Below are 57,671 nucleotides of genomic sequence, written 5' to 3'. Positions count from 1 at the left end.
TGATGGGCCTCTAGCTTCTTGTTGTTCATATAACGCAAAAGCACATAAGTTTAATTTATTGAAAATCAAAGAAACGTATAATTTTTTACTTTTCCAAGGCGTTCCGAATGCGATTATAACTCATGAGCTCGGCCATGCGTTTGGACTTCCACATCAAAGTAGTGATGTTTATAGTATTATGAATTATGCAAATGATGGTTATTTCCCTCATAAACTGGCAGCTCCTAAGGTTTCAGGTTCAAATAATACTGTATTTTCAGAAGCTGATGTTAAAGTCTTGGCTAATCGCGCTGCTGAAATAGCAGCACAATAATAAGACATACTATAACTCAAATAAAAGGCACTTATAGTCGGTGCCTTTATTTTAGTTTGTTCTGAGGTATAAAGTGTAGACGGTACTATTGATTGTAACCCTCATTAGTAGCCTTTGTTCGAGACTATCGCCATGGTGGTACAGGAACTGCGTACCTCGAATTAATCAACGGGTATGTTGTGACTTTCTTAGTAGCGTTGTTTTTGATGACTCACCTACAAAAAAACAATGTCTGCCAAATATGCGAGGAAATGGTGGTGGTGCGCACTGTGTTTGCTTTATGGTAAATAGAAACAAAGTTGACAGATTTGCAATATCAATAATTGCAATGGATACCATAAGCCTTTGTAATTGTTGATAAGGTTAACAAAAGTCATGGTGTCTTCGAAACTCACAGGGAACTACATTTTTCGCAGATTTGAGTGCGGTTTAAGCAAGAATGAAACCAGCGAATTATGCTTCAAAAGTGTGAGAACCATCACGCTATGGGATGGAGGTCAAGAGATACCACCAGAGTGTAAACGGCTAATGAGAATGTACACAGGAAGAGAGGTAGGAATAAGCGAAAGCTGGATAGGGTGAAGAATAGCCAAAGAAAATCTAATTTCACCAAATGGTTTAAGTATCTCTTCAAACAAAATATTAACAAGCACAGCGATATTAGAGATAGGTGCAGAGCAGGATAGTCGTAATGTATCTTTAATCATGAAAACAGCAAGGACGTTAAGAAAAGCACTAAAGAACTAACAACTATTGGTGAGTACACTAACAACCATTGAATAAAGGTTGTTAGTGTATGCCTGAAAACTTGATAACGAACTCTTCCTTAAATTATCATCACCTACCTGCTCGGCTGCCTAACGTCTAATATAAGTTGCTCTACGGCATCACCTTGATTGCTTTGTGTGCTTACTTTTCCAAAATGAACGTGAAAAACTCAACGATAAATTTTTCATTATCTTGGTTGAAGTAAATAAAATCATCTTCAATTGAAAAAATATCTTTGTTCAGCACTCTCACGTTACTGTGCCTGATGAATAGTAAATTCATTGGACTTCTTTTAACTTTAGGCTTTTCTATATAGTCGCTTAAATCTAGTGCGTAATTTTCATCAATAAGATCAGAAACTAGTCGTTCATCTCTAGAAGAACAAGATAAATAAAATTCAGTCACAACATTTTGTTTTTCACTTAATTTACCAAACTTAGTCACGAAACTTTTTACTTTCTTTTTCTTACTATAACTCTCCAGAAATACCAAGATGGTAATTAATCCGAACAAGGTAAAGAGAACTAGAAAATATCCAATAAATACATAAACTGCAGGGTTCCAAGGGTTGTTATCGTCAGCTTGGCTAAATTTCGTTATGGTTAAGTCTGATATATTCGCTAACTTACCTAAAGGCGATATTTCAAGGCTTTTATCGGAATCTTGTAATAAAGTAAATTTAAGTGTAACAGTGTCACCAGAGTCGAATATTACCTTTGAGAAAATTACATCGTCGATGCCTTTTTCACTAACACTAACATTCCCTGACAGTAACTTCGACTCTAAATCCGTTGAATTACTATAAGTGACCTCTGAATCAAGAATTTTGGCATTATAGAACCGTAACCCGAAAGGCTCTAGCTGATCATAGTAGCTTTGAAGTATAGTATCGCCTTTATTTTCAATACTTACCCGTATCACCTTTATTTCTTTTTTGCTCTCTAAAATATCATCATTTTTATAGAGCACTTTCAAATTTTGAATTTTCCCTTTAACTTCGATCAAATTCACTTCATCGATTAGTGAGATATTCAATTGAAAAGGATTTCTATATTCTTGCCAATAAAAAAACGCTGCGGCCATTAGTACACCTATGAATGACCAAGCAGAAGCACTAATAATTTTTTGAACCATTGATGATGAATTACCACTCATTTATTAACCTTATTTTTATTTTTACCTAGCTTACAACTCGTAGAAGCACATAACACCTCAATCAGAGGTGAAAAATAACTGGCTAAAATTAGCGACGAAGGAGCAAATCCAGCTGTTTTTTGTCCTTTGAATTGACTTATTAGGGAGCTACTCGTACCAATTCGAGGTATCGACATTTAAATTATCGACTTCCATTACACTGCCTAGCGGTGCCTTAAACTTAACATCTATTGTTCCACCAAATGGAAATGACGTTGAAATAACAGCTCCATCGCCTTTTCGGAGGTCTGAACCCGAACCATATTGAAGCTCACAATCAAGGTGCCCAGTTACTCTAAGTATTAGAGATTTGGGACCAATATTTTCTACATGAGCTCCGTCATGATAAATGTCTTCGATAAACTGGTGCGTCGAAAGCTCCATGATTTCGGTAACAGATTCAGAAATTATACGATCTAGAAGACTGCTATCTATTTCATCTATCAGCATACCAAGTACTTGGTTTCGTGTTTCGGAGATCTTTTCGACAAAACCCAAAGTAGCTTCTAAGCATTCTGTAGATAGCCTTTCTACTTCTGATTCAGTAATATCAAATGTATGTGGTTCAATATGTGTATATCCACTGAGTAATTTTATAATAGAAAGAAGTTCTTTAATGACCTCATCAATTTCTTCCATTTCAAGTTTTTTAGTCACGTAGAAGTCAGACAATCCGCCTTGAATTGCATATTTTAACCGCTGCTGACGTGTATATTCTGTTGAAGATGTTGGATCAGGTTTAAACCAATCACATTGAGATACTTCGTCATCAGGAGACAGTCGATGTAAAACATGGCGCAACAACTCTCTCAAAGAGTATGCGAAATTATTAAACCGTAGTGGGTTGGAAATATTTAAATTACTGAATGCGGAATTAAGCAATGCTAGCTCGAATCCATCAGCAAAAAGGCCAGAAATACGATCTTTATAAGCTGCTTCCAAATGTTTCAATTTTTTCTCCCTAAAATTGTATTCAACGATCTTAGATCGTATATCTCACTGTAATAGCGTAACCATATAGTCAGGCGTAGTTGGGTGTTGGTTTCTAGTGTATGTCAAACCTTCCCCCGCATTACTAGACGGGGGATTCTTTACCACCTTCAACATCTGTTTTATTAGCAACGTTGGTAGGGTTTTTTAAACCATGGGATTGTAATTTATTGTTCTTTTCTACCATGCTTATAGCTCTATCCATCATAGACTCGATAGCAGAATTATCCGTATCTATAACACCTTCTAATGCAGTAGCAAGCTGAGCTAACTCTGCAAAATCATCTCTTTCACGAAGGTACAGCCGCCCTGTATCCCAGTCTTGACGACTTTCAAATTTGTCTAAAGTGTTAATTTGATTTTGCCATGCCATTTGTTTTTGCAGTGCAGCGTTATTAACTCCAGCAAGAAGGTACTGTAACTCTCTTTTCGTTTTATTAGATTCATTAATGACGGCCCATTGGTAAACAGCGATTACCGTACTTAATACAGCTAGAGCCAAAGAAATAAAAGTAATCCAATCCATTATTGCCTCAAACAAAATTTTTGGTTCGCAAAATACCTATTACGTTAAATAGCCGATTTAGTAGGGTAAAACACCGCACTAAGCTCCTTAACGCTTACTGCCTGCTATTTTAGCTCGTCATGTATAGAAAATAATACAAAATGTGTCTGAAAGTTTATTGCAAATATCAATGCTTATGATGTTGACCATGTTATCAATTCAGCTTCGGCATGATTTGATGGTTAACAAATCAAAATCATAGTTTTTGTCATTTAATTAAGAGTAAGAGCAACTTGGTAGTCCGAAGGGCGGTTATGTGGCTTTTTGAGTCAGTAGCGGTTTCGACCAGCGAGTTTTGCAGAAAAAATGAGATAGAGGAGTAGTTTTCTGTTGCCTGGACTTGAAAAATATTTGCTATCTGTTTAAGTCGCAAATCCAGTCGACTTTCTTCATCAGCTGCTGACTATCCGATAAACTAATAAGTTTAGCCTTGTTAAGCTTGTATGAATATTGGTCATAATATTTATACTTCTTCTTATTTGACTCAATATTCTTCATATTGATATGGTGTAGAGCATTAGTCTTCTTAGCTGCCGAATACAACGAAATGGAAGAGAAAACCAAAGGTTTTGTGTATATTTTAGAAGTAAAAGATATTGTTCTCCCTGTCTGTAAAGTTGGGATGACTACCCGAAGCCCATACCAAAGATGCGATGAGATAAACAACAGCTCAACTGGAGATTTTATTTGGTCAGTGGCACATTACATTGCGGTGGATAACTGTAAAAAATTTGAGTCCTTAGTTCATTCAAAGTTAGCTCCTTTACGACAGAAGAGGCGAGAGTTTTTTAATCTTAATTCAGATGATGCTCACGTCGCATTGATATCCATACTCGACAACCAATCTGAAATAAAGAAAATTAATGAAGATAAAATCGTAGTACCACAAGAGATGCCCACAACAGTCAAGCATCGCAAGACTAAGAGAAAAAATAACTTTAAGCGAATCGACTCTGAGTACGCAGATTTACTTCAATCATTCTCTTCTGTACTAAACGTCAAAGGTCGTTCTTTTGGGCAACTTAACAAACCTACTTTTGGTATGAGTGATGGATATGATGGAGTTCAATGGAATTTGTCTGTTTCTACTGATACTGGTGCTATCAAACTTGGTATTAATCTAGAAGGTATGAAGTATGTTGATTGGCCTATTTCTAAATTTATTCAATCTGAAATAAGCAATCCTCAAATTTTCGCCATTAGAGAGCGATTAAGTATGCCAGAAAACGTATTTATTAGGTTTACTAGGGATGCTTGGCAAGTCACTGCTAGGCCAAATATTGTTGAAAAATATTTGGGCGGAAAGGAATACTGTTTTGCCGACATTAATGCGACTCAGTGGTCGTTAATACTAAACGAAGCATTAGAATGTCTAAACAAAAAGGCTGATTACCGTGGTCGTGCTGTTCAAGATGTTACTCTCGAAAATCAGAGTGGTGAAAATCAAGTTCGTACTATGACTGTTTCGCCCCATCTAACTATTTGGTCACCGTTGAGTACCGAGGGAAATGTACAAGAAAATATTCTGGGCAAACTTAAGGAACTAAAGTCAGTATACGATTGGGTTAAAAGAATTAGCCATAATTAAGTTAATTCTTGATTTATTTAAAAAAGCTAACTTATTTCCTCCATATACAGTTTAGTGTAGTTGAGTCGCTTTAAACCAAATATGCCCTAAAACGTGTTTAAAGCGCACGCCACAATCATTAAATATGACGAAAACAATCAGTGCTGGTGGCTCTAATTGTTTTGTTAAGCATAATCAAACAACGTTTAATATTATGGAGAGGCTGCATCATGCCGGAACATAACATGAGAAATGTTGATGAGATGCTTAGTTCATCAGTAGCAATGCTAGAAGTGTTGGAGGTCTTGGTACTTGAGGGATTGCTTATAGATTACGTCGATGTTGAAAAGATTGGAACGTACATTAACCACATAAAAAATAACCAACTTATCGTTGCCCAGATTATTGAGCAATGCATTAAATAGTCAAATCAATTCGCTAATTATAGGTGAGCTTTCTCCTTTGATTAATGCCCACATAATTTTCAAAAATGATTAAAAGCTTCCCACAAAACCACAACCACCTTCTTGTAGTGATTTATCTTTACTGTGTATAGATACAGGGGTAGATCATGACTATTCATGCAGGAGTAACCGTTTTAGCCGGGGCCATCAGCGCTGGTGTAGCACTTCTTGGTAGCGTGTCATATTCATCATTTCACGATGGAGAAAACAGCCGTCAGATTAAAGTTAACGCTGAGCACATCCACCAGCTTGAGTTAAACACTAAAGACATCGCAACAACACTGCATAAGATTGAAATTGATACCGCTGTATCCAGAGAGAAGGCCGAATGGCTCTATGACAATGCCACACAACCATAACGGTGCGTCATGGATTAATCTCATAAACTTTGGAGCATGTAATGAAGACTATTGCTTTAATTATTGGCCACTCTGCGAAAAGTGGCGGAGCCGCAAATAGAACTCACGGTATCAATGAATTTCAATTTAATGGGCCGCTTACGCATTCAGTTGCTGAAAAGCTGATGCTGTATGGATTCGATCCGATTATTGTTTATCGTGATTGTTCTTACTCAAAATTGCCCAAGAAGGTGAATCAAACGGGTGCAGACATTGCGATATCCTTCCACTGTAATGCCTTTAATGATAAAGCGAATGGCTCAGAGGCGCTTTACTATAAACATAGTGCGAAAGGTATTCTTCTTGCCTCAGCAATACAGAAAGAAGTGGTTCAATGCCTCGGTTTAAAAAATCGTGCTCTCAAACCTTGTGTGGCATCTTATAAAGGTAAAGCGGGCGACCGTGGTGGCTTACTTCTTCAGAAAACCTCAATGCCATGTGTAATTGTAGAGCCGTTTTTCATTGATAGTGATAGTTCGCTTGAACTGGCACAAGAAAGATTTGATGGCCTGGCTAAAGCGTACGCCTTAGGAATCAAACACTTTTTGGGAGATGAGATATGAGCCTATTAACAAAAATTACGGATGTTGTTGGCGGTTCATTATTTGGCTCGGTTAAGGAGTTGATAACAGATTACTTTCCACCGGATATGTCCCCTGCAAAGAAAGCAGAGCTGCAGCGAAAAATCGATGAAATGGAATTTAAGAAGCAGATAGCCATTCTTGAAGCTGCTGCGGATGCTGAGAAAACGCTAAACCAGCGTATCGCTGAGCAAGAGGGGACGGCAAGTGATTTAAAGCAATTGCCAATCGTAGGGCGGGTAGTCCTTTTTCTACGTGGTCTGCAGCGTCCTATGTGGGGGTTCTTTGTTATGTACCTTGATTTTGAATGGTTCACGAAGGCGCCAGCATATACCGAACAACAGCAATCAGCTTTAATCGTAATTAATTTGTTGGTTCTTGGCTTTCTGTTTGGTGAAAGAACGATAACCAATTTAAAGCCGCTGATTGTGGAAGTATTCGGTAGGGGGCGGTGATAGTTTGTTATTTTCTACTTTATTGGTGGGGTAAGGAATCGTTTCAGCCATTAGAGGAGATTCGATGAATAAATGATTAATATTGGTTCATGTTCGAATTATAATATTCGGATTAGAGTGTTTCGCTTTGTTGATGAGAAGTCAGTCCATAATTAGTTTATGTGTTTTAGCTCAGGTTAGGACAATAGCGAATGAGATAGGATAGCCTGTCCTTTTAAACGTGCTCTCCTGGTAATTAACATGCTTTCTTTAAAAAAATTTACAGCTCTTGATCTCAATCTTTTAGTTTGTCTTTATGTATTGCTTGAAGAGTGCAGTGTTACTCATGCCGCTAGGCGACTTCACTTGAGCCAATCCGCAGTTAGTAAAAATTTAACGAGATTACGAGAACTGCTGAATGACCCACTTTTTATTCGTGCCTCTCACGGAATGAAACCTACGCCACGTGCACTTGAACTATTACCTACACTAGAAAAGCTCTTATGCGACGTTGAGGATTTTATTGCTCCTGTCGTTTTCGATCCGCATGCCAGCAATCGTCGTTTTAAAATAGCTCTAGAAGAGACAGTATATACATTACTTTTACCGAAATTTATCAATGATATCTTTACTGAAGCGCCAAATATCACTTTAGATGCTCAATCTTGGTGGAAACCAAATACTTTTGAAAAATTAAAAAATGGAGAGCTTGACTTTGGTATCTTCGGTCAAGATGTGAAAGATAAAGATGCTATTCCGGCCTTTAAACAATCTAAAGGTATTTCTTCTCATGAATTATGTAGTGATAGTCAGTTGTGTATAGTTCGAAAAAATCATCCAATTTTATGTAAAAGTAATAGAGAATGGGATCAATCATATTACTTAGAACAACGACACATACAAGTACGCAGTGGACTAGATGATCATTTGTTTCTGGATAATATATTAGCTGATAAAGGTTTAAGTCGTGATATAGCAATTTATGTATCGGATATTAATAGTGCAGTAAACTTGTGTGCTCACACTGACTTTGTTCTTACAGCACCAAGTTATTTTGTTAATAATCTCGTTACCAAACTTGATTTAGTTGTATTACCGCTACCGATTGAACTTCCTTCTATCACATACACGTTATTTTGGGGACAGCATCAAGAAAAAGATCCTAGTCATCGTTGGTTTCGTCAAATGATTATTAGTCACTGTCGAGATATTACTACTATGTGAAATATAAAATAAAATTAACAGAATAGAAGATTTTATTTCTATTAACTCAAAGAGTTTTCGGCGGATGCTTTGATTGAATCTATGTTTTAAAAGCTTAGATGATGAACAAAAAGCACGTGTATCCCGTCTTCCTCTAACTAGTGACGAGGTGGCTATATTGATGGTGACAAAGCTAGATTGAGGAAGTTTGCGACGTTACTTGAATTCCAAAATAACGGTATTGGAACTAAAGTTATCAAACACATTATTTCTGAGTTGAAAGACTCAAGTGTGGACTATTTCTGGTGTGACGCGCGTACGAGTGCTTTAGGTTTCTATGAGAAACTGGGCCTTCAAAAACAAGGCATAGAATTTAAAAAGTCAGGTGTCTTATATTACAAAATGGCGGTTCAGTGGAACTTAGAAAAACAAACATAACAATCTGTTTATAACGAATGGTATCCGTACCTCTGATTTACAAGGTCTAAATAGCTATATTTTTGACCTTGTTGACTTCCGCTATTTGTTTGCCATCCCAAATCATTTCAAGAAGATAAGTTTGTACTACGTCATAAACAGGCTTAGGCGTGAATAGTGCCCAGCATACATCGTTAGGTGAACGTACTGATGGATACTGTACGGCTTGATAACCATCTTTCTTTAAATGACGGGCGAGCTGCTGAGATGCCGTATAGCAATTAAGATCTAGGATGGCTGTATTGTCTGGTTCTACTATATGGATTGGAGTGGGGTTATGAGCAATGATAAGTCCACGAAACAAGAAGCGGTCATATTCCAATCCCTCAATGTTTGACCAATATTTTTGCTGGTGGTATTTAACCTCTAATGCGGCTGCCTGATCATTTGAGGCAATATATAATGCGCCAAACAAGCCGTCATTGAACCGACCCCCATCTGGATTAATATGTGTAAACGGGGCAATCGCATAACTCCTACCGCGTTCACAGTGGAAAGGGATTTCTGACTGGCTAATTAAAGTAATATCCCCGACTTCATCACGTAATCGGGGATTGGTTATCGCTTGGATTGCATAGAGAATCTCAAATTCTTCAGGACTGGCTACGTCATCAAATAAAGTAATGGCAGGATACTTGGTATTGATCAGACGATGCCCTTTGATTACATCTAGCCCCATAATCCACCTCTTAATGCGTCAACACGTCGAGCGACCTCATACAAATCGCCAAATTTACCTGACTCGATAATCTCAAGTGGTGTATGGCCTGCAAAATAGTCATTGTTGTTCTTCATACTCATAAAGCCACTGATGTTAGCTGGATTGCTGAACACAATACGCAGTGCTTGGTGCATGTTGAGTATGTAGCTTACTCTCTCAAGCTGATCATCACTTAACTTCGTCATTTCAGGATCCGCCTTGAACTTATGATATGACGATTTAGAGAGTTTGAGTATTTTCTGACTCTGCTGTGCGGTACATCCCCATGATGAAAGAATGTTATCAGCGGCTTTAAATCCGGCCATAGCCAGCGCTTTAGAGTTAAAACCGGTGTTTTTTGCTAGGCTCATAATATCAATCTCAATGTGGAGTGTTTTATTATTATAGTCCATGCTGGGACTGTAGTAAAACACTCCACGAAGTAACGGGTGACGAATAATGAAATCGTTCGCCACTTTGTTTTACGTCATAGACATGCTGACTCCGTCTGAATTCTTTCTTCAATGTATATTGTTTCACATTAGTTAAAACGTATGACTTCAATAATTTCGTTAAACATTAAATACGCTTCATCATTATCTCGATCTCGCTTGTTATTATTGGTACTTATAGAGAGCAACAGTTGTTGAATGATTTTTTAGATTGTTAAATAGCCCAATAAAAAACATAATTTTCTATTAAAAGTGGTATGTTGAATAAAGTTAGCCATCCCTTTTATTTATCTCACGGCTCTCACGTTCTGTTTCTCTGTCGGCTAGATATGCTACGTTTTCAGTCATTTCTATTAGCGAATATGAGATCCCAAAAGCTAGAACTTTTATTACATATGCTGAAAACGAAATTAGCAGAGCGATAGCGACATCAATTTTAGTGGTGGTGTGACTATTCGCTGGATTTAAAATGATAATTGCAATAGCTCCAATAGTGATTAACGTTAAAATAATCGTGAAAACAGCATCTAAAAAGACAGCTGTCTTCTTAAAGGAGGTAACCCTCGAATTCATATCTAAAATCATAATGTGACCCTATTAATTTTATCCTGAATGCTGACCGTTAAGTCTCCCATGCATTTCTCAAATAGTTTCTTATCGCTATTATTTCTTCTTCGTTATTTTTTTAATGGAAAGTCGGAAGCTTGGTGTGGTGGGTATTGCGGTATTCATCATTTCATTGAACGTGGCATAAGCATCAGTGACAAAAACCTCAGAGTCGACAAAGACGATAAAAGTCTGGTCTCTATAGTTCATTGGGCATCTAGTGTAGATGGTTCGGTAACCATGCTTAAGGCGTGAGAGCTCCCTTAATGCTGAATCACCAGCAAGTACACGAAAGCTAAGATCCTTGTCTATAAAGAAGTGCTTCATCATTCAATCCCTGTTAAAACGTTTGTTTGACACTGATTCCTTGAGCTTCTCCCTCTTGATGTACATCAACGTCTAATCCGCCACCTGATTCGTAGTGACCATGATAGGGTTCATCATCATTGGTCGGTTGTTTGGCTGGAGAGGAATCGCCATGCCCCCCTGTACAACCTGACAACGCAAAGATGAATCCAATCAGAATTAATTTACCCATTTCATTACTCCTTATGTTTAATCAGCACGGGTTGAAACGTATGCTAATACCTTTCTATACGTTTGGTGGATGGTATTTATATGAAAGCAGGTTGTTATTAAGCCTTTGCTTTTTTGTGTTTAACCATCAGCGAAAATAACACATATGTATAAAACGTCGTACAATAGTGATGCGAAAAGTTACATTTCATATATGAGCATTATTCGATAACTATCGTTAATAATTCCCGCCTTATGTGAGAGCCGAAAGAAGCTTATCGACGATAGTGTGCAGGCATGCGTACTTTCCGGCCACTTGCCCAGCTAAACGCTGGGCTTTTTTGTTTCTCAGTGGCGTTGCTTTGTTTCGCATCTGCGCTATGGGTTGATTAAATCAGGCACTAAACTGTGCCTGAACAAATTTATGCTGCGGGTAACGCATCTGAATAAATATTTAGTCGACCTTCACATTTATTTTTAAGGTGTGAATATGCAACCTGAACCATTTCATAGCGCCCGCAGATATAAATATCTGGCAGAGTGCTGAAGTCGCAATCTTCATAAACGATAGCGAGTAACCTTCCTTGACGTGCCACTACACTCTTTGGGCTAACTTCAGTTACAGGAATATAAGTAAAGCCAGAGTATGCTGCTTCTAATTCAGCAAGATAACCATGCTCATAAAGATCAGCCTCACTATGGCACCCCCAATAGAGAGTAATTTCACTCTCGGGGTTACGTTTTAGAGCTTCCTTTAATAGGCTGCGGGTATAGGTGTAACCTGAACCTCCTGCAACCAGTACTATTTTCCCATCAGCAGGACGCAACCAAGCATGCCCCTTCGCGCTTTCAACAATCACGCTTTCTTCATTTTGAAAGCACTGTTGCAGGTACACTACACTTTTAGCTAACGTGCTATCATTTAAAATGCCGCCTAAATGTAGTTCAAACTTGCGGTTCCCCTCAGGTGAGCTGGCAATTGAAAATGGTAATTTTTCACTCTCCCCTAACTCAAGTAGTACATATTGACCCGCAAGAAAATCGAAGTCACCTTCGGCTTCTAAAATGACGCTTAACGTTTTTGTGTTAAAGTACGTCAAATTAAGGATCTTACAATTCACAGACCGCTCCCTCCTTACCTAGCGCAATAACGTTACAGCGTTTACCCGTTGAGGCAGAGGTTGGATCGAAACTAATCTCCAGTGAATCTAAGGTATCAAGCATTACTTTACTCAGGCAGATGTTTTCTATAACGAAACAATTATTCTCTTCACAGCGCTTATCAAACGAAATATGTTCATCTCCATGCGCACCAATTCCATAGCTATCAATCGCTATAAACATTGGCGAACTATTCAGGATCGAATCTAGTACATCACTATTCAGTACTGTAGATTTCGCACCGTAATTTGAATTCCCGTAACCATTCTCTTCAAAGTTTCCTGTATATAGAATCAATGATTTTCCCGATAGTTCAAGCGTTTCAACCTGAGCTAACGTTGGCATTGCTTCCGAGCAGTCAATAATGTGAATTGGTGTCGTATATGCTGCTTCCAGTGGTATTTTGGTATAACAATCAATGTGGGTGCCGATATGGCCCATTGCATTTACAGAATCAGACTGGCGCTTCGCCCACTGATAAGCAGGATGGTCTTCTGAAATTTCAATACTAATATTTTTTCGGTTCATGTTTCTTCCTCTTCAAAGTTGATAGGAAGTATTCTAGAGACAATATGCATGCTCTATTACAAATATTGAGACAAAAAACATCAAGATAAAGACATTAAATACTGAATCAATTGTAATTCGTTTATTGGGTGATAAAGAAGCATGAAAAGGCACCAAGCAATGCGTGGTCTGACAAGAATAAATAAGGCATGGTAAAAGGTGATTAACAAGGCCAGTGATATGCTGGCCTTGTTATAGTGAACGGCAAAATGTTGATTATTTTTTATTGGCTTGTTCGGCTTTGAGTTCATTGCACTCGGTTATAGGCATAGCTGTCGTTCCGAGCATTTTGCCATCTTGCATACAGACGATATGGGGAACAGTTACAGTACTTCCACCACTGAAGTTTGCATAAGTAAAACTAGAAAAAAAGAAACACAGTAATATGAGGGACTTTTTCATTACGATTTCTCCATTATATCAGCATACATATTTATAAAATCTACTGGTTAATTAGTGGCCTCTATAGGTGCGTAACTAGCAGATTAAGATTGCATCGAGACTTCTGAGTAGTCACCATATGCAACATATTAACTATGTTAAACTATATAACTGAAGTTAACCTGAATATAAGCGTTACAAATAGACGATGCCTATTGGGGCGGTGTACAGCAGGCATCACGGATAAGGGCATGCATATCCATCACACGTTTCAGCAGATAACATCACTGATCGTGTTGGGTCATTCGCTTTGGTGATTGTTTCTTGATGCTTAGGTGTAAGATTTAGTTCAAATTCGTTCTCTGGTTCATCCGTCCAAAGCGTAAAACCGACACTATCACCTGACTGGCCTAATGGGTTACCACGAGGGTCATTTTTTCGTGGTTGGTCAAGGTTGTTCCGCGAACGGAATTCTTCATCATGTTGGTATGTTGTACGAACCGTCCCGTTAGAATCGACGCATACGGTGTTTTCCATCACTCCACTTGGGACGCATTCCGCCATGCTAAGCATTGGAAATAGGCCGGCAAGCAATACAATTAGCGTGTTCTTCTTCATGTTTACATTCCATATATGCGTTTTATTGTGCGCTTTTGTGTTATTCATTGATAATAATAATGAATTAGCATAATGGATGGTGTTTTATTGCGCAATAGTTGAGTGTACAAAAATGTGCATCTTGAATGCTGTTTTAGGGTTTCTACTTTAGATAAATTTGGGGGGCGGGAATTATAGTCGTTCAGTAATACCACTCCAGGTAAGTCGTTGATCATAATATTGCGTAGGAAAAATCGCTTATAACTAGGCGTGAATTGCAGATAACTAGTGGCTCTAATTACAAAATTCATAACGATGTTATAAGTTATTTTAACCAGCAAGAATGATCAAATACTTATGTAGGATGGTATAAATGGCCATGTTAAGTTTGATTTACACTCTATATGTTGAGTTGGTCGTTGATTTGTCTCGTTTATGAAATCATGTAAAATGTGCGGGTGCTATCTACAATACAAATAAGGGCTTTATGTACGCAATCTTTTCTTTACTTAAGTGGGTCGTGTTAATTTACCTTGTAAAAACTGGTCGAATCTCTGAATCAACTCTAATTAAGTTCAAGAAGTTTAGTTTAGCCGTAATATCAATGGTTGTATTACATGCGTCAATGATTGTGCATGTTGTTGACTCTGTTGATTTTATTGGCGGTGAAATGACTGATGGTTATATCCACCGACGCATTATTTAATATCTCTGTACCTTTCCTATTTCATTAATCTGTTGAATCAAGACTAATGATATCTATTTCCTTGAATTAAATACGCTGATATCACTCCGAATCCTGCATCTTAAGGCTGCTTGGGTATAGCAATCTTGTATTTCTGTTTTAATCATTGTGCGACTAGTGAGTTGGGAAGTCGCTTAGCTAGTTAAACAATCGACGCAGAACTATACTCAACTAGGATGGACTGGCAGATATATTTTGTGTCGTAGTGATATAAAAGATGACCATGATTCTTACCTTACTACTACACATTAAATTGACGTTATTGTGTATGAGTAATGTTGGAGGTCATTATGACTATTTCTACTAGATTGAATGAGTACTTAGACAAAAATAATATTGCGTATAAAACGGTTCCTCACTTTCATAGCACAGGTTCAATAAGCACTGCTGTGGCATCAAGCATTCATCCTAAGAATATCGCAAAAGCAGTCTTGCTTGTCGATCATGATGGGCACAAAGTCATGGCTGTATTACCCGCAGATAAAAAGATATGTATATCCACATTGAATGAAAAATTTAATGCGTCTTATCAACTGATTAAAGAGAAGGATATATATAATTTGTTTGCTGATTGTGAAGACGGTGCAATTCCCCCCGTTGGCGGTGCATTTAATATGACGGTTGTGTGTGATGACCTTCTTGATACCTTAGCAGGTGTCTATATTGAAGCTGGGGATCATCAGACGCTATTGCAGGTAGATCACGAGGCTTTTAAAAGCATTATGGCTAATGCGAAACATACACGCTTTAGTGAAGATATGCTCCATTAGGGATATTCAATCTTTATCGTAAAGGGGAGGAGTATGTCGAATAATATTATTGCGGATAATCAGCCAGTGCTTGTCCAATTAGAAAAAGGTAAAACATACCAATTTTGTGTGTGTGGTTATTCACACACACAACCGTTTTGTGATGATTCACACCTAGGTACTGAATTTGAACCTATATATTTTACGGCAGAAAAAACAGAACAACGTTGGCTATGTCAGTGCAAACAAAGCGGTAATCAACCGTATTGTGATGGAAGCCATAAGGCGTACTCTGAAGATGATATTGGTCTAGAAGCCCCAAATAAAGATGATTCACAGTAACCTTTTTTGTAATCGCGGTACGTTTATTGAAGTGAATCGAGATGATTAAAAAAGCCCACAAGAATGTGGGCTTAGATTGTTACTTTGGTTATGGCTTATGCGTACATTGCTTATGTAAACAATGCTTATGCAAACAATGTTTATGTGTACATTGGTACAAGAACCATGGTGCCAATAATAACGGTAATTAAGCCACAAAGAACAGGAACCGACGTACGTTTAACAACTTCAAATGGGCTGATTTTACCCATACCAGATGTTGCAACGATAACACCAGAAACCGGTGAAATAGTACGACCAAGGTTAGAAGCCTGTAGCATAGGGATAATCAAGAATGCAGGGTTTAAACCCATTTTACCAGCTAGTGTTGGCGCTAGTTCAACGAATGCGTAGAAAGGTGCATTACCAGAACCTGTCGCAATAGCAGCTGCAACCGTTAGACCTGTTAGAAGTATCATCAATGCGAATCCACCCGCACCGGCAGCCTCTGCAAGGCCAATTAGATTATCGATAGCACCGATAGACATAAGGCCTTGAGCGAATACGCCGGCAGCAACTAACAGCATTACCACGCCTTTGAATGCATCAGCCATACCTACATAACAAGATTCTAGATCTTCCAGCGTTTCTTTACCTTTGAAGCGTTTGGTAACGAAATCTACTATTGCACCTAAGAAGATAGAAGCCACAACAATGGTGTAAATGTCTAATGATAGGCCTTTGATTGTTTCGCCATTGAATAAGAATACACCCACGATAGGTAAGAAAGGCAAGATTGCGTAATACGCAGGGGCTTTCACTTCCATTTCAGAAATGTTGACCTTTTCCATTGGCGTATTTTCTTTTTTATCTAGGTATTTATTCCAGAAATATGCCGCGGCAGCCATAACGATGATTGCACAAATTGATACAGGAAGAACCGTTTCAACAGCAAATACGTGTAATGGCATACCCGCTTTTTCAGCCGCAACAACAACGTCACCAGATGTTGGTGAAAGAATGATTGCAGCCGGCGATGCACACACTGCCACAGCGGCAGGGCGGGAAATCCCCATTGCTGTCATCATTGGGAATAGTGTTGCCATTAGTAGAACACCAAGGCCCGTCGCTGAGCTAACAGCTAAAGACATTAGACAAGCTACGATATAAGCAGCGACTAAAAGAATATAAGGCGATTTGATGAACGAAAGGGGCTTAGAAAACTGCTTAACCACAACATTGTTTGCGCCAATGTGTGTCATGTAAGAAGCGAAACCACATAAAAGCATGATTTGCATACCTAAACCGCCGCCACGGTACTTAAGCATGTATTTCACGAATTCAAGTGAATCTGTCAGTATGTTACCTGTTGATGCAATAGATGATGGTAGTACTGTATGACCTATAGCACCTGCAGTAATAAGTAGCACCAAACCAGCGGTTAATAATACGCCAGCAGGTTTATAACTTTTTACAATGAAATAGCCTACAGCGATGGTAACCACCAGGCCAATCAATAGTTCTAACATAGCTTTTCTCTCTAACTAAAATGAAATTTTAAAATTGGATGAATCAAATTTTGGTATGTAAGTTAGCTGTCTTGTGAGTCGTTGATTCAATCCTTTAAATCAATGCAAAGTTATGACCATTTACTTATCCAGATTGGTATTAGCGATAAGCACACAGACTTTTAGTGATTAAGCTAAAAGGGAATTTGTCGATGTGCTTGCGCTTTTAGAACCGAGATCGTGTTGAATATTTAATCGTTGTAGCGCCTGTATAATGATGTGTAGACCATACAAGCCACGATGAAATAACAACATGGAAACGTTCATTTCAATCACAAATAAAAACAAAAAATGTATATTTGTAAAAACATTCTCTTACATATTGTTTGTGAGTAATTTACCTAAAAAGGGGGGGGGGCACGACAGTTAACGTCATAAGTTATGATCTAAAGCAGGGTTTAAATATGGGTGTTAAATTTGTGCTACAAATATGAAAAAATATACCTATCTTGCTGTAATAAAATGATTAATTCTAGTCGCTGGCGGTTTAATGTTCAAATGCTCATTAACCACCTATAAATTAAGGGAACTGCCATTAACGATTTATGAAAAACAGTGACAAAATGTAAATAATATAATTTATCCGCACTGTTTTTTAACAAAGTCGATAAATGCTCTATCAGCCAGTGATAAATACCCATTTCTTCGCCAAGCCATTGCAATGTTAAGGTAGACAGGTTGTTTAAATGGGATAGGAATAACGCCTTTTTCATGTTCTGTAACAAGCTCAAGCAATGCTGATATTGCAAAGTTATGTCGAACTATATTCAGAATCATAGGAAGCAAGTTTGTTTCAAAAGATATTTTTGGAATGAAATGATGGCTTTGGCACACTTCATCAATAAATTCACGATGGAAATATCCTGGTTTAAACATGACTAACTCTTCTTTAAAGAAGTCTTCAAAGTCGATATATTGTCGTGAAGAAAGGTGATGATCTTCACTGACCACTGCAACCATTTGAGATGTGATTAAATGTTCAGTTTCAAGTCGTTCTGGTACATCTTCGTTATGAATAACACCAAGGTCTAATTCCCCATCTAACAGCATTTGACGAATTGACTGGGTGCCAGCTTCAATGATAGTGAGTTTTAGGTTGGGATACTGACTTTTAAAGCCCATTAATATTTCAGGGAAAAAGTATGATCCCAACATACTAGGTACCCCTAACTTCACTTCGCCTTTTTCAAGCCCTTTTAATTCAGCCATTGCAATATTTGCATCGTTAATTTGCTGCAAAATAAGTCGCGCATGTTTGAGCAGAACCTCGCCTTCATGCGTGAGTGATATTTTACGTTCATTTCGATGAAACAAAGGAAATTCTAATTGCTGCTCTAACTTTTTGATGGCAACACTTAATGCTGGCTGTGCGATGTGCAATCGTTTTGCGGCGCGAGTGAAGTTCTCTGTTTCAGCTAGTGTGACAAAATAAGTGAGCAGGCGAGTGTTCATGGTTATAACCTTTAATTATCGAGATGATAGTTTTTATATATTTTCTTTATTATGAGTATATTGCTACTGTTTGGTTAATGCCATTATAGATGGCTAGATATGTTATTTATCGTCATATTCTGAGTGCTATTGTCATGATTGAAATAAAAACATCTGCCTACCGGCGTGCGAGTTTTGCATTAGCATTAGGCTCTTTTATCGTATTTTGTAACTTGTACCTTTTTCAACCTATGTTGCCATTAATGGCTGACAAGTTTAACGCGAGTGCTATTCAGGTTAATTGGTTATTGGCGGCAGGCACACTGACGTTAGCGCTTACTCTGGTGCCATGGGCGGTGGGTTCAGAGATCATTGGGCGTCGTAAAGTGATGATGCTGAGTCTTTTCTTATTGCCGTTTGTTGGTATGGCAATGCTGTTAGCTGATTCCCTATTAATGCTAACGTTAGCACGCGGTGCTATGGGTATATCCTTGGCGGGTTTTGCTGCTGTCGCTGTGGCTTATATGGCTGAAGAATTTACCCCAAAAGCATTAATGCTAGCAGTCGGTGGCTATATTAGTGCGAATTCATTAGGGGGGATCACTGGGCGTTTATACGGCGGTTTTGTCACTGAATATTGGGGATGGGAAGTGGCAGTGATTGGTATGGCTATTTTTAGTCTCTTGGGCGCTTTGGCGGTTAATCGGCTATTACCAGAACAGCAATATTTTACCCCACAGAAAGGGAAACTACGTACACATAACCGCAGTGTAATTGGTCATTTAAGACAACGAGAATTATGGTTGGCTATGCTCATTGGCGGATTGAACTTTGCGTTGTTTGTTAACCTTTATACAGTAATGGGTTTTCGCCTTGTTGCCCCCCCGTATTCATTGCCCATCAGTTTAGCGTCGATGATTTTTCTCTGTTATCTCAGCGGTACTATTACGGCAAAGCTTAGTGGCCGCTGGAGCCAAGCCTACAGCCCGATAAGCGGTATGGTATTAGGTACAACGGTGAGTGCCGTCGGCATGTGGATTGCGGCTTATGATTCACTGTACGCAATGCTTATTGGTTTATTGTTTATTAGTTCTGGGGCATTTTTCACACATTCACTGGCGTATGCATGGGTCAGTCAAAAAGCGAAAACAGCAAAAGCGACAGCAACTGCATTATACCTTGTTCATTATTATGTTGGTGGCAGCGTCGGTGGCTTCTATTTAATCGCGTGTTGGCAATATGGTGCCTGGCATGGTGTTCTTGCTGGTGGCATGGTGCTGTATGGCTTGATTTATCTGTTATGTTGGCACTTACATTGTCGTGCTCAATCAAAAGAAGATACAGCCGCAGTGCTAAAAGGTACACACACTGCGGTGTAGTTGAGTTTAGCTGAGTGGGTAATTAATACTTAAATTGCCCTACAACCTTGTTGAGTTGTTCAGACATTAAAGACACTTCACGATTTGATTGAGATGATTGATTAACTGCGGTGACAGTGTCGATAGCAAGATCGGATATACGGGTAATATTTCGGTCTATCTCGGCTGATACCATCGCTTGCTGTTCTGAGGCTGTGGCAATCTGTAGGTTCTTATCAAAGATCTCTGAAATTGAAGACACAATACGCTTCATTGCATCAATAGCTTCTTCGGTTTTATGAACGGTACTGTCTGTTTGTGATTGGCTTTTTTGCATAATGGCAACACTTTGCTCTATACCGGAATGCAATACTTCAATCGTTTGTTCAATCTCTTTGGTTGAGCTGTGGGTTTTTTCTGATAACTCACGGACCTCATTTGCTACAACCGCGAACCCTCTGCCATGCTCACCTGCCCGTGCTGCTTCTATAGCTGCATTCAACGCCAGTAGGTTGGTTTGTCCGGTAATATCGCGAATGACTGAAACCACGCTGTTTATATTAACGCTTTCTTGCGCTAATTTTTCGGTCAATACTTGAGACTGTGAAATATCTGATACTAACCCTTTAATAGAGATTTCAGCTTGTTGATTGGTTTTTAGGCTCTCTTGAGCATCGGCTTTAACTTTTTCTGCAGTGAGTGCTGCATCACTAATGTTGGTCGCTATTTCGTTACTGGTTGCGAGTAATTCGTTGACCGCTGTGGCGACAGAAGATGATTCTGCTTGTTGCTGCTGAGCATTCTCTAAACTGTGGCTGACTGCCAACTCTGATTGCGCTGAAATGGAAGAGAGTTTTGTTGAAATATCGCTGACATTAGAAATAATGGCCTGCAACTTTGATATAAAGAGATCGAATGAGCCGCTAAGTTGCGCTAATTCATCATGACCATGATCATTCATACGAACGGTCAAATCACCATTTCCCTCGGCAATATCACGCATGACTTGATTAACGCTGGCAAGTCGTTTTGATATGTGAAAGCTAATTGTGATGAGCAAGGTTGCCATGATAAGTGTTGTTGCTATACCAATAATCGCAAGTGTTAACTTTTCTTGTTTTTGAATGGTATTAATATCGGCTAATAACTCTGTTTCAATCACCAATAGTTGGCTTTCAACGGTATGGACAATGTTTCGCAAATCACCGTAGAGCCCAGTATCCGGTGTAAGACCAATGACGCTATAACCTTCAACAAGTTCATCAAACACTAAATCATAACGATTCAGACTGCGAATTAATTTATTTTGTTGTTTAGTACTCAGATCGGTATTTTTTATGGCGGCAATAAGAGAGTCGATATTATTTTGAAACGTCGTAAAATGGTCTGTATTCATTGAGAGCATAAAATCTTTTTCATTCAACCGTAAAGTGAGCAGCATACGGTAGAGGTGATCGTTTCCTGATATTAAGAGTTGTTCTTCCGCAGAATTAGCAAATGTCGTGATATTGCCTCTTAATCCTTCATCGGCGGTTAACCCAATGATCTGGCTCTGGTCGGCAATGACATTAAATTGCATTTCATATTGCTCAAGGTTTTCGAGTAATATGCGCAGGTCATTGCCGTATTCAGGCTGATATTGTTGAATTATGGATTTAATGCCTTTAACTCTTTGATTTAAAGTGGTTGTTTCGTTGTTGAAACGTTCAATGTATTGCGTATCTAATCGCGTAAGAAAATCTTTCTCATAGCGGCGAAGTGTCAATAAATTTGTACTGCTGCGAGTGATTTCTTGCATGGCAAACTGTAGATTATCTAATTTTCGAAATGATACCGTTTCAAGTGTGCCGTATAGCAGCATGCCTAAGATTAATATGCTCGTTATGAAGTAGAGTTTCGCTTTAATTGTTTTGACTGACAAAAACGAGAATAAGCGACGAGTTTTTGTGTGTTTTGTATTATCAATAGCAACAGAATCATGCATACATATACTCTCAGAGATGTGTGAACGCGATGGGATCACGCTATAGAGATAAATGCATTAGCTACTACCAATTTCAGCTAATAAAGTATTTCGAATTTTCCCATGCCATATTTGTATTGCTCATGAAGGCTAAAAAAGTGCTTCATCGTGTATATTCATGAGTAACAATATTCAACTATAGGCGTATATTTTAGAAATGCTTATATCAGAGTGAAAATTTGCTAATAAAATGATTATACGCAAGTTATCTCGGATATTCGTTGAGGTAGCTTGGGTATAAACTGAGAAGAAGAACTAGGGCACGAAAGCGCCCTAGTTGTAAAAAGGGAAGGGGCGACTATTGAATTGCCATCGCAAGTAATGAAATAGGGTGAATGGTTTCTAACTGCGTATTTTCTTCAATTTGCCACTTACAGGTTTCACAGTCTGTGATTGCAAAATCTGCATTTGATTGACGAATTTGCTTAAATAGACTTTCACCTATTGCTATCGAGGTATCGTAGTTTTCAGTTTTGAAACCATAGGTACCCGCCAGCCCACAACATTGGCTATCTAACACGACAACCTCTAAACCTGGGATCATCTTTAACAGTTCGATGGTGTATAAATTGCCGCCAGTACGTTCAAGGTGACACGGTGTGTGATAGACGATTTTCTTGTTAATCGGCTTCATTTTCGGTGTATTACCGTTCATGAATTGTTTAAGTAAAAAACGGGTCACATATTCAATTTTATCGGCCACATTGGCATTATCGACTTTCAATACATGCGGGTATTCTTCACGCAATGTGAAAGAACAGGTTGAAGACGTTGAGACAATAGATGAATTATACTTCTCAATCGCAGCTTCAAAATTACGCACATTTAGTTTGGCATTTTTCTTGGCTTTGTCGAAAAAACCGTTCGCAATTAATGGCACACCACAGCATTTTTCTTTATCCAATAACTGGACACCAATACTCATTGCGTTCATTACTTTTACGAAATCTTTACCCAGTTGTGGGTGATTGTAATTCACAAAGCATCCGTGAAAGTAGTGTACTTGTTGAGGGTACAATGCCTGACTGGTACAGTTCTGCTTATACCAGCGGCGGAACGTGCCGTGTGAATATTTTGGTAATGATTTATGGTCATGCACACCAATGGTTTTATGCATGATTTTTTTAACAGGTTTAATGCTGGTGATCGTGTTTACTATCGGTGCGAATGGTGTTGCAACTGTTCCCATTAAATCAGTATGGCTCAGTACAAAATCACGAATGGTTTTAATGTTTAACGGCATTTTTGCATGTTCGTCACGTGCAACCGCAATCATGTCGCCAATCTTAACACCTGAAGGACATGCCGTTTCGCAGCGCTTACAGTTAGTACACAGTTTTAAGGTTTCGTCATAAAATTCAGGGCTTTTGATGCGTAAACGCTCGCCATCAGGGCCGCATTGTTTAGGGCCTGGGTATTCAGGGTTTGCTTTGGCAACGGGGCAATAAACAGTACACACGGTGCACTTAATACATTGGTCAAAGCTGGTGTCTTTCTTCAGAAGGCTCATGCGACAGTCCTTTCTTTATTATTCTGATTTTGGTGTGCGGTATGTTTACTGATCATTTGTTCGGCAACGTGGAATCCGGTGCTAATTGCAACGCCACTGCCACACCCTTCAAACACGGGATCGTAGTGTGCCAATAGTGCGCCAGCGCAGAATAAATTATCAACAGTTTGATTATTAGCAGAAGCCTGTAGTTGATCATTGCATATCACGCCCATCTTCAAAAATGGATGCGCTTTTGATGTGAAAAATTCAGGTTGGTACCACTGGTCTCGATCTGGAATAGCAACAGTATCAAGATTGAAAATAGGTTCATCAATACTTAAACGTTGTGCAGCCATACCACGGCTAAAGAAACTGCCTGTTGCGATTAAATAGTTATCCGCAATTAATGGCATATCACGATGATTACGGGTAAATACACGCTTTAATTCACCATTTTCAATATCACCACGTTGAACTTCATCCCCAACAAGAATGATTCCACCCAGCATTTTGAGATGAGACTTCATGGCTTCTTCTAAACGAATACCCAGCAACGAAGGTGGCATGGTAGGCAGTTCGCAAATCGTAAAGCCTGTTAAGCCTTCAAGCAATTTGATTATTGCAGCACCATCGCCGTTGCCAAATACCGCAGGCAATACTACAAGGTCTGCCTTGCCAACAGCTTGAATCATTGATTTAGCAAAAGCGTGCAATTTGCGTTCATCACGTAATACGCGTGAAATATCAATAGAGCGAAATTCACAAGGGTTACGCTGCATCTCTTCAAAGTCAGGCAATTCAACAGCAGCCGTGGTTATTTTCACATCTTTAAATTGCGCTAATTTTGAAAGATTATCAGCCGCTAATTTAGGCTGAAAATCACGGAAGCCATCGATTGTCACCAATGCGATATGATTTAATTCACCAGCAGTATTAGTCAGTGGAAATTGATGCACAGTTTGCTGCGATAACCAGGTTGAACGAAAGGTTCCCATTGGGGTTAAGCGTAGATGGTTCGCTTCATCTTCTTGTGAAGAAAGATAGATACCACGCGCTTTGATCATTTCTTGATACCAGTCTAATGCTTCTTGTACTTTTCTTTTGCCCAGCTTGCAGTAGGGATGCTCTGGACTCTGCTGCTGTAACTCATCGAATGCAGCCATTGGGTGATAAACGGGCTGTCCATTTGGAAGTCGGCTTAAGAAATCAATAGAGCCTGATGAGAAGTGAAGAGCACTTTGGCCAGCAGCGATCACTGCTGTTTTCATGCCTGCTTCTGCACAACGAATCGCACAACTTAATCCTGCTACACCGCCACCTATAATTAAGCTATCGAATTTCATGATGCGACCTCACTCTTGTTCTCATTTGTTTGTGTAGCGGTTGAATTGTCAGTATCTAGGTTCGGCGTTGGTAATGGTGGTAGATCAGAATCGGGGATATCACTGACACCAAATAAACCTTCATAAATCCAATAGGTGAATTCCGCCTCACGTAATGCATCTCCCCAAAAAACGGGTTTAATGCCTTTCCAGCGTTCTTCTAAGAAATCACTCAGTAAATGGCTAGCTTCTGTACCTGAGCTCTGACCATATTCTGAAAACAACCCTGCTGCGCGGTAAGAACAAAGCTCACCTTGGCAAGGGCCCATACCTACGCGGGTACGGCGGCGTAAATCGACAAGGTTATGTACGTCTAATTCTTTAATGGCGTATTCAACTTCGCCACTGGTTACCATTTCGCATTCGCAAATAACGGCTTGGCTTTTTTTATCATTCTTTAAGAATTTTTCCGCACGTTCGCCATGGCGATAGTAAGCAGATTGATAAATAGGCTTAGCAAGGCTTGCGGTATGTTTGACTTTTTTCTGCGCTTGTTCTGAACCAGGTAAAGGCTTGGTGTGGGTGATACAAGGTTGCGTGTTACCCAGCTTTTTAGCGACTAAGTCTGTTGCCCATTCAGCCATCATGCGATAAGTCATTAACTTACCGCCTGTAATCGTTATAAAGCCGTCCATACCATCGCGTTCAGCATGATCTAACAGCACAATGCCACGGCTAATGTTTCGGCCACTGGTATCGCCATCAACAGCAACAAGAGGGCGAACGCCAGCATACGCACGTAATACGCGAGTATTTGCCATAATAGGCGCGAGTTTTGCCCCTTCTTCAAGCAAAATATCGATTTCGCGGCTGGTAACATGTAAGTCATCGATCTTGTCGTAATCAATGCGCTCAGATGTTGTTCCTATCAGTGAAATGGTATCGCCCGGTACTAAAATGTCGGCATCAGAGGGTTTACGGCAACGGTTAATCACTAAATTATTGATACGGTAATCAAGGATCAGTAGCGATCCTTTTGCAGGGAACATTTTGATATTCAAATCACCGTATTCGCAGATTTGTTGTCCCCATATTCCTGCTGCATTGATTACTTGCTTTGAGCGAATATCAAAATGTTCACCAGTTTTCATGTTCAAGCAACGCACACCACGCACAGCATGCCCTTCACGGATAAGCCCGGTAACATGTGTGTGATTAAATAAGCGTGCACCATGCTCTACAGCATCTAATACATTAGAAGATGCGAGACGAAATGGGTCAATAGTGCCGTCGGGTACTTTTACTGCACCAATTAAATTTGGGTTACAGTTTGGCTCTAAGCGAAGAGCTTCTTCAGGGCTTAACTGCTCAACATCAATGTCTGCTCGGCCACATGCTGTAAGGAATGATTTTTGAAAATCAAGGTCATCATCGGGTAGGGAGATGAATAAACCTTGCGTGTCTTCAACACAATGACGCGCGATATTTTTAAGTATACGGTTTTCTTGAATGCACTCGCGTGCAGATTCTTCATCTGTTACTGCATAACGCGCACCTGAGTGCAGTAATCCATGATTACGACCCGTCGTGCCCGATGCTAGATCATCTCTTTCGACCAAGATACATTTGATGCCTCGCAGTGCACAGTCACGCATTATGCCTGTACCGGTTGCACCACCACCAATAATAACAACGTCTGTTTCTAACCAACTAGTCATGTTCGTTTTCGCTTATAGTTTTTAACCAGCTCATACAGAATCTATTTGATTCCCTATCATATAGGCATAAATATGCCACTTTATGTAAGGTTATTAATTGATCTGAACCACACTAATGAGTGATCGAGCTTTCGTTCGCGCATTTATGCGTGGTTATGCGTATTTTTGAGCGATAAAAACAAAAAAAGGACCATCAGGTCCTTAAAATTTGATTCAAAAATAGACTTAACGTATTAATTTATCGATATCTTCTCTGCTATTTTCAGACGTTCATCATTTTCATATTGAAGATCAATAGGATGGAAGTGGCTGCAATCTCGACCTGAGTGTTTACATTTATAAAGCGCAAAATCTGCCCGTTCGAGCATTGAAGCTAAAGTATCGTTTTCAGAATAAGTTGAAATGCCAATACAAGTCGTAATGCTAAGTGATTGATTTTCTATGTCGATAGGCAGTTTTAGCTCACGAATAGCCGTTAGCATTCGATTTGAAATTTTTATTGCTGTATTGGAGGGGCAGTCGGGCAAGAATAAAATAAACTCTTCACCACCGTAGCGGCCAAACAAATCCGTTTTACGAATTTTACTTTGCACGAAAGTGGTAAAGCCTGTTAGTACTTTATCACCAACGCTATGCCCCCAGGTGTCGTTAATACGCTTGAATTTATCAATATCAAAGAGCAATACAGAAAAAGGTTTATCATTTTGACGGCACTCTAGCATGTTTTTTTTTCCGAGCCGTAAGAGCATCCGACGATTATAAATACCCGTTAATGGGTCTAAAATGGCTTGGCGGTACAACCTCATCAGCATATGTAACTTTGATACTTGCGACCAAATCACCATTAACGCTAAAACGCTTTGTAGCCAATAGATTGCTAAATATTCTGGTGCAAATAAACGATCTGCATAATAATCGGTAAAAATTTGAGTTATTGCAGTAATAGAAAGCAAAGATAGGCTTTCTTTGAACGTGACAGGAAAAATGGTGAGTACAGCAACGTGAATAATAGGCAGTAGAGTATAGATATACCCGTATTTCAAGTTGCTATCGGGAAAATCCAATACCGCTAAACAATAGAGATAAAAAATACTCAAGGAAAGAGTGAGTAATGCAATACAGAGTTGTATTTGCCTTAATGAGTAAAATTGATACTTATTGAGGGCAAGAAAGAAAAAGAAGCTACTCAGAAATAATCGAGCAAACGTGATTTTTATACTTTGATCTGATGTTAAAAAGAGAATATCAAAGGGAATCCATAGAATAAGCAGTATGCCCAGCACGGTTGAAAGTATAATTATACGACTGAGAAGGTAATCACTTCGTGTGTTTTTAAAGCTTAAAGAGTGTGCTTGAGAACTCCAGAGATCATAGAAATGTGGCATCTTAAATATAATGTTTTTGACTGCATTTTCTCGCATTAACCATACTCATTAGTTATTAGTCACTGAATTCAAAGCATTGAAGAAGAGAGGCGGACTAACTGAGGTATCAATAGAGTTGTCATTATTCTATCAATATATCTCACAAACTGTGATCTTTGTTCAAGAAATGCCAGCTAATAATAAAGATGTGCTTTATTTGTATCTAAAAAATAAAAATGCTTGATAACGACAGAAAATATTGATGCATTCACATACCGATACAAGTTGGTATAATCAACCTCCATTTTTCTGAGACAGAATGATCATGTTCACTGGCTACTTAATGTTTCTTATCCCTGCTTTACTAGGGGCACAATGTATTCTGACACTGGTGTTGACTAAAGGTGAGATTTGCCCTGGTCAACGTGGGCGAGTGCATAAAACACTTCCGATCATTCTTGCTGGCTGGCTTTTATGTGTAGCGACTCAACCGTTAGCAGTATTGCCGTTGCTCACTTTGGCTTTTTTCACGTTTAAAGTGAAAACAGGTAAAACGCGTGATGCGGGTCCTATTAAGATTTTGATGGCCTCGAACATGTTGGCTGCAATTAGCTGGTTAATGCTGATACCTACGATGACATTGCCTCAAGTGGGCATGAGCTTTATGGCGATAGCGTTGTTTGGTAGCCTATTAGCGCACTTATTACTGACTCAAGCGAGAACTCGCCTTCAAGCATTCCACCGTATTTTACCCTTTGTGGGTTTTGGCAGCGCAATTGCCTCGATTCTGTTCATGCTTTGGCAATTAGGACGTATTGATGAAGCAACGATAAGTGGAATGACAACAAGCATAATAGGCGCTTTAGTACTTATGTTGATTGCGTTGTTAGTGTGGGCTGGCCATCTTTTATTAAGTCGCACTGTTAATCGTTGGCAGTTGCTGGGTGCATCGGCATTATTGGTGCTGTCTGGTTCGATGCAATTAGCCATCTTTTGATGCGTTATACCATTCTGGATAAGTAAATGGTCAGATAATTGCGCAGGAAAAATTGATAATAACAAGGTATAAATTGAAGTAACTAGTTATTCTAATTATAAAATTTATAACGTAGTTATAAGCAATTTAAACCAGTAAGAATGATCAGGTACTTGTCTAGATTGGTATTTATATGTGATTTAAATTGGTATAGAGCTAAAAGCGCCTCTTTTTTAAGGGCGCTTTTTTTTGTATCAGCCTTCAGTGCTAGGTCTATTATTGTAAAAGGAACCCAATATATAGTGCTTAAAGTGGGAGGCAGTATGGAAATCAATAACTTGCTTAGAATGGACGGTAATATTGTTTTTAGTATTATAAATGAAAAGCTTAGGTTAGAGTGCGGCAGTGTTTCAGAGCTGGTAAGCCGCTATGAATTAGATGAAGCTGAACTCATTGAAAAAATGGATGAGCATGGCTTTCACTATGATCCGCTTTCTAATCAATTTCGATAACCTAGTGCTTAGAAATAGCTTGTTCATATAAAAAACGACTCTTATTGGGTCGTTTTTGTATTAATTTGCTGTAGTTATCTTTTAAGCGGCTTTAATGCCTTCTAAGTGTGTTTGGCATTGCTGTCTGGCTGTCGCAAAAAAAGCTTTTAGGTAATGGCGATCTTGCTCGGAAGCGCGAACAGCTGCAAATAAACGACGCCATAGCCCTTTACCTAGTGGCTTGCTAACAATTAACCCTTGGCGAGCGAAATCATGAATTGCCCAGTTTGGTAGGGCTGCGACACCTAGACCTGCCGAGACCATTTGCACCAGCATTAATGTGTTATCGGCTTGCTTCCAAGCTTTGGGTTCAATGCCCGCGGGCTGTAGAAAGTGCTTCACCACATCTAATCGATTCTTTTGTACCGGATAACTCAACATTGTATGTTCAAGTAAGTCTTCAGGTTCAATCACTGCTTTATCTGCTAGTGGCGATTGGGGCGATACGACTAAACGCATCTCAAAATCAAATAAAGGCTCGTAATGTATCTCGTTGCGTTGCTGAATATCAGACGTGATAACTAAATCTAACTCACCAGCAGCGAGCGCAGGTATAGGTTCAAAGCCAAAACCAGAAGAAAAATCCAACGTCACAGAAGGCCAATGCACTTGATACTCTTTCAATGCCGGCATTAACCACTGAAAGCAAGAATGGCATTCAATAGCCATGTGCAAGCGTCCGTTTATATCTTCTTTAAGGCTGGCTAATTCATGCTCAGCCTTGGCTAAGCGCGGTAATATATCATTGGCGAGGCGAAGTAATATTTCACCTTCAGATGTGAATTTAACAGGGCGCGTTTTACGTAGAAAAAGCTGACCACCGATCCGCTGCTCTAAATCTTTTAATTGGTGTGACAGTGCCGATTGTGTAAGGCATAAGGTATTTGCAGTTGCTGTTAGCGAACCTGTATCGCGAAGAACGGATAGGGTTCTTAGGTGCTTAATTTCTATCATGAAGTTTACTAACGTCCCTGTGTATTACATGAATATATTTAATGTACCTGTTAAATATGGATGTGTAAACATCTAGACGTCTATTCAGGTGTTGGGTTTATTTATAGCAACGCATAAGAACACCTAATATTCCGCTAACATATTGATTATTAGTTTTCTTCATAACCATTCTGAATAATTCGATGTTGTTCATAATGATTTCTTGCGTCATTGTTTAGCCATCCATACCGCTAAAGACTCAGCAGGGAAAGACTATGACAATAACAACAGAGTTCAAAACAGTAACGCACATCCTCGGTTATCCACGAGTAGGCTCACAACGAGAATTAAAATTCGCACAAGAAAAATATTGGCGCGGTGAGATTGAGCAAAATGAATTAAAAGAAGTGGGCAGCTTATTGCGCCATCGCCACTGGGGCGATCAAGTGGGTGCCGGGTTAGATTATGTGTCTGTTGGTGATTTTGCTTGGTACGATCACGTACTCAATACCAGCATGCTGTTAGGTCACATCCCTAAGCGTCATGATAATGGCTTTCCTGATTTAGATACATTATTCCGCATTGCCCGTGGTAAAGCACCAATAGGCTGCTCGTGTGCAGCATCTGATATGACTAAATGGTTCAATACTAACTACCACTATATCGTTCCAGAGTTCACTGAAGACGATCAGTTCAATGTTAGTTGGCAGCAACTGTTTGAAGAAGTTGCTGAAGCAAAAAAAGCTGGGCATAAGGTTAAGCCTGTTCTTCTAGGCCCTGTATCTTATTTATGGTTAGGTAAAGAAAAGGAAGAAGGCTTTGATCGTTTATCTCTTCTTCCGCGTTTATTGGCAGCCTATCAGCAAATTTTAAGTAAATTAGAGGCATTAGGGGTGGAGTGGGTTCAGATTGATGAACCAGTACTTGCGCTAGAATTGCCTAAGCCATGGGCTGAATCATTTAAGTTGGCTTACCAAGTACTGAATGGTAACACCAAGCTATTGCTAACCACGTACTTCGATAATATAACGCATCACCTTGATAGGATTGTAGAGTTGAACATCGACGGTTTGCACGTCGACTTATCTGCAGCACCAGAACAGTTAAATGCAGTGGTAGATGCACTGCCAGAAAACTGGGTATTATCGGCGGGTGTGGTGAATGGCCGCAACGTGTGGCGTGCTGATTTATCGCATGTGCTAGACGTATTGCTGCCAGTGAAAGCGAAGTTAGGGCAGCGATTATGGGTTGGTAGTTCATGTTCATTGCTTCATAGCCCAATCGATTTAGACCTTGAAACCGATTTATCACCAGAAGTGCGTCAGTGGTTGTCTTTTGCGAAGCAAAAATGCCGTGAAATTTCTTTAGTGGCACAAGCGCTAGACGGTAATGATATTGCGATACAAGAATGTGCAAAATACAGTGCGCCGATCAAAGCACGTGCAACCAGCGCATTAGTTAATAATCCAGATGTTCGCCAGCGCACCAATGCAATAACAGCCGCGTTAGCCGCGCGTAAAGCACCGTATGCAGAACGTACTCGCCAACAACGTGCAGCGCTTAATTTACCGCTATTACCGACAACGACCATTGGTTCTTTCCCTCAAACCAATGAAATTCGTACCCAACGTCGCGATTTTAAAGCTGGTCTTCTTAGTGAGTCTGGCTACAACACTGCGTTAAAAGGGCACATCGCTGATGCCATTCTGCGCCAAGAAGATTTAGATCTCGATGTGTTTGTACACGGTGAAGCAGAACGTAACGACATGGTGGAATACTTTGCAGAATTGCTGGAAGGTTTTGCGGTAACTCGATTTGGTTGGGTACAGAGCTATGGCTCTCGTTGTGTTAAGCCTGCGGTTATTGTTTCTGATATTTACCGTGCAAAACCAATGACAGTAGAGTGGGCGACATACGCACAATCGTTAACTGACAAGTTAGTAAAAGGTATGCTTACAGGCCCTGTCACCATTCTGGGTTGGACATTCCCACGTGAAGATCTGCCTCGTGAAGGTATCGCGAATCAAATTGCTTTGGCATTGCGTGATGAAGTGTCAGATCTGCAAGCGGCAGGCATAAAGATTATTCAGATTGATGAGCCAGCAATTCGTGAAGGTTTACCACTAAAAGAAAGCCAGTGGCAGGCGTATCTTGATTGGGCGGTGAATGCATTCAAGATTTCAGCAGCAAGTGCAGAGCCACAAACACAAATTCATACTCACATGTGTTACAGCGAATTTAATCACATCATCAAATCAGTCGCCGCATTGGATGCCGATGTGATTACTATCGAAACATCACGTTCAGATATGGAATTGCTAAAAGCCTTTGAAGAATTTGATTACCCGAACGAAATTGGACCCGGCGTTTACGATATTCACTCGCCAAACATCCCATCGATTGAGCAAATTGTTCACTTAGTAGAAAAAGCTGAAACACTTATCCCAATTGAACGCTTATGGATAAACCCTGATTGCGGACTAAAAACACGTAACTGGGAAGAAACAGAAGCCGCACTGCGTAGCATGGTAGAAGCGACGAAGAAATTACGTGAACAGTGGCAGGCAAAAGCGGTTTAAAGCCAAACATTGAAAGGGACTGAAAAGATATTTCTAGCTTTTAAACCGTAAATATCAGGTATAAAAAAGACGAGGCTGCTTAATATAAATAGCAGTACTCGTCTTTTTTTATCTTTCGTTCAGTTTTTCTCAAATCATTTTTTGAGCCTGAATGAAGGGTTTATTTAATGCTGTTACGCTCAAACGTTAGCGTGTGGCTAGCATTAGTTAACGTCATTAGGTTGCCAGAAACGTTTACGTCGCTCCAGTCACTTAATGCTTTAGTCATTGTTTGTTCCATCGTCATTGCTGGTTCAGGACATGCCATCATCGTCATCCCCATCTTTTCGATGCGTAGTTTGCCATCTTTAAGCTCAGCTTGACCGAAGTAACGATTACAACCAGAGTGACCATTCGCGCCTAAACCATCAGTTAATTCAAGGTTTGGTGCCTTGAACGGTTCAGGAAGATCAAGTGCTTTACTATCTACTTGAGTTAGCACCCAGTTGTTATTAACAAGATCACCTTCAGATGCCACTTTCGTTGCCTCAGAGTCGTTGTTTGCACATGCTGCAAGAATGATAGGTAGTGCTAAAACTGCTAGTAAACGCTTTTTCATTGTATGTATCCTAGAAATAATTGTCGTCATTATATTGGCTAAATGCTGAACATACACTAACGAGAACAAAAATAAGGTAAGTTGGGTATAATCCTAATACTTAAAACTATTATCACAAAGAAAATAATGAGCAGTGTTAGAACGGTGTCATATCTTAAATGCTTTTTTATAACTATTTAAAGAATGGTCATTAATTGAAAGTAAATGGCGTTATTTCTATTTTTTTTGAACGGAAGAATGATTGATAATTGTTATATTTAAAGCAGGATAATTGCAGTATTGGATATAATAAGGGCGAACAGTTAGATTCGCCCTTGATTAGAGGTTACTTGGGTATAGTTACGCTTTTTTGTCGATCATGTGCAAATGTACATCTTGTTGCGGGAATGGAATCGACAAGCCTTCGCGGTCGAATCGCATTTTTACTTCACGGGTTACATCCCAATACACATCCCAGTAATCTTCTGTTTTTACCCAAGGGCGAACAATAAAATCAACAGACGATGTATTTAACGTATGTAGCTTAATTGTTTTCTCTGGTTGACGTAGCACCATCGGGTGATCATCGATAATGTCATTTAATACCTTTTCTGCCAGTTCAACATCGTCGCTATAACCAATACCGAAAACCATATCAACCCGACGAACACGCTCATGGGTAACGTTCTTGATAATATCGCCCCAGATTTTGCTGTTAGGTACAATAATAATTTGGTTATCAAAGGTTTTGATTGTGGTATTAACTAGGCTCATATGGCTAACCTTACCCGATACACTACCAGCTTCTACAAAATCACCGACATCAAATGGACGATAGATAAGTAGCATCATGCCTGACGCGAAATTTGATAGGGTATCTTGCAATGCAAAACCAATAATCACACCTGCAACACCGAAACCGGTAAGAATCGGGGCAAGATTCAAGCCGACTTGAGATAACGCAATTAGCAAACCAATGAAGAACACGCCTTTACCAGACATTGAGATAAAGAATTCTTGCATGAGTTGAGATAATTTTAAATTGGGAGACGATACTGCACGTTTAACCATTTTACGGGTGAGTTTTTTTAGTAAACGGAACACAAAAATAATGGCGACAAAAATAAGGATCTTAAATAATATCTGTGGTGCATTTTGATAAATCCACAATGTAATGCCGCTAGTCCATGTTGCTATAATCGACATGATGACTTTTGCATTCAACAAATCATTGGTTAGATTACCTGTAGATTCAAATAGTTGTTGCTTATATTTTGAAGTATCAAGCTTCATCTTATCCGCTAGCTGAACTAAAAACTGCAAGCTATCGGTATCACTCGCTACTTTTCGTTGGGCGAGTAAATGTAATAATTGTACCGAAGATTTTTCACCTTCAGATGCCGATTTTAACTGCTTGGCTAAAACTTCTTCTTGTTGGCTATCGAACGTTAAAGATGCAGACATAAACTCTAGGCGATGATCGATATCATCGATTAATGCTTGCACTTTTTCAGGTGATTCTTCGCCCAGTAGCTTTAACCATTGATAGTTAACCCATTGCTCACCTAATAAGCGGGTTGAAAATCGTCGAGCTTCATCAAGTTTTTTTTGTGCAATGAGTTTCTCTTCATTACTGGCTTTATCTAATGTTGCTTCGCCTTCTTCGATTTTCTTTAAAAAGAAAGCCGAAGCTTCAGAAATGAAAGTAACCTGTTGGTGAACATGCTTTAGTAGAAGTGGTTGAGTTTCTTCTGTTCTATTTGATATTAAGTTTTCTATAACGTCTCGAAGATCATTATTTTTATTTAAAAGCTGCAAGTTAACGACATCTTTGGCCGATCCCGTCATGGTTGAGGCTTCGGTAACAAGCTGTAAAATTTCGCTATCTAATTTATTGAGTTTTTCGATTTGAGGCGATACTACTTCAATTTGAGGCGACGGGGTTTCGGCTTGTGCGAAACAGAACGATGATATAAAAACGCATAAGAAAGCCAATACACGCATTTCAATGATACTCCTACAAACTGAGGTTGATTAAAAAAAGAAAGAATTTAAATTGAACGTCAATCATCGTTCATTTTTTCTTATAAACAACTATAGCCGCCAAATTAGCGGCTTTAGTAATAATTTCTAACGGGCAAAAGGATGCATTTTTAAAATGTGAGCAGGGTCTATCGTAGAAGGCAGTGGCTTGGGTATATAACTTACACCAAATCTTGTTGGCATAAGAAGTGATGTTGCGGGTATTGCCAGCACCAATCCGGAGACCAGCATTCTTGGTTTAGAATGATAGTCATAGGTTGGCGTTGAAGTAATAAAATCGGTTGTAATAATGGATAATTTTCACGATCGCATATAAGCGTATCACAGGCAGAAGCTGCGATCGTTTCTGCTAGCAACTGTATATCTAAGTGAGAGGTGTGAGAGAATGACATTAAGTCATTTTTTTGTAACTTCGCCATAAAACATTTCGTCAATGATAGCGGTGACGTGAGCACACCGATTAACCGTGGGGTTGTTTCAAGTGTATTCAACAACTTTATCCAAGCCTGTACTTGGGTGATTTCTTTAGATTTCGGCATATCTTGATGTCTCCCTTACAAACTTGTCTATATATTGAGATATAACTGTCGATGTATAACAACAGTGTTTTTTACTATTGTAAACAGTCTAGATAAATAAAAAATATTGAATGTCAGGAATGCGTAAAAAGAGAGAGGGAATCATCTAATCTGTCGTAAAAATAAGAAAAAATCTTAATGAGTAGTTATTTATACATTGTTCTATTCCCCCACTCATACAGTAATCTATGCAGCACAAGGCTTATCGTCCACTTCTTTCATTATATGCAGTTCAAAGGCGATGGCTTCCCCTTTGGTCGAAAACGTTTTACGAATGCGTTTACCCTTGCGACCTTGAGAGTAGCATTTTTCCTAAGATAGTATGTCCCGATTCGGCTAGGATATGTAGGAATTTACCAGTTTAGTAACTGGTTCTGAAAGATAAGAAAGGGCCACCTAAATGCAGCCCAGTTGAAGATGGTAAAAGCCTTGCTGGTTGATGTTTCGGCGATTGCAATTCTTATAGGCACAGAAACACACCCTAGTTCTCTATCAATTAAAGCAATGAAGCTAAGTGAGTTGAAAATTCTGGTGTACGCAGGTACCCATATGATTTGTGTTCATTATTAGGGTAATCATTGCATACCATTACATCTTTAACTTTTATCGAGAAGCTATTTGGAGAGTAATCATCAGCCAGATGGGAATCTAGGCAAACAAAATCTTGCGGATCTGAAAAATTTGTCCAGCTACCTTTTACACAAGATGGTGTTCTTAAGTTTTTATGGTTCCCTATGGCATTTCCTTTTACGACGGTTAAACCAAGAGGAGAGCCCATCGTTATGAAATGATCTAAGACAAAACCTTGATGCTCTTTATCTCGACCTAGTTCTCTTAATACTTCGTATGCCACTATCGTACCCATAGAGTGAGATATTAATATAATCTCATCATGTTGGTGCTCGATAAGAAGGTCTTTTAACCTATCATTAGTTTGGTTACGTCTGTTGCTATTTGAATAATACTCACCTAGATCACCTAAAAGCTTCTTAGATACTGAGCGAGCAAGTTTTGATAATAAATCACTGTGTTTTTCAAGCTCGTCGATAGGTGTATCAACCCAGTTTTCAGATATACTTCTTAAACGGTCAAACATTCCTTTTTTGTATGGCTTTATGGCACCTTGTTTTGCTTCAACATAAACCTCTTTATTTTGTGTATAAGTAACAGGACCAACTTCCGCATAGTAAATATTTGCGTAGTAGGCCATATGGATATCGATGTGCTCTAATTCTGTAATAGTATTTTTTTTAAGTCCTTCTTTTATAGATTGTTTCCACCATTGATTTAATGTGGTTGGTTCCGGTTTGTTAGCTCTTCCGTGTATGCATATTATTACTTTAGACATGATCTATACCCTCGAATAGACATAAATTAAGCGCTTTTTGCTATGAAGTGGATATATTGTTTGATGGTGAGCATCAATGTATTAAATGTAGTACATTAATGTTCGGTAAGGCCTACACATTCATTGATCTATATCATGATGCATCAGGTTATTTTTCAAGCTAACCGTAAGGTTTTTAATCTTTAATCGGTCGTTTTACAATATCAGCTTGATTGAATCGACAGCCATAAAAAAGCAGATCATGATGACCTGCTATTATTTATAATCACTTGTAGAAAAGTCATTTGCGCCAGCAAAACTCACAAGCTGTTTGTAGAAGAATTACTGCTACTCACTAAAGCAACCTACAACCCAGCAACGGGAAAAATGGATATAGACTTGCGTTTAAAGCCCTGCAGCTTTCAGGTTAAACTCGGTTTTTATCCGTAATGAGGTAGATTTTACGCATATGGCATAGTGCCCTTTTCGTTCTTTTATTTTTCTAAGGATCATGCTGCGAACTTCTTTCGCTAACCACTTAGCTGGATTTGCACCAATGGGCATAGGTCTAGGTACTAAATCCATTACATCAGAACATTTCTTGGATTCAGACAATAACTTATATGTGAGATTAAACACCTCATCATTTAATGGCCAGTTATTAGCTTGAGGGCCATAAATTGTAACTAGAAATATTCGTAAATTATACTTTTCTGCAACCGTTAAACTCATCTTATTTACTCATAATAGAATTAAAAACATTTTGATAATTAGCTTCCAAGCCATTAATGTGTAAATGATGAATTTGAGAGCCACCTATAATAAAAACATTACCTTGTTTATATTCGTCAGAATAAACGCCAAAAACCGTTGTTTTATTTAATTTTTTCATATCTGTGTTGTCATTTTTAATTCCAAATGAATTTGATAATTCAGATGAAATTAAACTCAACCATTCGGGCAGTTGCTTCCTCTTTTCAAGTAAGAACAACGATTGAAAAAAGTCCACTTCAACGCCAGTTAAATCAACGGGATGATAATACTTTGCCGCATCAACTAACTCATGTGAAAAATACCAATCGTCATACTTAAATATGAGTAAATTACCGGAATGCACTAGAGATTTTGGTGCATCATAGTTTACTTGGAGGCTTTTCGATAAATGTAATTGACTACCACTAGCAAAAGATAAGCATGGCAACATCAAGCAAATGATTAAAATAAGCTTTTTCATTCTTGCTTCATCAGTAGTAAAGATACTTAACTCTATTAAAATTAACGTATTTACCCAACATAAACATGAATTTTAAAACAAATAATGCGATAGAAAGCAAGAGACGATGTAACAATCCATTTTGATACTTTCATACTAACAGTTTCAACACAAAGTTACATTTGCGAGTAACGTCTATGCTGCCATAAATAAATTTATAGGCAGAGGTTACGGTTACAAAGTTCTTTCCAATATTGGGTATGCTAAGTGTATATATATATTAATCTATTGCCAATAAACAAAAAAAGCCCCCTTTCAAGAAGGAGGCAATAGTACCATCGCTATTATTACCTCGCTTTTCATAACCCCCGCCACATAAGGCTTCCCGAACATTATCAATGATATGTCTGGCGAATGGTTTGCTTTAGATAATGCGAAAGCACAGTTCTTCCATATTGCTCATGATCCTTTGTTACCTGATTTAGATGAAATCTACGCTAGTTAGTTTGCTTTTTGGATGGTGCTAAAAAAGTGTATCACCTTGGTTGGATAGCCAATTATACAGTTGAAATTGATTCTGAAAGCGGTGCGGAATATTGCAATCTGGAAGGGAAATCCATAGCCGACTACACCAAGGCCAGTGATGTGGTCCGACTCAAGAACCTGCAGACTTTCATTATATTTGGGTAGCAGAATGCCCAGCGAATGAGGATGGTGAACCCAATCCCCATGTTCATATTTTATTAAACTGGTCGGTGCCTAAGCCGTTATTTTCTACCTGGTCAAAGCGTGTTGAAAAAATATGGGGCAATGGCTTCGCTAACTTACAACGTATTAAACAACCCAAAGCCGCAGGAACCTACTTAATCAAAGCTGTTGGCTATGCTGCAAAAGGTGAAAATGCCGACCAAGGGCTAATCAAAGGGAATCGTTACAATATTGCCCAGTGTAGCCGCGCCCCAGCATGGGTATGTGTTGACAGTTTTGAAGCTGGCAACATGGCAGCCATTATAAAAGAGTGTGGTTATAAATTAGAGCAATGGCGTAAACCATTAAACCGAAGTATTCGACGTATTGAAAAACAGTTAGAACAAACCATAAAAGCGAAATCAATCGCCAAACAAGCCAAAAAGCCGGACGACGTTGTTCATAAATTAACAGGCAGAATTATTCGTCTTGAAAATCAAATTCGGTCTAATCGTGAAAAAATAAAAAGTCGTAACGTGTACGCAACGACTAAAAATATATTTTGTATGTCATTCGATGGCGAACATGCCGAAGAAATGACGTGGGATTTTCTGCTTTGGTCGGCAGGGGCGCGTGGCTGGTCGATAGAATCTAGATCTGAAGATGAAACCTATCGCCAAACCGTAGCCGAAGCCAAACGAACTGCAGACGTTGAATATGCCGATAGTTATTACCGATTTAAAGAAAAGCGCGCTTACTGGCAAAGCGTTTTACATGATGAACAATTCAGCCATGAAAAGCAGGTTGACCATGAAGCTGAATTATCTAGAAGCATGTTAATGGTTGAGCAATACGAGCGGTATTTTAATACCGGTGATCCGTATCTGCTGATATGAGGGAGTGATGATGTGTGATGAATAGAAGCGACAGCAAATATACCAATTATTGATGTGGCCCATACATCGTGCCTAATTATCTTTACAATCAATGTTTGGCTAATATAATCAGCACCTTATTAGCGGTTGCGGTGTTGTTTTAACAAAATCTCACTTTGTAATTCCAAACAAATTATAAAAACGTCGGTTAGGATAAGAATTAGCTCAAGGAGCGATATCACATGAAATACTTAGTTCGAAGTGTTTTCTTTATTTTTCTATTAGTCTCTTTAGTTGCCTGTGGCGGTGGTGGTGGCGACTCAGGTGACAGTGCTTCGAAGGTTGATACTTTCATTATTTCAGCTGATGAAGCATATAACGAGGGTAAATATACAAAGGCATATGGCCTTTATGAAAAGGCGGCTGAATTAGGAGACAAATGGGCCCAGTTTAAAGTGGCTTGGATGGCAGAAAAGGGTGTGGGGGTGCAACAAAATTATGAGACAGCAGTATATTGGTATCAAGCGTCCGCCGATCAAAATTATCCTGCATCACAAAATAATTTAGGCGTCTTGTATGAAAACGGCTTAGGTGTTGAACGAGACTATGCCAGAGCAAAAGAGTTCTACCTTGCATCAGCGAAGCAAGATAATGAGTATGCTCAGTATAATTTAGGTCGATTGCACAAAGATGGTCTTGGAGTCGCCCAAAATTATAAATTAGCTGCAGATTGGTTTGAAAAAGCAGCGAACCAGGATCATGCTTATGCGAAAGTTTATTTTGCAGATGCTTTATATTACGGAAAAGGTCGGGATCAGGATCGTTATAATGCCTACTCTTGGTATTATCAGGCAGCAAGACAAGGAGTAGCCCGTGCTCAAAATAAATATGCTGATATGAATGTAGAAGGTAAGCTTTACGGTATCGACTATAGAGAGGCGTTGATTTGGTACCGAGAAGCAGCCGAGCAGAATTATCCTGCGGCCTTTTATGGCTTGGGTATATTATATGAGAAAGGGTTGGGAGTTACCAAAGACAACAACATCGCCAGAAGTTGGTACCAAAAGGCAGCAAGTCAAGGTTACGAAAAAGCAATCAGTCGGCTAAACCCCGCAGAAATTAAAACAATTTTCTCAACGAGCGGAGCGTTTACTGCGCTTAAAGAAGATGGCAGTGTAGTAACGTGGGGAAGAGGTGACTTTGGTGGAGATTCATCAGATGTTGATACTGAACTGTCCACAGGTGTAGAAACTATCCTTTCAACTTATAATACATTTACAGCCATAAAAAGTGATGGTAGTTCGGTAATATGGGGAAGAGGAGCGACTATTCCAAGTTACTTAGCAGTTGCTTCAGACCTTACTAGCGGCGTCAAACGTCTTCTTGCTACACCTCATAGTGATTACGCCGCGCTGAAAGACAACGGAAGGGTTGTAGTCTGGGGAATAAGCCAAGGTTATGCCGATTTATCGTCAGTTTCATCTGCATTAGAAAGTGGTGTTAAAGAGATCTATTCTTCCAAAGGTGCATTTGCTGCATTAAAAAATGACGGTAGTGTCATTACTTGGGGGGGGATACATTCTGGTGGAGATTCATCATCTGTCGCTGCTGAGCTGATTAGTGATATTAAATCAATCTACCCATCAAACAATGGTTTTGTTGCATTGAAATACAATGGCGGTTTGGTAATGTGGGGTTACATTTATGAGCCTAACTCATACCAAAAGTCTAACCTCACGAGTGGAGTCAAAGAAGTTTATACCTCAGATGTAGGAGGTTTTGCAGCCTTAAAAGATAATGGTAGTGTGATTTCATGGGGATGGGGCTGTGGCTCGGAATGTGATGACCCTTCACTATTTCCCACCGAGTTATCAAGTGGAGTGAATACTATTGTTTCGACTGAAAATGCTTTTGCTGCTTTAAAAGATGACAATAGTGTTGTTGTTTGGGGGGATAGTGATGCCGGTGGAGATCCCTCCTCAGTGGCATCAGATCTTACAAGTGGTGTGACGGGCTTGTATGCCACTCTTAATATCTTTGCTGCACTAAAAGAAGACGGTAGCGTTGTAACCTGGGGATCTGCCAATTTTTACGATATCTTATCTTCAGTGGCTTCAGAGCTGTCTAGTGGCGTTAAGGCGATTTATTCAAACGAGTATGCCTTTGCTGCATTGAAAGAAGACGGCAGCGTAGTTACCTGGGGCTTAGCCTACTACGGTGGGGATTCATCGTTAGTCGCTTCTGACTTAAAAAGTGGTGTGAAGATGATTTTTTCAAATAATAATGCCTTCGCAGCTTTGAAAGAGGATGGCAGTGTTGTCACTTGGGGAGTTCAAGATTTGGGTGGTGACTCTTCGTCTGTAACGCATTTACTTACTTCATTAGAATAGGCTTAAAGTCTTTTTATTTACAAGGCTGCTAAACGCAGCCTTTTTTTGTCCCCTTACGTTACTGAGCTAATTCTGTTTTAAGTACACCTTTCACCCCTTCTGCTGTCTGTGTGAACATCAACACTATCAATGATGCTTATTGATAACATTATGAAAACTTTACACATACGGCAGGTGTGCTGTATATTCATACAGTGCTATTTTTGAGGTTGGCTGTACTAATGAAAAATGAAGAACAATTTATGGAAACTATTGAATTCATTGTCGATAGCGTTGTGCAGAATACTGGGGATGAAAACAAAAGTGCGATAGGTATTTATTTGGCGAGTTTAGTATTGGCAGATAAGGCAGAGCATTTTACCCCTGAAGTGCTGTTAGGATTAAAAGCACTTGTAGAGCAATTGGATGAACAAGCGTTAATTATTGGGTAAGGAAAGATAAATAAAAAGGCAGCTTAATGCTGCCAAAATTAAAACATTGAGAGTTGGCTACGAAGCTGTTTTGCTTTCTCTGGTGGCATCGAATTAACTAAAGCAACAACCAGTTCGTTGGTGTTCTTGGCTGAAGGGCTGAGAGTATGCGAAAAGCTAAGGTTCATCACAAAAGAGTGACCACATTCGGGGTCACTACAACTGCAGTATAAATCCGCATAGCCGGTCGATATTCGATTGGTCTTTTGAATGCAGGCTTTATCTACCTTATTGAAAATAAAGAGTATGGTGTGTTTTCTGTCATTGTTTTAATGATCTGGTTGATCACGATAAAGTGGTGGTGACTAAGGCTTGAAGCCAAGTAGGGCAAGGGCTAGCGTTGTTTTGAGGGGGGGAGTGAAATTTCAATTTACTGAAGTTAAAGTCCTTAACTGCACTGACTTAAATATCATCATCTCTGAACGCAGTATTGCACAAAGTAAACTTTTGTTCCCAAATACACGTATTCATACTGCGTATCAATCTTGAACATTCTATTTTATTTCTGTATGTTGTCATTCAAAAAATGGAGAGTAAAAATGTTTAAAAAACAGTTGGTTATACTTATCCCTACACTCGTGCTAACTGCTTGTGGTGATAGTGATAATACTGAAATAGGCAAAGATACGTATGATTATAGCTCTATAGACTACTCACTTATCAAAGGTTATATAGTGCAAACTTTGAGCAGGATGATGGTTTGGTTGATGAAAACTTAACCTATATTACTAGCGATGGTTTCTTTAAAGCGTATAACTTTATGGGGGATGCTGTCGATGGGGGTGTATCTTGCTTTGTGGAAGCTTCTGGAAATCAAGTGAATGCATCATATATGAATCAAAGACTAAAATATGACGATAATACTAGACAGTATTATGTTAGACCTAAAAATGATTCGTCGGATAGTTTCGTGTTAAAATGGGAATATGATTCATATGGTACGCTTGTTCAGGTGTATCATGGAACTAGTAACACCAATCTTTCAATTCAATCCGTTGCCTCAGATTTATCTTTTAAAACGGTTATACGCAATTTAAAAGTTGCAGATGATGACCGTGCGATACAAATTAACTTATGTAACTAAAAGTTAGTTTAGTCGTTATTAATAGATAGGATTTTATCTAACAACATTGCTAAATTTATCACCGAGCCATAGTTAGTCAACCATTGCTATGGCGCCGGGCCGACGTCACCAAAGTCGGTTAATAAAAAGTGTCAGTTTAAATCCAACCTAACCCATCTTATAAGAGGGCTATTTGCCTTCTCTATTCACCAATGTGAACTCAAACTGCAGATTTTTCGGCACTTCCGTGTCACTATTCACCGCATCCATAAACATTTCGCAAGCGGGTATTACCTCATTCATTGAACTTAACAGGGGCGCCTCGGGTACCGCCACTGGGAATAATCGCAGCCAGTTCAATCGGAAATCGATGGCCAACTAAAACCTCTTGGGCTGATACGTTCTTTATCTTCTCGAACTTATCTTAATCTATTGGCAATAAACAAAAAAGCCCCCTTACAAGAAGGAGGCAATAGTACCATCACTTTTTATTATTTTTTACAATACGGGTTAACCGAAATCACCGTTTACATAACCACGAGTGCGATCGTCGCGTGGGTTGCTAAACAGTGCATGTGTATCGTCGTGTTCAACTAATTCACCCATTAGGAAGAATGCAGTACGGTCTGAAATACGACGTGCTTGCTGCATAGAGTGCGTAACGATAACAATGGTGAAATCTTTCTTAAGAGATTCCATCAAATCTTCAATCTTCTTGGTGGCAATAGGGTCTAATGCTGACGTGGGTTCATCCATAAGGATAACCTCTGGCTCCATTGCAATAGTACGGGCAATACATAAACGCTGCTGCTGACCACCAGAAAGACCGAACGCATGTGATTTAAGGCGATCTTTAACTTCATCCCACAGTGCTGCGCCGCGTAGTGATTTTTCTACTACGCCATCTAATACTTTTTTATCTTTAATGCCTTGAGCGCGCAAACCATAAGCCACGTTCTCGTAGATGCTCATTGGGAATGGGTTTGGCTTCTGAAAAACCATTCCAACTTTAATACGAAGCTGCGCTACATCAATGTTGCCGTATACATCTTCACCATCGATTGACAGTAAACCGTCGATTTTAACGCCTTCAATAAGGTCGTTCATACGGTTAAGGCAACGAAGTAGGGTAGATTTACCACAACCTGATGGTCCAATTAATGCCGTAACCTGACGGTTTGGTATCGGTAGACAGATTTGCTTAAGAGCCTGATTTTCGCCGTAGAATAGGTTTAGGTTATCAATATTAAATTTGTTCATCTTCATCTTCCTCAAAAATTAGTAAGTCGCAGTATTGAAGCGGCTAGCAATCAGTTTCGTTAGCATGTTAATAATCAGAACTATCACAATTAGAACGGTTGCCGTTGCGTAGGCTTGTTGCCATTCATGAATGGTGTATAGCTCTTGCGTTAATTTATACAAGTGAACAGTCAACGTACGACCCGAGTCAAAAACACTCTCGGGAATACGTGCAACCATACCTGCGGTCATGAATACGGGTGCTGATTCACCGATAACACGACCCACGCTGAGGATGATAGAGGTTACGATACCAGGCATAGCGCTAGGTAAGATAAGCCTCCAGATGGTGTAAATTTTAGATGAACCTAATGCATACGAACCTTCGCGGTAAGTTTGCGGTACTGCCATTAATGCTTCTTCTGTTGTACGAATAATAACAGGAAGAATCAAAATACTAAGGGTGAGTGCTCCTGATAGAATCGAATAACCAAAGCCAAGCACAACAACAAAGAATGTCATACCGAACAGGCCGTAGATAATCGATGGAATACCCGCTAATGATTCAGTACAAAAGCGAATAACCTTAACCCATTTACTGCCCACGGCTGCGTATTCAGTCAGGTAAATCGCCGTCATGATACCCAGTGGTGCGGCAACAGCAATCGACGCTGCAACCATGTATAGCGTGGCAACAATCATTGGCCAAATGCCAGATTCTTCACCAATTGTTGTGTAGTTACTTGAAATGAATGACCAGTCTACAAATGCTAAGCCATTGCTTAAAATGTACCAAACAACCCACATAAGGAAACCCACTGTAATACCAGCAGATAACCAAATAACACCGAGTGAAATTTTATCTTTTAATAATTGTGACGCTTTGTTTTTCGTGTTCAGAGACACAGTGCGTTTAATTGTATCTGACATAATAATTACCTCGCACGCTCACGGTTTAAGTACAGTAAAGCGGCGTTCAACGTCATGATGAAAACAAGAAGAACAATACCAGTCGCGTATAAAGCACTTGCGTGAATGCCTGTTGCGTAAGACATTTCAATCGCAATGTTGGCTGTAAGAGTACGCGCCGAATCGAGAAGGCCTTCAGGCATGGCTGGTGAGTTACCCATAACCATAATAATGGCCATCGTTTCACCTAAAGCACGGGCTATACCCAAAATCACGCCAGTCATGATACCTGAGCGCGCTGCTGGTAATAAAAGCTTGAATATAGTGAACATATGAGATGCCCCAAGCGCTAAAGAACCTTCTTTATATACGCGGGGTACAGCTCGAATCGAGGTTTCAGATACGGTGATAACAGTCGGTAAAATCATTACCGCAAGTACGATAATACCCGCTAGAACAGTGTTACCCGCAGGTACATTAAAGACACTTTGGATAAGCGGAACAATAATAACCAAACCAAAGAAGCCGTAAACAACCGATGGAATACCTGCAAGTAATTCAATTAAAGGGCGAACAATGTTTGCAAGGCGTTTAGGTGCCACTTCAGCAATGAAGATTGCTGTTAATACACCAACAGGCACACCCAAAATAACAGCGCCCGCGGTAGAGACTAATGATGCAACGATCATTGGGGCAATACCGAACAGTGCTGGTGGTAACCAATCTGTACCTAGAACGATGTTTGTTACACCAGCATGTGCAAATGCCGCGTAACCTTCTCTAAAAATAAAATAACCGATAGTGATTAAAGACAAAATACCGATAGCGGCACTTAGCATAAAAAGGTTTTTGAAGAACAGTTCGCGCCAATCAATCACTTTTTTTGATTTTAGTGATGAAGCTTTAACTGTCTTCTCAATACTGTTTGCGATGGTCATAATTTCATAACTCCAAATACCAACAACGTCACTATTTCTAAAACTCATGAATAAGTAACAGCAAGCAAAATAGCTGTAGGGAAAAACCTATATCGTTGTGGTAGAAAATAACGCTTGGCAATAACCAAGCGTTATTAAAGTGGTTTAGTTAACTGCAATGTAGCCTTTAGCTGAAACAAGTTTCTGTGCTTCAGTTGTTAGAGACCAATCTAAGAAAGCTTGAGTTTCTGGGTTAATTTTGCTTGCCTTGTAAAGCACAAGGAAAGGACGCTGAACTTGGTATTCACCAGACTTGATAGCAGCAACTGAAGGTACATGACCGTCGATTGATAGTGCTTTTAGTGAATCATCGACAGTACCCAGAGAGATATAGCCGATTGCAAATGGGTTGTTAGCAACTGTTGTTTTAAGCTGGCCGTTACCACTTGTAACCTGAGCACGCTGAGAGATAGCTGATACTTTGATGTCGTTGATTTTTTTCTTCAGCGACATGATGTCTTCGAAAGCACCGCGAGTACCTGATGCTGTGTCACGTGTTACCACTACGATTGGCTTATCTTCACCGCCAACTTGGTTCCAGTTAGTGATTTCACCTTTGTAAATTTTCGTTACGTCTTCTTTTGATAAGTCAGTGATTGGGTTCTTGTTGTTAACCACAACAGCGATACCATCACGTGCAACGACGATTTCTTTTAAATCATCTGATTTCTCTGAATCTTTAAGATTACGAGAACTCATCCCCAAATCAGCAGAACCATCGGTTGCGGCACGAACACCGGCTGATGAACCTGGACCTTGAACTTCAACAAAAACATTAGAGTGTGCTTGGCTGTAAGTTTCACCAAACACTTCCATTAATGGTGTAACTGAACTTGAACCTACAACAGAGATAGTTTCGTTTGCAACTGCAGCAGCACTGAATGCCATTGAACCTGCAAGAGCTAGTGCACCGATAACCTTTGTTTTCATTTTCCTAATCCTTTACATGCTGGCTTAATTGCCAATAGGTTTTGAATGAACGAGGCCTAGATTAGGAGATCTTTATGACAGTTATGTTTCAGAAGTTTGAATCATATATGACGATTGTCATAAATACCGTAGAGGAATAGAGATAGTGCTGTTAAACGAAAGGAAGTAATTGATATAAAAGGTGGGCTTATCCTTTTTGTTGAATAAATGACGTCGCCGTCAAAATAATGGCGCCAGGTTCTCGTTTACTCTTTGGAAAACAATGAATTATTGTTTTTTTTGTGATCTAGATCTATCTTTTTTGGGGTTATGTAGTGATAATGCACGTCACATTATTATAAGTACCCATTGTAAGAATAGGTGCGCAAAAAGTTCTTTTGAGGTTCCAATGTCTTTTTCCTTAAAAAATGTATCTATCCGTTATCAGGTTTTATTACCTGTATTCTTAATCATTGTTGTGCTTTTTACATCACTATGGGTGACGAAAAGTAATCTTGAAGGTGAGCAGCAAGCCATAATGGCTAATACTAATTCACTGGTTGAGTACAAAGATGCACTCGCAAACGTGGATGACAAAGTATATCCGCTACGAATTGATGCTGTTTATGCTATCTATGATGCGTCGCGCCGTAGTGTTTTCCAAAATGAATTACGTTCCGCTACTACAGACATTACTAATGGTCTTCAAGCACTTAATAAGCAACCTGAGTTTAAATCGGATTCTGATGCAGTTAGATCGGCAATCAATGATTATATTAATTACTCGAACCGCGCAATTACGCTTTTCAATGAATTTGATAAAGGCAATGTAACTGAACAAGAAAAATCGAATTTTGTTGCACAGTACCGCGTTGTGGGCAACAAAATGGTCTCTACGATCAATACCTTGTCTCAGCGCGTAAATGTGTACGCAACGGCGAGCATGGAACAAAGTGCTCAAAATAATAAAAGCCTGATGAATACGGCAACGATTGCTATCATGCTAGCGTTTGCATTTGCAATCATAGTTGCATGGTGGTTATCAGGCTTAATTGTTAACCCTATTGTAAAACTGCAAGCGATTATGCGTAATGTGGCTCAAGGTAACCTTCAAGTTCGTGCTGAACAAGATGGTACTAATGAGCTTGCCGAACTTAGTGGCGATATCAATAAAACGGTTATTCAACTTCACACAACCGTCGATTCATTAATTCGGATTAGTGAAGATGTTGCTTCTGCATCGACAGAGCTTGCAGCTGTAATGACTCAATCTGAAGCTAATGCGCAGCTTGAATTGAACGAGATCGATCAGGTTGCTTCTGCGGTTAATGAATTATCAAGTACTGCAGATAACGTAAGCGATAATGCGACAGCAGCGGATGCAACGGCAAAACAAACCGATGAACTAGCTAAAGAAGGCATGAACATCTTTGAGCAAAGTAATGCGGCAAGTGCGCAAATGACGCAAACTTTGTCGGAAGCTGCCGGTGTTGTAACGCGTTTAAAAGAGCAATCAGAGCAAATCAGCAATGTAGTAGAAGTAATTCGCAGTATTTCAGAGCAAACTAACCTATTGGCACTGAATGCAGCCATTGAAGCTGCGCGTGCGGGTGAATCGGGTCGCGGCTTTGCGGTTGTTGCTGATGAAGTACGTATGCTGGCTGCACGTACACAAACGTCGACACAAGAAATTCAAGTGATTATTGAAGAGTTACAATCACAATCAAGCAATGCCAATGAAAGCATGCAATCAAGCTTGGAAATGTTAGAACGAAACCAGCGTTTTGCGCATCAAGCGAATGATGCACTTGTTGGTATCACTGAATCTGTTATTCAGATTAGCGATATGAATACGCAAGTGGCGACAGCGGCAGAGCAACAGTCACAGGTAACACAAGACATTAACCGCAACGTCACTAACATGTCTGAAATCGTGAATCAAAACGTAGCTGGTATTAGCCAAAGTGCAGCTGCAAGCCATGAGTTATCTGAATTAGCTGAAAAACAGAAACAACAGCTTTCTTTCTTCAAGCTGTAATACCATCGTAAATGAGTATTTGGTCATTTTTCTGAATAAATTGATGATCATTAACTTATCCCGATGGGTATAATCTGACTTACAATAGTTACTATAAAGAGGCCTGCTTATGCAGGTCTTTTTTATTAATGAAAACAGATCTTCATAAATAAATAGCGTATGGGGCCTTATGCTAAAAAAAGCGCAACAAATGGTCGTGTTTAACGCATTAACACAACAACAAAGTTTTACGCGAGCTGCGCAATTGCTTGATATTTCACGTACTCAGGTGAGTAAACAGATCCAGCAACTAGAAGAAAGGCTAGGGGTGCAACTTGTTCAGCGTACTACGCGTTCGTTTGCGTTAACTGAAGCAGGGCGGTCTTTTGCTGTTCATTGCGCCAATGTGGTGGGTGAAATCAATGAAGCGGAAAGTGAGCTTCTGTCTGAAACGGATTCTTTGCAAGGTGCATTACGGGTCGGTATTGCTCAATCTTTTGCTTCTAACCATATTGCCCCTTTTATTTCTGAGTTCCATGATTTATACCCACAGCTCGATTTAGAAATGAGCCTGTTTGATTACCGTGTCGATTTAATCGCAGAACAACTCGACCTATGGATTGGTTTTATGGATTCACCGCCTGAAGGTTTTGTTGCGCGTCATCTTATCGATTGTAATTTTGTATTAGCGGCGAGCCCTGCCTACCTTGCTAAACATGGTGTGCCTTATCACCCTAATGATCTGAAGGGGCATAATTGTATTACGTACTTTAGCCGAGAGCGTAAAGACAATGTATGGAGCTTTCGTAAAGAAGAAGAGAGCCATCAGATCAAAGTAAAAGGGAACTATCGTGTCGACTCGGCAGATTCGATTCGTGATGCAACATTAACGGGTAATGGTATTGGCTACCTTGCCACGTACTTACTGAAAGATGAATTGCAGAAAGGACAATTAATACGCCTTATGCCTGATTGGGATTTGACCCAATATATGCCGCTATATGCCGTTTATCCTCGGCATAAATACCTGCCACAAAAGGTGCAAGTATTCATCGATTTCATACGAAGCCACATTGGAAAGCCAGCTTACTGGGATCGAAGTATCTTTTAATCGCTGTAAAAATAACCGTTCTTAAAGGGGCGGTTGTGTGATAAAACTCTCAAAACACCCTCAATTGTCACCAGTGAAGACAATAGTATCCCGCTACAGAACTAATCCTGCCGATTTCGTTTGCTTTGCTCAAATAGTCATCAAATCTCCCTGTCAATGTTAATCGCATGTAATTTTGCATAACAATTTGATCCTTGTCACATTTCGTTACTTCAATAGAATGCGTCCGCAATCGTTTACTAAAACAATAACAGTGGAGAATGGCCGTGAATTACTTGGTCAGTGTATTAGGTATCATTACGCTATTTGCGGTTGCCGTATTATTTTCAGAAAATCGCCGAGCAATTAACTTGCGAACTGTCGGTGGTGCTTTTTCCATCCAGCTCATTTTTGCAGGCTTTATTTTATATGTACCGGTTGGCCGTGAAGTATTAAACAGTGTATCTGATGCGGTATCGGGTATTATCGGCTACGGTCGAGTGGGTACTGAATTCCTATTTGGTGAACTTGCACAGTTTAAATTGGGCTTTATCTTCGCTGTTAACGTACTGCCGACTATTGTGTTCTTTTCTGCGCTTATCTCTGTGCTTTATTACTTAGGTGTGATGGGATGGGTTATAAGTGGTTTAGGCGGGTTACTTCAGCGTTTCCTTGGTACAAGCCGCACTGAATCAATGTCTGCTACTGCTAATATTTTTGTAGGTTCAGTTGAAGCCCCTCTTGTTGTTCGTCCCTATTTATTGAAAATGAGCCGCTCTGAATTATTTGCAGTGATGGTAGGTGGTTTAGCCTCTGTTGCTGGTGGCACAATGGTTGGCTACGCTGGCTTAGGTGTTGATATTAGCTATTTGATTGCTGCAAGCTTCATGTCTGCCCCTGCTGGTTTGATGATGGCAAAGATTTTAGTGCCACAAACTGAAGTGGTTACTGAAGAATCACAAATGGCAGATGAAGAAGATGATGAGCCTGTTAATATCATCGATGCCGCTTCGCGTGGTGCCCTGAGTGGTTTGCAAATTGCTGCGGCGGTAGGTGCAAGTTTACTGGCAATTATTAGTTTAATCGCATTAATCAACGGTGGTTTAGGCCACATTGGCAACTGGGTTGGCATTGACAACTTTAGCCTAGAACTTATCTTTGGTTACTTATTCGCCCCTGTTGCTTGGTTGATTGGTGTGCCTTGGTCTGAAGCAATGGTTGCTGCAAGTTTGATTGGTAAGAAAATTGCGGTGAATGAATTTGTTGCCTTTGCAGATTTAATGGAAGTTAAAGATCAGCTAAGTGCCCATTCACAAGCGATTGTTACTTTTGCACTGTGTGGCTTTGCTAATTTAACCTCGATTGCAATGCTAATGGGTGGGCTAGGTGGCGTTGTACCAAGCCGTCGTCCTGATATTGCTCGTTTAGGCATTAAAGCGATTTTTGCTGCTACATTATCAAACTTAATGAGTGCAACCGTTGCGGGTATCTTCTTATCGTTTTAATGCGATGCTTAAGTACGTGTCTAAATAGATATCGCAATAACGATATACGATAGAAAGAACAGAGGGCTTAGGCTCTCTGTTTGTGTATCTGATGAATACAATGGAAGAGGCTGGGGTATGTTTTATTCTGGCAATAATAAAGCCCGCACTGAATGCGGGCTTAATACTTTCTTCGTGCAAGACCTAAGGACAACCTAATACTAGTCACAGCGGCTCTTCTCCGTGTCTCAAATATGATAATATAGAGTGTACAACATGATCGAATAGTGCTTTGTAGATGCTTTTTCTCATGTTTATGAACGAAGAATATATTTTAAGTTGTTATCATTTAAGCCGATTCATTAAATAGTAGATACGTATTATGAAATCACCTGTTGATAAATTATTAGGCAAGCATCAAGATTTGATTCATACCGATGCAATGAAAGTAACCTCTCATACTCATCGAGAAGATAATGAAAATTGGTTTTTGCATACGTTGATGATTGAAGGGTGCGATGCGCCGTTCAAATTTAAGCGAAAAAAGAGATACAAAAACCTGAAAGGGAAGCTTGTTAATATGACCTATTACGTTGATTGCGATATCGTTGCAGGTTTCGAGATTGAAACTATGCGAGTGGTTAGAATCAAATTGCATTAGGTAAGCAACATACTGCACCAACGTATGTTAATGCAGTACTCTTGTTTTTAATTGGGGTTTGACTGGCTATTGATTAGACATTTATTGGGTCTTGGTTGCGTTTTCCCAATCTGTAAGCAGTTTCATTATCTGGCGTGAATCTTTCGGTGTTGCCGCTGGACGTTGAAGCGACAACTGTTCCTTTTCTAAAGCTTCACGAATCAGTTGTACTTGGTACAAGAACCCATTTCCTTGTGCGGGTACGGTAATTGTTTCACCTTGTTGCTCGTAAGTGGTGATCACAAGTTGATTGCCCTCTGCTTCTGGCAACCAAGGGTTAGAGATTAGCTGTAAACTGCCTTTACTGCCAAGTACTGTAAATTCAGCATGCAAGCCATAATCTTCAGCGGTATGAAGTTGACAAAGTGTTCCGTTTGCAAATTGAATAGTTGCCGCCGATTCACAAATATTACTGTCTTCACCACGTCGCCCTGATGCCGTAACCGTATAGTTATCAAAAATAGTATCGCCAAACGCTTGCTGCATGATCAAATGGGCAAGCGATACAGGGTAGCAACCTAAATTATACAGTGCACCTTTGCTGTCAGGGTTAACGAACTGGGCGATAGAGGCACAATATTGACCGTTGATTGAGCGAATATCGCCAATGACATCACTATTAATCACGTCACTGATTTTTTTTGCAAGTGGGTGCGTGAGGTACATTAAACCTTCAGCAAAGAAAACATTATTTTTCGCGACTGCTGCTAATGCTTCGTCGGTTTTAGCCATATCAACAGAGAGTGATTTCTCACAAAGAATCGCTTTACCCGCATTGGCCGCTTTAATTATAAAGTCATGATGCAGGTGGTTGGGCAGGGCGATATAAATAATATCAACATTATCGTCGTTAATCAGGGCATCGTAATCATTGTATATATGCGTAATGCCGTACTTTTCTGCAAAGGAAGCTAAAGGTGCTTGCGAACGTCCAGCGACAGAATACAGCGTTGTATTGCCTTCTTCTACAATTGCATCTGCCATTACACCAGAAATAAAGCTTGTGCCGAGAATGCCCCAATTAAGTGTCTTTTCCATTATTTTATGTCCGCGGTAAGTAGTTGGGTTTCAAATGCTTGGACGAGATCGGTTAGCCCTGCCTGAATAAAACGCTGGGTGTGCTCTGCATGAAAGTGTGTCTCAAAAGCTTCTTGGTTGTCATAGCGCTCCCAAAAGATAAATCGACGGGGGTCTTTCTTATCTTGAAGGGGAATTGCCATTGAGCATCCTTCTTCGCTGTTCATACCGTCACAAAAATCTTGAATAGCCGCGATAGCAACATTGAGGTCGCTCTCGGGTTTAATGCGTAGTTCTGCAGTAATGAACAAGCCTTGCTTAAACATAATGTTTTCCAAATCTATCAAAAGTAGCAATATGTAAAAAGTATCACTGTGAAAAATGAGCAGTGCGAAAAATACGGCACAAAAAAGAGTGATATAAAAAGTAAGAGGGTTAATTTAATTGACTCTCTATAGTTGATAAACCATCATTTGGTTTGTTATTTATAAACTATAGGTTGTTAATGTGGATCGGTTGAAAAGTATGCAAGCATTTGTTTCTGTTGTTCAACACGGCAGTTTTTCAGGGGCTGCTGCTGACTGCTCTGTTACCCCAACCATGATAGGTAAACACATCAAGTTTCTGGAAGTACACCTTGGTACTAAGCTATTAAACCGAACGACTCGCAAGCAATCTTTAACGGAAGCTGGGCAGATTTACTACTTGGAATGTAAGCGAATATTAGATGATATCGCAGAGGCCGAGAACAGCTTACAAACACTGAAAAACAAGCCAAAAGGCACGGTACGTATTAATTCGCCAGTTACGTTTGGCAATATTGTTTTGGCACCAATCGTTGCTGATTTTCTACAAGACTATCCTGAAATTAATATCGATTTTACATTAGACAATAGTTTGATTGACCCATTACATGATCCTTTTGATCTTGTGATTCGCATTGGTGAACTGGCGAGCTCATCATTAATTGCTCGTGAAATAGCACGGTATGAAATGGTGTTTTGCGCATCAGCAGGCTATTTATCGGAATGTGGAACCCCAACATCACTCGATGAGTTGTTAAGGCACCAGTGTTTAGGCTTTAGCTATGGAGACGTTCACGCCAACCTTGCCTTGCGACTAGACACGTTAGCGTTTGATAAGCAGCATACACGGCTTATATCTAACAGCGGGCAAGCATTGAAGGTGGCAGCTTTAAAAGGTGCGGGTATCTTACTTCAACCCCGTTTACTGCTAAATGATGAACTCAGTAGTGGGCAATTAGTTGAAATTCTAAGTAGCGATACACCAAAACCAATGCCTGTACATCTTTTATATAAGCACAAAGCATTGCCGTTAAAAACACGCGCCTTTGTTGATTTTTTATTAGCGGCAATACACCGTACGAAGTAAGACAAGCCGTGGTTATGAAAGAACAGTCCAACTATAAAGGCTATCTGTTTAGCCTTTAAGGTTACATCTGCCGCCTTTAATGTAACGAATATTGCGATATTCAGCGGTGATGGGCACACTGCTCTGCTCAAACTCGCCAGCCCATCCCGATATTTCACTGTCTGTTGCCCATATATTTGCCATTATGCGCAGTGGGCTATCGCTACTCTTTGGAATGGGATCTGATGATGTATTTTTAACTTTGAATACAAGTTTTCCATCAATAAACCATTGAATAGCATGTTTAGTCCATTTAATCCCATAACGGTGAAAATCTTCAGAAGCATCAAAATCCAAGAAGATGATCCTTGCATGATCATTGGTGTAATTATCATCGTTTGTCCAATAATTAATTTGTAGCAGGTCGGTATTATTACCTAAAAATTCAAATTACCACTTAAACCGTGTAGCCATGTACGTTCTTCATCATCGTTGTCCCATTCTTCAAATGGCAAATCAAAAGAGCTGGATACGCCTTTCCAAATTAAGTCAGATTCAGCGGGCTTAGACTCTGTTATATATGCTATGTATTTCTTATAAGTTGAATTTAATCTTAGCTAATGCAGTCGTTTTTCATGCAGAGTAAGAATGAAAAGAAGGTACGACATTTATGAGAGACATTTTATTGGTTGATGACAATCGAACAATGCTTATGTTTATGGAAAAATGCTGACAAAGCGTGGTTTCAATGTCATTACAGCAAGTGATGGTTTGCAAGCTTTGGAAGTGTTGAAAGTCAATGCTCATATACAGTTTGTACTCAGTGATTGGATGATGCCTGAAATGGACGGCATAGAATTGTGCGCACGTTTAAAATCAGGTGATTACTCTCGGTATATTTTTTTCGTTTTGTTATCAGGTAAAGATGATCAGGCTTCGATAATCAATGGTATTAATGCAGGGGCTGATGATTTTGTTGTAAAAGATACCCATGTCGATGAACTTGATGCACGTATTCGAGCAGGGTTCAGAACGCTAGCGTTGCATAATCAAATAACAGAAAAAAATGATGAGCTTGATGGTGCTTATGCGACTATTAAGAAAGATTTAGAGTCTGCAGGTGAGCTTGTTCGTCGTTTATTACCTACCCAAAAAAAGCTGACGGGGGTAGAGCTGAGCTATGTATCTATACGGCTCTGTTGTACTTCTGTGTTGTCAAAATTTAATCAAGTTTACCGAATAGACCAACCAGAACTGACAAAAAGATAAAGAATTACTAACCTATTAGCTTTTCCATTTGAAATTTATTTTCGAGAACTTCCTGCTACCAGCTCTCAAAATTCAACGCAATCTGCAAACGACACACCAATTCCTGATTAAAAACAAAGACATAAAGCTGGAACGTAACTTGCCTTGTCTTATTGGAATTTATCACGGAGGATTTGTTATGAATATTGATAAACTTTGGAACCAAGGATATAGAGCGTATTTATCACAAGAAACAATAGAGCATTGTCCATATAATGATAAAGAATGCATTATCAATTGGATAAAGGGCTATCTGGACGCAGCAAATGACTCTTACCACGAAGTTAATGGTTAGATCAGCAGGTAAAGTCATGACTGCCAGCCCATACGTTATAGGTAACGTGAAATCGTTATGAAGTGATA

General features: G+C 39.5%; 60 protein-coding genes and 3 pseudogenes (1 of these 63 cut by a window edge). 27 read left to right on the top strand and 36 right to left on the bottom strand.

Going from position 1 to position 57,671, the window contains the following annotated elements:
• On the top strand, positions 1–313 hold the 3' portion of the coding sequence (locus C9J47_RS07215) for a zinc metalloprotease (RefSeq protein WP_107252915.1). The gene continues 941 nt to the left of window position 1, outside the view; the window shows 313 of its 1,254 coding nt (coding positions 942–1,254); the start codon falls outside the window, past its left edge; its stop codon occupies positions 311–313.
• A gap of 585 nt (positions 314–898) precedes the next feature.
• Entirely contained in the window at positions 899–1,060 is a 162-nt protein-coding gene (locus C9J47_RS27515; protein WP_342749861.1) for a hypothetical protein, read from the top strand.
• 162 nt (positions 1,061–1,222) lie between these two features.
• Here the strand turns inward: C9J47_RS27515 and C9J47_RS07205 are convergent, their stop codons facing one another.
• From C9J47_RS07205 to C9J47_RS07195, 3 genes are all read right to left on the bottom strand, one after another.
• A complete protein-coding gene (locus tag C9J47_RS07205; protein WP_107252914.1) occupies positions 1,223–2,236 on the bottom strand; it encodes a hypothetical protein in 1,014 nt (337 codons plus the stop codon).
• A 147-nt stretch (positions 2,237–2,383) separates the two neighbouring features.
• Positions 2,384–3,226 (bottom strand): pPIWI-associating nuclease domain-containing protein, encoded by an 843-nt coding sequence (locus C9J47_RS07200; RefSeq protein WP_107252913.1) that lies wholly within the window; start codon positions 3,224–3,226, stop codon positions 2,384–2,386.
• Positions 3,227–3,350: 124 nt separating this feature from the next.
• On the bottom strand, positions 3,351–3,791 hold the full coding sequence (locus C9J47_RS07195; protein WP_107252912.1) for a hypothetical protein: 441 nt from the start codon (positions 3,789–3,791) through the stop codon (positions 3,351–3,353).
• Positions 3,792–4,377: 586 nt separating this feature from the next.
• Between C9J47_RS07195 and C9J47_RS07190 the strand changes: the two genes are divergently transcribed.
• The 7 genes and pseudogenes from C9J47_RS07190 to C9J47_RS07160 form a co-directional block, all read left to right on the top strand.
• On the top strand, positions 4,378–5,418 hold the full coding sequence (locus tag C9J47_RS07190) for a GIY-YIG nuclease family protein (RefSeq protein ID WP_107252911.1): 1,041 nt from the start codon (positions 4,378–4,380) through the stop codon (positions 5,416–5,418).
• 209 nt (positions 5,419–5,627) lie between these two features.
• Positions 5,628–5,822 carry a hypothetical protein gene (locus tag C9J47_RS07185; RefSeq protein ID WP_245903358.1) on the top strand — a complete coding sequence of 65 codons (195 nt, stop codon included), beginning with the start codon at positions 5,628–5,630 and terminating at the stop codon, positions 5,820–5,822.
• Between the two features lie 146 nt (positions 5,823–5,968).
• On the top strand, positions 5,969–6,220 hold the full coding sequence (locus C9J47_RS07180) for a hypothetical protein (RefSeq protein WP_107252909.1): 252 nt from the start codon (positions 5,969–5,971) through the stop codon (positions 6,218–6,220).
• Positions 6,221–6,261: 41 nt separating this feature from the next.
• Positions 6,262–6,822, top strand: a complete 561-nt coding sequence (locus C9J47_RS07175; RefSeq protein WP_107252908.1) for an N-acetylmuramoyl-L-alanine amidase — start codon at positions 6,262–6,264, stop codon at positions 6,820–6,822.
• On the top strand, positions 6,819–7,295 hold the full coding sequence (locus C9J47_RS07170) for a hypothetical protein (protein WP_107252907.1): 477 nt from the start codon (positions 6,819–6,821) through the stop codon (positions 7,293–7,295). The genes C9J47_RS07175 and C9J47_RS07170 overlap by 4 nt, the downstream gene beginning before the upstream one ends.
• Positions 7,296–7,535: 240 nt before the next feature.
• Positions 7,536–8,498 (top strand): LysR family transcriptional regulator, encoded by a 963-nt coding sequence (locus C9J47_RS07165; protein WP_107252906.1) that lies wholly within the window; start codon positions 7,536–7,538, stop codon positions 8,496–8,498.
• A gap of 153 nt (positions 8,499–8,651) precedes the next feature.
• Positions 8,652–8,915: pseudogene (locus C9J47_RS07160) on the top strand (GNAT family N-acetyltransferase); the annotation flags it as partial.
• Between the two features lie 46 nt (positions 8,916–8,961).
• Here C9J47_RS07160 and C9J47_RS07155 read toward each other — a convergent pair.
• The 9 genes from C9J47_RS07155 to C9J47_RS07115 all read right to left on the bottom strand — a co-directional run bounded on the left by C9J47_RS07155 (position 8,962) and on the right by C9J47_RS07115 (position 13,955).
• Positions 8,962–9,633, bottom strand: coding sequence for an RES family NAD+ phosphorylase (locus C9J47_RS07155; protein WP_107252904.1), 672 nt, complete (start codon positions 9,631–9,633; stop codon positions 8,962–8,964).
• Entirely contained in the window at positions 9,624–10,025 is a 402-nt protein-coding gene (locus tag C9J47_RS07150) for an MbcA/ParS/Xre antitoxin family protein (protein ID WP_107253453.1), read from the bottom strand. Before C9J47_RS07150 ends, C9J47_RS07155 begins: the two co-directional genes overlap by 10 nt.
• A 351-nt stretch (positions 10,026–10,376) precedes the next feature.
• On the bottom strand, positions 10,377–10,691 hold the full coding sequence (locus tag C9J47_RS07145) for a hypothetical protein (RefSeq protein WP_107252903.1): 315 nt from the start codon (positions 10,689–10,691) through the stop codon (positions 10,377–10,379).
• 78 nt (positions 10,692–10,769) lie between these two features.
• Complete coding sequence (locus C9J47_RS07140) at positions 10,770–11,042, bottom strand: hypothetical protein (RefSeq protein ID WP_107252902.1); 273 nt, start codon at positions 11,040–11,042, stop codon at positions 10,770–10,772.
• Positions 11,043–11,052: 10 nt separating this feature from the next.
• A complete protein-coding gene (locus C9J47_RS07135) occupies positions 11,053–11,250 on the bottom strand; it encodes a hypothetical protein (protein WP_107252901.1) in 198 nt (65 codons plus the stop codon).
• Positions 11,251–11,650: 400 nt separating this feature from the next.
• Positions 11,651–12,349, bottom strand: a complete 699-nt coding sequence (locus C9J47_RS07130; RefSeq protein ID WP_107252900.1) for a ferredoxin reductase domain-containing protein — start codon at positions 12,347–12,349, stop codon at positions 11,651–11,653.
• Positions 12,339–12,917, bottom strand: coding sequence for a cyclase family protein (locus C9J47_RS07125; RefSeq protein ID WP_107252899.1), 579 nt, complete (start codon positions 12,915–12,917; stop codon positions 12,339–12,341). Before C9J47_RS07125 ends, C9J47_RS07130 begins: the two co-directional genes overlap by 11 nt.
• Positions 12,918–13,172: 255 nt before the next feature.
• Complete coding sequence (locus C9J47_RS07120; RefSeq protein WP_107252898.1) at positions 13,173–13,358, bottom strand: hypothetical protein; 186 nt, start codon at positions 13,356–13,358, stop codon at positions 13,173–13,175.
• Between the two features lie 216 nt (positions 13,359–13,574).
• Entirely contained in the window at positions 13,575–13,955 is a 381-nt protein-coding gene (locus C9J47_RS07115) for a hypothetical protein (RefSeq protein WP_107252897.1), read from the bottom strand.
• Between the two features lie 466 nt (positions 13,956–14,421).
• On the opposite strand from C9J47_RS07115, the gene C9J47_RS07110 reads away from it, so the two are divergent.
• The 3 genes from C9J47_RS07110 (at position 14,422) to C9J47_RS07100 (ending at position 15,770) form a co-directional block, all read left to right on the top strand.
• Positions 14,422–14,640: a hypothetical protein gene (locus C9J47_RS07110; RefSeq protein WP_107252896.1), complete on the top strand. Its 219-nt coding sequence runs from the start codon at positions 14,422–14,424 to the stop codon at positions 14,638–14,640.
• A gap of 329 nt (positions 14,641–14,969) precedes the next feature.
• A complete protein-coding gene (locus C9J47_RS07105; RefSeq protein WP_107252895.1) occupies positions 14,970–15,449 on the top strand; it encodes an aminoacyl-tRNA deacylase in 480 nt (159 codons plus the stop codon).
• Positions 15,450–15,482: 33 nt separating this feature from the next.
• The gene (locus C9J47_RS07100; protein ID WP_107243954.1) at positions 15,483–15,770 is read left to right on the top strand and encodes a CDGSH iron-sulfur domain-containing protein; all 288 of its coding nucleotides are present in this window, start codon (positions 15,483–15,485) and stop codon (positions 15,768–15,770) included.
• Positions 15,771–15,910: 140 nt separating this feature from the next.
• On the opposite strand, the gene dcuC is transcribed toward C9J47_RS07100, so the two are convergent.
• Positions 15,911–17,278, bottom strand: a complete 1,368-nt coding sequence (gene dcuC / locus C9J47_RS07095; RefSeq protein ID WP_107252894.1) for an anaerobic C4-dicarboxylate transporter DcuC — start codon at positions 17,276–17,278, stop codon at positions 15,911–15,913.
• A 618-nt stretch (positions 17,279–17,896) separates the two neighbouring features.
• Positions 17,897–18,769, bottom strand: coding sequence for a LysR family transcriptional regulator (locus C9J47_RS07090; RefSeq protein WP_107252893.1), 873 nt, complete (start codon positions 18,767–18,769; stop codon positions 17,897–17,899).
• A 134-nt stretch (positions 18,770–18,903) separates the two neighbouring features.
• Here C9J47_RS07090 and C9J47_RS07085 point away from each other — a divergent pair, with 134 nt between their 5' ends.
• The gene (locus C9J47_RS07085; protein WP_107253452.1) at positions 18,904–20,127 is read left to right on the top strand and encodes an MFS transporter; all 1,224 of its coding nucleotides are present in this window, start codon (positions 18,904–18,906) and stop codon (positions 20,125–20,127) included.
• A 22-nt stretch (positions 20,128–20,149) separates the two neighbouring features.
• On the opposite strand, the gene C9J47_RS07080 is transcribed toward C9J47_RS07085, so the two are convergent.
• From C9J47_RS07080 to C9J47_RS07060, 5 genes are all read right to left on the bottom strand, one after another.
• Positions 20,150–22,090, bottom strand: a complete 1,941-nt coding sequence (locus tag C9J47_RS07080) for a methyl-accepting chemotaxis protein (RefSeq protein ID WP_107252892.1) — start codon at positions 22,088–22,090, stop codon at positions 20,150–20,152.
• A 337-nt stretch (positions 22,091–22,427) separates the two neighbouring features.
• Positions 22,428–23,639, bottom strand: a complete 1,212-nt coding sequence (glpC, locus tag C9J47_RS07075) for an anaerobic glycerol-3-phosphate dehydrogenase subunit GlpC (RefSeq protein ID WP_107252891.1) — start codon at positions 23,637–23,639, stop codon at positions 22,428–22,430.
• Positions 23,636–24,964 carry a glycerol-3-phosphate dehydrogenase subunit GlpB gene (glpB, locus tag C9J47_RS07070; protein ID WP_107252890.1) on the bottom strand — a complete coding sequence of 443 codons (1,329 nt, stop codon included), beginning with the start codon at positions 24,962–24,964 and terminating at the stop codon, positions 23,636–23,638. The genes glpC and glpB overlap by 4 nt, the downstream gene beginning before the upstream one ends.
• On the bottom strand, positions 24,961–26,661 hold the full coding sequence (gene glpA / locus C9J47_RS07065) for an anaerobic glycerol-3-phosphate dehydrogenase subunit A (protein WP_107252889.1): 1,701 nt from the start codon (positions 26,659–26,661) through the stop codon (positions 24,961–24,963). Before glpA ends, glpB begins: the two co-directional genes overlap by 4 nt.
• Before the next feature lie 233 nt (positions 26,662–26,894).
• Entirely contained in the window at positions 26,895–27,704 is an 810-nt protein-coding gene (locus C9J47_RS07060) for a GGDEF domain-containing protein (RefSeq protein ID WP_170107471.1), read from the bottom strand.
• A gap of 640 nt (positions 27,705–28,344) precedes the next feature.
• On the opposite strand from C9J47_RS07060, the gene C9J47_RS07055 reads away from it, so the two are divergent.
• On the top strand, positions 28,345–29,022 hold the full coding sequence (locus C9J47_RS07055) for a hypothetical protein (protein ID WP_245903356.1): 678 nt from the start codon (positions 28,345–28,347) through the stop codon (positions 29,020–29,022).
• A gap of 302 nt (positions 29,023–29,324) precedes the next feature.
• Positions 29,325–29,513, top strand: coding sequence for a DUF4250 domain-containing protein (locus C9J47_RS07050; RefSeq protein ID WP_036803578.1), 189 nt, complete (start codon positions 29,325–29,327; stop codon positions 29,511–29,513).
• An 81-nt stretch (positions 29,514–29,594) separates the two neighbouring features.
• Here the strand turns inward: C9J47_RS07050 and metR are convergent, their stop codons facing one another.
• The gene (gene metR / locus C9J47_RS07045) at positions 29,595–30,506 is read right to left on the bottom strand and encodes an HTH-type transcriptional regulator MetR (protein WP_107252886.1); all 912 of its coding nucleotides are present in this window, start codon (positions 30,504–30,506) and stop codon (positions 29,595–29,597) included.
• 254 nt (positions 30,507–30,760) lie between these two features.
• On the opposite strand from metR, the gene metE reads away from it, so the two are divergent.
• On the top strand, positions 30,761–33,064 hold the full coding sequence (gene metE / locus C9J47_RS07040; protein ID WP_107252885.1) for a 5-methyltetrahydropteroyltriglutamate--homocysteine S-methyltransferase: 2,304 nt from the start codon (positions 30,761–30,763) through the stop codon (positions 33,062–33,064).
• A gap of 160 nt (positions 33,065–33,224) precedes the next feature.
• Here the strand turns inward: metE and C9J47_RS07035 are convergent, their stop codons facing one another.
• The 7 genes and pseudogenes from C9J47_RS07035 to C9J47_RS07005 form a co-directional block, all read right to left on the bottom strand.
• The gene (locus tag C9J47_RS07035; protein WP_107252884.1) at positions 33,225–33,662 is read right to left on the bottom strand and encodes an META domain-containing protein; all 438 of its coding nucleotides are present in this window, start codon (positions 33,660–33,662) and stop codon (positions 33,225–33,227) included.
• A gap of 339 nt (positions 33,663–34,001) precedes the next feature.
• Positions 34,002–35,645 (bottom strand): mechanosensitive ion channel family protein, encoded by a 1,644-nt coding sequence (locus tag C9J47_RS07030; protein ID WP_107252883.1) that lies wholly within the window; start codon positions 35,643–35,645, stop codon positions 34,002–34,004.
• Between the two features lie 200 nt (positions 35,646–35,845).
• On the bottom strand, positions 35,846–36,223 hold the full coding sequence (locus tag C9J47_RS07025; protein WP_107252882.1) for a hypothetical protein: 378 nt from the start codon (positions 36,221–36,223) through the stop codon (positions 35,846–35,848).
• A 237-nt stretch (positions 36,224–36,460) separates the two neighbouring features.
• Positions 36,461–36,571 (bottom strand): annotated as a pseudogene (locus C9J47_RS27305) (site-specific integrase); the annotation flags it as partial.
• A gap of 187 nt (positions 36,572–36,758) precedes the next feature.
• The gene (locus C9J47_RS07015) at positions 36,759–37,610 is read right to left on the bottom strand and encodes an esterase/lipase family protein (RefSeq protein WP_107252881.1); all 852 of its coding nucleotides are present in this window, start codon (positions 37,608–37,610) and stop codon (positions 36,759–36,761) included.
• A 384-nt stretch (positions 37,611–37,994) separates the two neighbouring features.
• Positions 37,995–38,321 (bottom strand): hypothetical protein, encoded by a 327-nt coding sequence (locus C9J47_RS07010; RefSeq protein ID WP_107252880.1) that lies wholly within the window; start codon positions 38,319–38,321, stop codon positions 37,995–37,997.
• A 1-nt stretch (position 38,322) separates the two neighbouring features.
• On the bottom strand, positions 38,323–38,823 hold the full coding sequence (locus C9J47_RS07005; RefSeq protein ID WP_107252879.1) for a hypothetical protein: 501 nt from the start codon (positions 38,821–38,823) through the stop codon (positions 38,323–38,325).
• A 734-nt stretch (positions 38,824–39,557) separates the two neighbouring features.
• Here C9J47_RS07005 and C9J47_RS07000 point away from each other — a divergent pair.
• From C9J47_RS07000 to C9J47_RS06990, 3 genes are all read left to right on the top strand, one after another.
• Positions 39,558–40,385, top strand: a complete 828-nt coding sequence (locus C9J47_RS07000; protein ID WP_107252878.1) for a hypothetical protein — start codon at positions 39,558–39,560, stop codon at positions 40,383–40,385.
• A gap of 221 nt (positions 40,386–40,606) precedes the next feature.
• Positions 40,607–42,754 (top strand): SEL1-like repeat protein, encoded by a 2,148-nt coding sequence (locus C9J47_RS06995; protein WP_107252877.1) that lies wholly within the window; start codon positions 40,607–40,609, stop codon positions 42,752–42,754.
• Positions 42,755–42,975: 221 nt separating this feature from the next.
• Entirely contained in the window at positions 42,976–43,185 is a 210-nt protein-coding gene (locus C9J47_RS06990; RefSeq protein ID WP_107252876.1) for a hypothetical protein, read from the top strand.
• A 38-nt stretch (positions 43,186–43,223) separates the two neighbouring features.
• Here C9J47_RS06990 and C9J47_RS06985 read toward each other — a convergent pair whose 3' ends face one another.
• Positions 43,224–43,472, bottom strand: a complete 249-nt coding sequence (locus C9J47_RS06985) for an ogr/Delta-like zinc finger family protein (protein WP_107252875.1) — start codon at positions 43,470–43,472, stop codon at positions 43,224–43,226.
• A 452-nt stretch (positions 43,473–43,924) separates the two neighbouring features.
• Here C9J47_RS06985 and C9J47_RS06975 point away from each other — a divergent pair, with 452 nt between their 5' ends.
• Positions 43,925–44,308, top strand: coding sequence for a hypothetical protein (locus C9J47_RS06975; protein WP_107252873.1), 384 nt, complete (start codon positions 43,925–43,927; stop codon positions 44,306–44,308).
• A 168-nt stretch (positions 44,309–44,476) separates the two neighbouring features.
• On the opposite strand, the pseudogene C9J47_RS27510 reads toward C9J47_RS06975, so the two are convergent.
• The 5 genes and pseudogenes from C9J47_RS27510 to C9J47_RS06950 all read right to left on the bottom strand — a co-directional run.
• A pseudogene (locus C9J47_RS27510) lies at positions 44,477–44,711 on the bottom strand (phage portal protein); the annotation flags it as partial.
• 86 nt (positions 44,712–44,797) lie between these two features.
• Positions 44,798–45,547, bottom strand: coding sequence for a phosphate ABC transporter ATP-binding protein PstB (gene pstB / locus C9J47_RS06965; RefSeq protein ID WP_006231485.1), 750 nt, complete (start codon positions 45,545–45,547; stop codon positions 44,798–44,800).
• Positions 45,548–45,565: 18 nt separating this feature from the next.
• Positions 45,566–46,456 carry a phosphate ABC transporter permease PstA gene (pstA, locus tag C9J47_RS06960; RefSeq protein WP_107252872.1) on the bottom strand — a complete coding sequence of 297 codons (891 nt, stop codon included), beginning with the start codon at positions 46,454–46,456 and terminating at the stop codon, positions 45,566–45,568.
• Positions 46,457–46,461: 5 nt separating this feature from the next.
• Positions 46,462–47,373 (bottom strand): phosphate ABC transporter permease subunit PstC, encoded by a 912-nt coding sequence (gene pstC, locus C9J47_RS06955; protein ID WP_036803347.1) that lies wholly within the window; start codon positions 47,371–47,373, stop codon positions 46,462–46,464.
• A 144-nt stretch (positions 47,374–47,517) separates the two neighbouring features.
• The gene (locus tag C9J47_RS06950) at positions 47,518–48,342 is read right to left on the bottom strand and encodes a phosphate ABC transporter substrate-binding protein (RefSeq protein ID WP_107252871.1); all 825 of its coding nucleotides are present in this window, start codon (positions 48,340–48,342) and stop codon (positions 47,518–47,520) included.
• 388 nt (positions 48,343–48,730) lie between these two features.
• Here C9J47_RS06950 and C9J47_RS06945 point away from each other — a divergent pair, with 388 nt between their 5' ends.
• From C9J47_RS06945 to C9J47_RS06930, 4 genes are all read left to right on the top strand, one after another.
• On the top strand, positions 48,731–50,359 hold the full coding sequence (locus tag C9J47_RS06945) for a methyl-accepting chemotaxis protein (protein WP_107252870.1): 1,629 nt from the start codon (positions 48,731–48,733) through the stop codon (positions 50,357–50,359).
• A gap of 169 nt (positions 50,360–50,528) precedes the next feature.
• Positions 50,529–51,449 (top strand): LysR family transcriptional regulator, encoded by a 921-nt coding sequence (locus C9J47_RS06940; protein WP_107252869.1) that lies wholly within the window; start codon positions 50,529–50,531, stop codon positions 51,447–51,449.
• A gap of 266 nt (positions 51,450–51,715) precedes the next feature.
• Positions 51,716–52,933 carry a NupC/NupG family nucleoside CNT transporter gene (locus C9J47_RS06935; protein ID WP_036803348.1) on the top strand — a complete coding sequence of 406 codons (1,218 nt, stop codon included), beginning with the start codon at positions 51,716–51,718 and terminating at the stop codon, positions 52,931–52,933.
• A 361-nt stretch (positions 52,934–53,294) separates the two neighbouring features.
• A complete protein-coding gene (locus C9J47_RS06930) occupies positions 53,295–53,573 on the top strand; it encodes a hypothetical protein (protein WP_107243988.1) in 279 nt (92 codons plus the stop codon).
• Positions 53,574–53,654: 81 nt separating this feature from the next.
• On the opposite strand, the gene C9J47_RS06925 is transcribed toward C9J47_RS06930, so the two are convergent.
• Complete coding sequence (locus C9J47_RS06925; RefSeq protein WP_107252868.1) at positions 53,655–54,650, bottom strand: Gfo/Idh/MocA family protein; 996 nt, start codon at positions 54,648–54,650, stop codon at positions 53,655–53,657.
• Complete coding sequence (locus C9J47_RS06920; RefSeq protein ID WP_107252867.1) at positions 54,650–54,955, bottom strand: putative quinol monooxygenase; 306 nt, start codon at positions 54,953–54,955, stop codon at positions 54,650–54,652. Before C9J47_RS06920 ends, C9J47_RS06925 begins: the two co-directional genes overlap by 1 nt.
• Positions 54,956–55,136: 181 nt before the next feature.
• Here C9J47_RS06920 and C9J47_RS06915 point away from each other — a divergent pair, with 181 nt between their 5' ends.
• Positions 55,137–56,021 (top strand): LysR family transcriptional regulator, encoded by an 885-nt coding sequence (locus tag C9J47_RS06915; RefSeq protein WP_245903354.1) that lies wholly within the window; start codon positions 55,137–55,139, stop codon positions 56,019–56,021.
• 48 nt (positions 56,022–56,069) lie between these two features.
• Here the strand turns inward: C9J47_RS06915 and C9J47_RS06910 are convergent, their stop codons facing one another.
• Complete coding sequence (locus tag C9J47_RS06910) at positions 56,070–56,414, bottom strand: family 16 glycosylhydrolase (protein ID WP_245903403.1); 345 nt, start codon at positions 56,412–56,414, stop codon at positions 56,070–56,072.
• Positions 56,415–56,726: 312 nt separating this feature from the next.
• Between C9J47_RS06910 and C9J47_RS06905 the strand changes: the two genes are divergently transcribed.
• Positions 56,727–57,269, top strand: a complete 543-nt coding sequence (locus C9J47_RS06905; protein WP_425440594.1) for a response regulator — start codon at positions 56,727–56,729, stop codon at positions 57,267–57,269.
• A gap of 178 nt (positions 57,270–57,447) precedes the next feature.
• Positions 57,448–57,603, top strand: a complete 156-nt coding sequence (locus tag C9J47_RS27020; RefSeq protein WP_170107470.1) for a ribosome modulation factor — start codon at positions 57,448–57,450, stop codon at positions 57,601–57,603.
• Positions 57,604–57,671: the final 68 nt, after the last annotated feature.

The sequence above is a fragment of the Photobacterium indicum genome (assembly GCF_003026215.1).
In the GTDB taxonomy this organism is placed as follows: domain Bacteria; phylum Pseudomonadota; class Gammaproteobacteria; order Enterobacterales; family Vibrionaceae; genus Photobacterium; species Photobacterium indicum.
This window is presented reverse-complemented; position numbering and strand designations above follow the sequence as displayed.

What these genes read in the sequence shown, in the direction of transcription:
- C9J47_RS07205 (WP_107252914.1), bottom strand. Translation starts at nt 2,236, where the DNA reads ATGAGTGGTAATTCATCATCAATGGTTCAAAAAATTATTAGTGCTTCT.
- C9J47_RS07195 (WP_107252912.1), bottom strand. Translation starts at nt 3,791, where the DNA reads ATGGATTGGATTACTTTTATTTCTTTGGCTCTAGCTGTATTAAGTACG.
- C9J47_RS07190 (WP_107252911.1), top strand. Translation starts at nt 4,378, where the DNA reads ATGGAAGAGAAAACCAAAGGTTTTGTGTATATTTTAGAAGTAAAAGAT.
- C9J47_RS07185 (WP_245903358.1), top strand. Translation starts at nt 5,628, where the DNA reads ATGCCGGAACATAACATGAGAAATGTTGATGAGATGCTTAGTTCATCA.
- C9J47_RS07180 (WP_107252909.1), top strand. Translation starts at nt 5,969, where the DNA reads ATGACTATTCATGCAGGAGTAACCGTTTTAGCCGGGGCCATCAGCGCT.
- C9J47_RS07175 (WP_107252908.1), top strand. Translation starts at nt 6,262, where the DNA reads ATGAAGACTATTGCTTTAATTATTGGCCACTCTGCGAAAAGTGGCGGA.
- C9J47_RS07170 (WP_107252907.1), top strand. Translation starts at nt 6,819, where the DNA reads ATGAGCCTATTAACAAAAATTACGGATGTTGTTGGCGGTTCATTATTT.
- C9J47_RS07165 (WP_107252906.1), top strand. Translation starts at nt 7,536, where the DNA reads ATGCTTTCTTTAAAAAAATTTACAGCTCTTGATCTCAATCTTTTAGTT.
- C9J47_RS07155 (WP_107252904.1), bottom strand. Translation starts at nt 9,633, where the DNA reads ATGGGGCTAGATGTAATCAAAGGGCATCGTCTGATCAATACCAAGTAT.
- C9J47_RS07150 (WP_107253453.1), bottom strand. Translation starts at nt 10,025, where the DNA reads ATGAGCCTAGCAAAAAACACCGGTTTTAACTCTAAAGCGCTGGCTATG.
- C9J47_RS07145 (WP_107252903.1), bottom strand. Translation starts at nt 10,691, where the DNA reads ATGATTTTAGATATGAATTCGAGGGTTACCTCCTTTAAGAAGACAGCT.
- C9J47_RS07140 (WP_107252902.1), bottom strand. Translation starts at nt 11,042, where the DNA reads ATGATGAAGCACTTCTTTATAGACAAGGATCTTAGCTTTCGTGTACTT.
- C9J47_RS07135 (WP_107252901.1), bottom strand. Translation starts at nt 11,250, where the DNA reads ATGGGTAAATTAATTCTGATTGGATTCATCTTTGCGTTGTCAGGTTGT.
- C9J47_RS07125 (WP_107252899.1), bottom strand. Translation starts at nt 12,917, where the DNA reads ATGAACCGAAAAAATATTAGTATTGAAATTTCAGAAGACCATCCTGCT.
- C9J47_RS07120 (WP_107252898.1), bottom strand. Translation starts at nt 13,358, where the DNA reads ATGAAAAAGTCCCTCATATTACTGTGTTTCTTTTTTTCTAGTTTTACT.
- C9J47_RS07115 (WP_107252897.1), bottom strand. Translation starts at nt 13,955, where the DNA reads ATGAAGAAGAACACGCTAATTGTATTGCTTGCCGGCCTATTTCCAATG.
- C9J47_RS07110 (WP_107252896.1), top strand. Translation starts at nt 14,422, where the DNA reads ATGTACGCAATCTTTTCTTTACTTAAGTGGGTCGTGTTAATTTACCTT.
- C9J47_RS07105 (WP_107252895.1), top strand. Translation starts at nt 14,970, where the DNA reads ATGACTATTTCTACTAGATTGAATGAGTACTTAGACAAAAATAATATT.
- C9J47_RS07100 (WP_107243954.1), top strand. Translation starts at nt 15,483, where the DNA reads ATGTCGAATAATATTATTGCGGATAATCAGCCAGTGCTTGTCCAATTA.
- dcuC (WP_107252894.1), bottom strand. Translation starts at nt 17,278, where the DNA reads ATGTTAGAACTATTGATTGGCCTGGTGGTTACCATCGCTGTAGGCTAT.
- C9J47_RS07090 (WP_107252893.1), bottom strand. Translation starts at nt 18,769, where the DNA reads ATGAACACTCGCCTGCTCACTTATTTTGTCACACTAGCTGAAACAGAG.
- C9J47_RS07085 (WP_107253452.1), top strand. Translation starts at nt 18,904, where the DNA reads ATGATTGAAATAAAAACATCTGCCTACCGGCGTGCGAGTTTTGCATTA.
- C9J47_RS07080 (WP_107252892.1), bottom strand. Translation starts at nt 22,090, where the DNA reads ATGCATGATTCTGTTGCTATTGATAATACAAAACACACAAAAACTCGT.
- glpC (WP_107252891.1), bottom strand. Translation starts at nt 23,639, where the DNA reads ATGAGCCTTCTGAAGAAAGACACCAGCTTTGACCAATGTATTAAGTGC.
- glpB (WP_107252890.1), bottom strand. Translation starts at nt 24,964, where the DNA reads ATGAAATTCGATAGCTTAATTATAGGTGGCGGTGTAGCAGGATTAAGT.
- glpA (WP_107252889.1), bottom strand. Translation starts at nt 26,661, where the DNA reads ATGACTAGTTGGTTAGAAACAGACGTTGTTATTATTGGTGGTGGTGCA.
- C9J47_RS07055 (WP_245903356.1), top strand. Translation starts at nt 28,345, where the DNA reads ATGATCATGTTCACTGGCTACTTAATGTTTCTTATCCCTGCTTTACTA.
- C9J47_RS07050 (WP_036803578.1), top strand. Translation starts at nt 29,325, where the DNA reads ATGGAAATCAATAACTTGCTTAGAATGGACGGTAATATTGTTTTTAGT.
- metR (WP_107252886.1), bottom strand. Translation starts at nt 30,506, where the DNA reads ATGATAGAAATTAAGCACCTAAGAACCCTATCCGTTCTTCGCGATACA.
- metE (WP_107252885.1), top strand. Translation starts at nt 30,761, where the DNA reads ATGACAATAACAACAGAGTTCAAAACAGTAACGCACATCCTCGGTTAT.
- C9J47_RS07035 (WP_107252884.1), bottom strand. Translation starts at nt 33,662, where the DNA reads ATGAAAAAGCGTTTACTAGCAGTTTTAGCACTACCTATCATTCTTGCA.
- C9J47_RS07030 (WP_107252883.1), bottom strand. Translation starts at nt 35,645, where the DNA reads ATGCGTGTATTGGCTTTCTTATGCGTTTTTATATCATCGTTCTGTTTC.
- C9J47_RS07025 (WP_107252882.1), bottom strand. Translation starts at nt 36,223, where the DNA reads ATGCCGAAATCTAAAGAAATCACCCAAGTACAGGCTTGGATAAAGTTG.
- C9J47_RS07015 (WP_107252881.1), bottom strand. Translation starts at nt 37,610, where the DNA reads ATGTCTAAAGTAATAATATGCATACACGGAAGAGCTAACAAACCGGAA.
- C9J47_RS07010 (WP_107252880.1), bottom strand. Translation starts at nt 38,321, where the DNA reads ATGAGTTTAACGGTTGCAGAAAAGTATAATTTACGAATATTTCTAGTT.
- C9J47_RS07005 (WP_107252879.1), bottom strand. Translation starts at nt 38,823, where the DNA reads ATGAAAAAGCTTATTTTAATCATTTGCTTGATGTTGCCATGCTTATCT.
- C9J47_RS06995 (WP_107252877.1), top strand. Translation starts at nt 40,607, where the DNA reads ATGAAATACTTAGTTCGAAGTGTTTTCTTTATTTTTCTATTAGTCTCT.
- C9J47_RS06990 (WP_107252876.1), top strand. Translation starts at nt 42,976, where the DNA reads ATGAAAAATGAAGAACAATTTATGGAAACTATTGAATTCATTGTCGAT.
- pstB (WP_006231485.1), bottom strand. Translation starts at nt 45,547, where the DNA reads ATGAACAAATTTAATATTGATAACCTAAACCTATTCTACGGCGAAAAT.
- pstA (WP_107252872.1), bottom strand. Translation starts at nt 46,456, where the DNA reads ATGTCAGATACAATTAAACGCACTGTGTCTCTGAACACGAAAAACAAA.
- pstC (WP_036803347.1), bottom strand. Translation starts at nt 47,373, where the DNA reads ATGACCATCGCAAACAGTATTGAGAAGACAGTTAAAGCTTCATCACTA.
- C9J47_RS06950 (WP_107252871.1), bottom strand. Translation starts at nt 48,342, where the DNA reads ATGAAAACAAAGGTTATCGGTGCACTAGCTCTTGCAGGTTCAATGGCA.
- C9J47_RS06945 (WP_107252870.1), top strand. Translation starts at nt 48,731, where the DNA reads ATGTCTTTTTCCTTAAAAAATGTATCTATCCGTTATCAGGTTTTATTA.
- C9J47_RS06940 (WP_107252869.1), top strand. Translation starts at nt 50,529, where the DNA reads ATGCTAAAAAAAGCGCAACAAATGGTCGTGTTTAACGCATTAACACAA.
- C9J47_RS06930 (WP_107243988.1), top strand. Translation starts at nt 53,295, where the DNA reads ATGAAATCACCTGTTGATAAATTATTAGGCAAGCATCAAGATTTGATT.
- C9J47_RS06925 (WP_107252868.1), bottom strand. Translation starts at nt 54,650, where the DNA reads ATGGAAAAGACACTTAATTGGGGCATTCTCGGCACAAGCTTTATTTCT.
- C9J47_RS06920 (WP_107252867.1), bottom strand. Translation starts at nt 54,955, where the DNA reads ATGTTTAAGCAAGGCTTGTTCATTACTGCAGAACTACGCATTAAACCC.
- C9J47_RS06905 (WP_425440594.1), top strand. Translation starts at nt 56,727, where the DNA reads ATGCTGACAAAGCGTGGTTTCAATGTCATTACAGCAAGTGATGGTTTG.
- C9J47_RS27020 (WP_170107470.1), top strand. Translation starts at nt 57,448, where the DNA reads ATGAATATTGATAAACTTTGGAACCAAGGATATAGAGCGTATTTATCA.